The sequence below is a fragment of the Streptomyces sp. NPDC042259 genome, from assembly GCF_055582085.1.
Genome location: NZ_JBVJDW010000021.1, coordinates 1 through 55,380, shown reverse-complemented (window position 1 = coordinate 55,380; position 55,380 = coordinate 1). Strand labels below are relative to the sequence as shown.

55 protein-coding genes and 8 pseudogenes (1 of these 63 only partly in view) are annotated in these 55,380 nt (G+C 68.4%); 33 read left to right on the top strand and 30 right to left on the bottom strand.

Annotation, left to right across the window (positions count from 1 at the left end; translation table 11 throughout):
• Nucleotides 1-704 (top strand): annotated as a pseudogene (locus ACZ6MA_RS33180) (IS5 family transposase); it begins 134 nt to the left of the window's first position.
• Between the two features lie 445 nt (nt 705-1,149).
• Here the strand turns inward: ACZ6MA_RS33180 and ACZ6MA_RS33175 are convergent.
• Nucleotides 1,150-1,449 (bottom strand): annotated as a pseudogene (locus ACZ6MA_RS33175) (DUF6009 family protein); the annotation flags it as partial.
• Nucleotides 1,450-1,524: 75 nt separating this feature from the next.
• Here ACZ6MA_RS33175 and ACZ6MA_RS33170 point away from each other — a divergent pair.
• Nucleotides 1,525-1,935, top strand: a complete 411-nt coding sequence (locus ACZ6MA_RS33170) for a hypothetical protein (protein WP_399935549.1) — start codon at nt 1,525-1,527, stop codon at nt 1,933-1,935.
• Nucleotides 1,935-2,243 carry a transcriptional regulator gene (locus ACZ6MA_RS33165; RefSeq protein ID WP_399935546.1) on the top strand — a complete coding sequence of 103 codons (309 nt, stop codon included), beginning with the start codon at nt 1,935-1,937 and terminating at the stop codon, nt 2,241-2,243. Before ACZ6MA_RS33170 ends, ACZ6MA_RS33165 begins: the two co-directional genes overlap by 1 nt.
• 61 nt (nt 2,244-2,304) lie before the next feature.
• Here ACZ6MA_RS33165 and ACZ6MA_RS33160 read toward each other — a convergent pair whose 3' ends face one another.
• The 3 genes from ACZ6MA_RS33160 to ACZ6MA_RS33150 form a co-directional block, all read right to left on the bottom strand.
• Nucleotides 2,305-2,859 (bottom strand): hypothetical protein, encoded by a 555-nt coding sequence (locus ACZ6MA_RS33160; protein ID WP_399935543.1) that lies wholly within the window; start codon nt 2,857-2,859, stop codon nt 2,305-2,307.
• Nucleotides 2,860-3,229: 370 nt separating this feature from the next.
• Nucleotides 3,230-4,000 carry a transposase family protein gene (locus tag ACZ6MA_RS33155; RefSeq protein ID WP_469438535.1) on the bottom strand — a complete coding sequence of 257 codons (771 nt, stop codon included), beginning with the start codon at nt 3,998-4,000 and terminating at the stop codon, nt 3,230-3,232.
• Between the two features lie 40 nt (nt 4,001-4,040).
• Nucleotides 4,041-6,944, bottom strand: coding sequence for an NACHT domain-containing protein (locus tag ACZ6MA_RS33150; protein WP_469438533.1), 2,904 nt, complete (start codon nt 6,942-6,944; stop codon nt 4,041-4,043).
• 126 nt (nt 6,945-7,070) lie between these two features.
• Between ACZ6MA_RS33150 and ACZ6MA_RS33145 the strand changes: the two genes are divergently transcribed.
• Together ACZ6MA_RS33145 and ACZ6MA_RS33140 are read left to right on the top strand one after the other, a co-directional pair.
• The gene (locus tag ACZ6MA_RS33145) at nt 7,071-7,289 is read left to right on the top strand and encodes a hypothetical protein (protein WP_469438531.1); all 219 of its coding nucleotides are present in this window, start codon (nt 7,071-7,073) and stop codon (nt 7,287-7,289) included.
• A 129-nt stretch (nt 7,290-7,418) separates the two neighbouring features.
• Nucleotides 7,419-7,775, top strand: a pseudogene (locus tag ACZ6MA_RS33140) (transposase); the annotation flags it as partial.
• Here ACZ6MA_RS33140 and ACZ6MA_RS33135 read toward each other — a convergent pair.
• Nucleotides 7,738-7,872, bottom strand: a complete 135-nt coding sequence (locus tag ACZ6MA_RS33135; protein ID WP_399935987.1) for a hypothetical protein — start codon at nt 7,870-7,872, stop codon at nt 7,738-7,740. The pseudogene ACZ6MA_RS33140 and the gene ACZ6MA_RS33135 sit on opposite strands and share 38 nt — an antisense overlap.
• 95 nt (nt 7,873-7,967) lie before the next feature.
• On the opposite strand from ACZ6MA_RS33135, the gene ACZ6MA_RS33130 reads away from it, so the two are divergent.
• Nucleotides 7,968-8,797, top strand: a protein-coding gene (locus ACZ6MA_RS33130; RefSeq protein ID WP_469438570.1) for an IS5 family transposase whose coding sequence is annotated in 2 segments (ribosomal slippage) — nt 7,968-8,289 and nt 8,289-8,797 — 831 coding nt in all. Because the reading frame shifts where the segments join, the coding sequence is not laid out codon by codon here.
• A 14-nt stretch (nt 8,798-8,811) separates the two neighbouring features.
• Here the strand turns inward: ACZ6MA_RS33130 and ACZ6MA_RS33125 are convergent.
• From ACZ6MA_RS33125 to ACZ6MA_RS33115, 3 genes and pseudogenes are all read right to left on the bottom strand, one after another.
• Nucleotides 8,812-9,252 carry a DUF5959 family protein gene (locus tag ACZ6MA_RS33125; protein WP_469438529.1) on the bottom strand — a complete coding sequence of 147 codons (441 nt, stop codon included), beginning with the start codon at nt 9,250-9,252 and terminating at the stop codon, nt 8,812-8,814.
• A 61-nt stretch (nt 9,253-9,313) separates the two neighbouring features.
• Nucleotides 9,314-9,562 (bottom strand): annotated as a pseudogene (locus ACZ6MA_RS33120) (helix-turn-helix domain-containing protein); the annotation flags it as partial.
• Nucleotides 9,563-10,092: 530 nt separating this feature from the next.
• Nucleotides 10,093-10,352, bottom strand: a pseudogene (locus ACZ6MA_RS33115) (transposase); the annotation flags it as partial.
• Between the two features lie 494 nt (nt 10,353-10,846).
• Here ACZ6MA_RS33115 and ACZ6MA_RS33110 point away from each other — a divergent pair.
• The 14 genes from ACZ6MA_RS33110 to ACZ6MA_RS33045 all read left to right on the top strand — a co-directional run bounded on the left by ACZ6MA_RS33110 (nt 10,847) and on the right by ACZ6MA_RS33045 (nt 25,903).
• Complete coding sequence (locus tag ACZ6MA_RS33110; RefSeq protein ID WP_469438528.1) at nt 10,847-11,701, top strand: hypothetical protein; 855 nt, start codon at nt 10,847-10,849, stop codon at nt 11,699-11,701.
• 226 nt (nt 11,702-11,927) lie between these two features.
• Complete coding sequence (locus ACZ6MA_RS33105; RefSeq protein ID WP_469438527.1) at nt 11,928-12,068, top strand: hypothetical protein; 141 nt, start codon at nt 11,928-11,930, stop codon at nt 12,066-12,068.
• A 79-nt stretch (nt 12,069-12,147) separates the two neighbouring features.
• Nucleotides 12,148-12,744 (top strand): GNAT family N-acetyltransferase, encoded by a 597-nt coding sequence (locus tag ACZ6MA_RS33100; RefSeq protein WP_469438568.1) that lies wholly within the window; start codon nt 12,148-12,150, stop codon nt 12,742-12,744.
• Between the two features lie 94 nt (nt 12,745-12,838).
• Entirely contained in the window at nt 12,839-13,840 is a 1,002-nt protein-coding gene (locus ACZ6MA_RS33095; RefSeq protein ID WP_469438525.1) for a SagB/ThcOx family dehydrogenase, read from the top strand.
• An 11-nt stretch (nt 13,841-13,851) separates the two neighbouring features.
• The gene (locus tag ACZ6MA_RS33090; RefSeq protein ID WP_469438523.1) at nt 13,852-14,937 is read left to right on the top strand and encodes a SagB/ThcOx family dehydrogenase; all 1,086 of its coding nucleotides are present in this window, start codon (nt 13,852-13,854) and stop codon (nt 14,935-14,937) included.
• A gap of 11 nt (nt 14,938-14,948) precedes the next feature.
• Complete coding sequence (locus ACZ6MA_RS33085; RefSeq protein WP_469438521.1) at nt 14,949-15,695, top strand: SagB/ThcOx family dehydrogenase; 747 nt, start codon at nt 14,949-14,951, stop codon at nt 15,693-15,695.
• Between the two features lie 389 nt (nt 15,696-16,084).
• On the top strand, nt 16,085-17,125 hold the full coding sequence (locus ACZ6MA_RS33080) for a YcaO-like family protein (RefSeq protein WP_469438566.1): 1,041 nt from the start codon (nt 16,085-16,087) through the stop codon (nt 17,123-17,125).
• A complete protein-coding gene (locus ACZ6MA_RS33075; protein ID WP_469438520.1) occupies nt 17,122-18,159 on the top strand; it encodes a nitroreductase family protein in 1,038 nt (345 codons plus the stop codon). The genes ACZ6MA_RS33080 and ACZ6MA_RS33075 overlap by 4 nt, the downstream gene beginning before the upstream one ends.
• Nucleotides 18,160-19,172: 1,013 nt before the next feature.
• Nucleotides 19,173-19,769, top strand: a complete 597-nt coding sequence (locus ACZ6MA_RS33070; protein ID WP_469438517.1) for a flavoprotein — start codon at nt 19,173-19,175, stop codon at nt 19,767-19,769.
• Between the two features lie 41 nt (nt 19,770-19,810).
• Nucleotides 19,811-20,707: a class I SAM-dependent methyltransferase gene (locus tag ACZ6MA_RS33065; protein WP_469438516.1), complete on the top strand. Its 897-nt coding sequence runs from the start codon at nt 19,811-19,813 to the stop codon at nt 20,705-20,707.
• Between the two features lie 11 nt (nt 20,708-20,718).
• Complete coding sequence (locus tag ACZ6MA_RS33060; RefSeq protein WP_469438514.1) at nt 20,719-21,978, top strand: MFS transporter; 1,260 nt, start codon at nt 20,719-20,721, stop codon at nt 21,976-21,978.
• Between the two features lie 355 nt (nt 21,979-22,333).
• Nucleotides 22,334-23,293, top strand: coding sequence for a radical SAM protein (locus tag ACZ6MA_RS33055; RefSeq protein WP_469438513.1), 960 nt, complete (start codon nt 22,334-22,336; stop codon nt 23,291-23,293).
• A complete protein-coding gene (locus tag ACZ6MA_RS33050) occupies nt 23,293-24,669 on the top strand; it encodes a preATP grasp domain-containing protein (protein WP_469438511.1) in 1,377 nt (458 codons plus the stop codon). Before ACZ6MA_RS33055 ends, ACZ6MA_RS33050 begins: the two co-directional genes overlap by 1 nt.
• Entirely contained in the window at nt 24,656-25,903 is a 1,248-nt protein-coding gene (locus tag ACZ6MA_RS33045) for an MFS transporter (protein WP_469438510.1), read from the top strand. Before ACZ6MA_RS33050 ends, ACZ6MA_RS33045 begins: the two co-directional genes overlap by 14 nt.
• A gap of 127 nt (nt 25,904-26,030) precedes the next feature.
• On the opposite strand, the gene ACZ6MA_RS33040 is transcribed toward ACZ6MA_RS33045, so the two are convergent.
• Entirely contained in the window at nt 26,031-26,498 is a 468-nt protein-coding gene (locus ACZ6MA_RS33040; RefSeq protein ID WP_469438508.1) for a lamin tail domain-containing protein, read from the bottom strand.
• 371 nt (nt 26,499-26,869) lie between these two features.
• Between ACZ6MA_RS33040 and ACZ6MA_RS33035 the strand changes: the two genes are divergently transcribed.
• From ACZ6MA_RS33035 to ACZ6MA_RS33025, 3 genes are all read left to right on the top strand, one after another.
• Nucleotides 26,870-27,364 carry a hypothetical protein gene (locus ACZ6MA_RS33035; protein ID WP_469438506.1) on the top strand — a complete coding sequence of 165 codons (495 nt, stop codon included), beginning with the start codon at nt 26,870-26,872 and terminating at the stop codon, nt 27,362-27,364.
• Nucleotides 27,365-27,935: 571 nt separating this feature from the next.
• Nucleotides 27,936-28,550, top strand: coding sequence for a sigma-70 family RNA polymerase sigma factor (locus ACZ6MA_RS33030; protein ID WP_356459195.1), 615 nt, complete (start codon nt 27,936-27,938; stop codon nt 28,548-28,550).
• Nucleotides 28,547-29,227, top strand: a complete 681-nt coding sequence (locus ACZ6MA_RS33025; protein WP_469438505.1) for a hypothetical protein — start codon at nt 28,547-28,549, stop codon at nt 29,225-29,227. The genes ACZ6MA_RS33030 and ACZ6MA_RS33025 overlap by 4 nt, the downstream gene beginning before the upstream one ends.
• Before the next feature lie 44 nt (nt 29,228-29,271).
• Here the strand turns inward: ACZ6MA_RS33025 and ACZ6MA_RS33020 are convergent.
• A pseudogene (locus ACZ6MA_RS33020) lies at nt 29,272-29,403 on the bottom strand (transposase); the annotation flags it as partial.
• 36 nt (nt 29,404-29,439) lie between these two features.
• Between ACZ6MA_RS33020 and ACZ6MA_RS33015 the strand changes: the two are divergent.
• On the top strand, nt 29,440-30,069 hold the full coding sequence (locus ACZ6MA_RS33015; protein WP_189176668.1) for a class I SAM-dependent methyltransferase: 630 nt from the start codon (nt 29,440-29,442) through the stop codon (nt 30,067-30,069).
• Between the two features lie 95 nt (nt 30,070-30,164).
• On the opposite strand, the gene ACZ6MA_RS33010 is transcribed toward ACZ6MA_RS33015, so the two are convergent.
• From ACZ6MA_RS33010 to ACZ6MA_RS33000, 3 genes are all read right to left on the bottom strand, one after another.
• Nucleotides 30,165-30,353, bottom strand: coding sequence for a hypothetical protein (locus tag ACZ6MA_RS33010; protein WP_469438503.1), 189 nt, complete (start codon nt 30,351-30,353; stop codon nt 30,165-30,167).
• Nucleotides 30,354-30,427: 74 nt separating this feature from the next.
• Nucleotides 30,428-30,556: a hypothetical protein gene (locus ACZ6MA_RS33005; protein WP_469438501.1), complete on the bottom strand. Its 129-nt coding sequence runs from the start codon at nt 30,554-30,556 to the stop codon at nt 30,428-30,430.
• 584 nt (nt 30,557-31,140) lie between these two features.
• Complete coding sequence (locus ACZ6MA_RS33000) at nt 31,141-31,791, bottom strand: HNH endonuclease family protein (protein WP_469438565.1); 651 nt, start codon at nt 31,789-31,791, stop codon at nt 31,141-31,143.
• A 423-nt stretch (nt 31,792-32,214) separates the two neighbouring features.
• On the opposite strand from ACZ6MA_RS33000, the gene ACZ6MA_RS32995 reads away from it, so the two are divergent.
• The 3 genes from ACZ6MA_RS32995 (at nt 32,215) to ACZ6MA_RS32985 (ending at nt 34,971) form a co-directional block, all read left to right on the top strand.
• Complete coding sequence (locus ACZ6MA_RS32995; RefSeq protein ID WP_469438500.1) at nt 32,215-33,126, top strand: NucA/NucB deoxyribonuclease domain-containing protein; 912 nt, start codon at nt 32,215-32,217, stop codon at nt 33,124-33,126.
• Nucleotides 33,127-33,129: 3 nt separating this feature from the next.
• Nucleotides 33,130-33,678: a hypothetical protein gene (locus ACZ6MA_RS32990; protein ID WP_469438498.1), complete on the top strand. Its 549-nt coding sequence runs from the start codon at nt 33,130-33,132 to the stop codon at nt 33,676-33,678.
• A gap of 843 nt (nt 33,679-34,521) precedes the next feature.
• Entirely contained in the window at nt 34,522-34,971 is a 450-nt protein-coding gene (locus ACZ6MA_RS32985; protein WP_469438497.1) for a hypothetical protein, read from the top strand.
• Between the two features lie 26 nt (nt 34,972-34,997).
• Here the strand turns inward: ACZ6MA_RS32985 and ACZ6MA_RS32980 are convergent, their stop codons facing one another.
• Entirely contained in the window at nt 34,998-35,348 is a 351-nt protein-coding gene (locus tag ACZ6MA_RS32980; RefSeq protein ID WP_469438563.1) for a helix-turn-helix domain-containing protein, read from the bottom strand.
• Between ACZ6MA_RS32980 and ACZ6MA_RS32975 the strand changes: the two genes are divergently transcribed.
• Nucleotides 35,238-35,471: a hypothetical protein gene (locus ACZ6MA_RS32975; protein ID WP_469438573.1), complete on the top strand. Its 234-nt coding sequence runs from the start codon at nt 35,238-35,240 to the stop codon at nt 35,469-35,471. The two genes, ACZ6MA_RS32980 and ACZ6MA_RS32975, sit on opposite strands and share 111 nt — an antisense overlap.
• A 225-nt stretch (nt 35,472-35,696) precedes the next feature.
• Here the strand turns inward: ACZ6MA_RS32975 and ACZ6MA_RS32970 are convergent, their stop codons facing one another.
• The 7 genes from ACZ6MA_RS32970 to ACZ6MA_RS32940 all read right to left on the bottom strand — a co-directional run bounded on the left by ACZ6MA_RS32970 (nt 35,697) and on the right by ACZ6MA_RS32940 (nt 41,612).
• Nucleotides 35,697-36,245 carry a DUF4262 domain-containing protein gene (locus ACZ6MA_RS32970; protein WP_469438495.1) on the bottom strand — a complete coding sequence of 183 codons (549 nt, stop codon included), beginning with the start codon at nt 36,243-36,245 and terminating at the stop codon, nt 35,697-35,699.
• A gap of 164 nt (nt 36,246-36,409) precedes the next feature.
• Nucleotides 36,410-36,925, bottom strand: coding sequence for a hypothetical protein (locus ACZ6MA_RS32965; RefSeq protein ID WP_469438493.1), 516 nt, complete (start codon nt 36,923-36,925; stop codon nt 36,410-36,412).
• Nucleotides 36,926-37,865: 940 nt separating this feature from the next.
• Entirely contained in the window at nt 37,866-38,822 is a 957-nt protein-coding gene (locus ACZ6MA_RS32960) for an immunity 49 family protein (protein ID WP_469438492.1), read from the bottom strand.
• A gap of 156 nt (nt 38,823-38,978) precedes the next feature.
• Nucleotides 38,979-39,233, bottom strand: coding sequence for a GNAT family N-acetyltransferase (locus ACZ6MA_RS32955; RefSeq protein ID WP_469438491.1), 255 nt, complete (start codon nt 39,231-39,233; stop codon nt 38,979-38,981).
• 44 nt (nt 39,234-39,277) lie between these two features.
• Nucleotides 39,278-39,412, bottom strand: a complete 135-nt coding sequence (locus tag ACZ6MA_RS32950; protein WP_469438489.1) for a hypothetical protein — start codon at nt 39,410-39,412, stop codon at nt 39,278-39,280.
• 552 nt (nt 39,413-39,964) lie between these two features.
• Complete coding sequence (locus tag ACZ6MA_RS32945) at nt 39,965-40,240, bottom strand: hypothetical protein (RefSeq protein ID WP_469438487.1); 276 nt, start codon at nt 40,238-40,240, stop codon at nt 39,965-39,967.
• Nucleotides 40,241-40,536: 296 nt separating this feature from the next.
• Nucleotides 40,537-41,612, bottom strand: a protein-coding gene (locus tag ACZ6MA_RS32940; protein ID WP_469438485.1) for an IS630 family transposase whose coding sequence is annotated in 2 segments (ribosomal slippage) — nt 40,537-41,166 and nt 41,169-41,612 — 1,074 coding nt in all. Because the reading frame shifts where the segments join, the coding sequence is not laid out codon by codon here.
• A gap of 824 nt (nt 41,613-42,436) precedes the next feature.
• Here ACZ6MA_RS32940 and ACZ6MA_RS32935 point away from each other — a divergent pair.
• Entirely contained in the window at nt 42,437-42,649 is a 213-nt protein-coding gene (locus ACZ6MA_RS32935; protein ID WP_469438483.1) for a hypothetical protein, read from the top strand.
• 1,008 nt (nt 42,650-43,657) lie between these two features.
• On the opposite strand, the gene ACZ6MA_RS32930 is transcribed toward ACZ6MA_RS32935, so the two are convergent.
• On the bottom strand, nt 43,658-43,858 hold the full coding sequence (locus tag ACZ6MA_RS32930; RefSeq protein WP_469438481.1) for a hypothetical protein: 201 nt from the start codon (nt 43,856-43,858) through the stop codon (nt 43,658-43,660).
• Nucleotides 43,859-44,695: 837 nt separating this feature from the next.
• On the opposite strand from ACZ6MA_RS32930, the gene ACZ6MA_RS32925 reads away from it, so the two are divergent.
• Both ACZ6MA_RS32925 and ACZ6MA_RS32920 read left to right on the top strand, forming a co-directional pair.
• A complete protein-coding gene (locus ACZ6MA_RS32925; RefSeq protein ID WP_469438480.1) occupies nt 44,696-44,965 on the top strand; it encodes a hypothetical protein in 270 nt (89 codons plus the stop codon).
• Nucleotides 44,966-45,117: 152 nt separating this feature from the next.
• Nucleotides 45,118-45,237, top strand: a pseudogene (locus ACZ6MA_RS32920) (IS21-like element helper ATPase IstB); the annotation flags it as partial.
• A 62-nt stretch (nt 45,238-45,299) separates the two neighbouring features.
• On the opposite strand, the gene ACZ6MA_RS32915 reads toward ACZ6MA_RS32920, so the two are convergent.
• Entirely contained in the window at nt 45,300-45,731 is a 432-nt protein-coding gene (locus tag ACZ6MA_RS32915; protein WP_469438479.1) for a DUF5958 family protein, read from the bottom strand.
• A gap of 253 nt (nt 45,732-45,984) precedes the next feature.
• Between ACZ6MA_RS32915 and ACZ6MA_RS32910 the strand changes: the two are divergent.
• Nucleotides 45,985-46,340 (top strand): annotated as a pseudogene (locus ACZ6MA_RS32910) (NF041680 family putative transposase); the annotation flags it as partial.
• Between the two features lie 54 nt (nt 46,341-46,394).
• Here the strand turns inward: ACZ6MA_RS32910 and ACZ6MA_RS32905 are convergent.
• On the bottom strand, nt 46,395-47,324 hold the full coding sequence (locus ACZ6MA_RS32905) for an NADP-dependent oxidoreductase (protein ID WP_469438477.1): 930 nt from the start codon (nt 47,322-47,324) through the stop codon (nt 46,395-46,397).
• A gap of 51 nt (nt 47,325-47,375) precedes the next feature.
• Between ACZ6MA_RS32905 and ACZ6MA_RS32900 the strand changes: the two genes are divergently transcribed.
• Entirely contained in the window at nt 47,376-47,996 is a 621-nt protein-coding gene (locus ACZ6MA_RS32900) for a TetR/AcrR family transcriptional regulator (RefSeq protein ID WP_469438475.1), read from the top strand.
• A gap of 262 nt (nt 47,997-48,258) precedes the next feature.
• On the opposite strand, the gene ACZ6MA_RS32895 is transcribed toward ACZ6MA_RS32900, so the two are convergent.
• The 6 genes from ACZ6MA_RS32895 to ACZ6MA_RS32870 form a co-directional block, all read right to left on the bottom strand.
• Nucleotides 48,259-49,227, bottom strand: a complete 969-nt coding sequence (locus ACZ6MA_RS32895; protein ID WP_469438561.1) for a TniB family NTP-binding protein — start codon at nt 49,225-49,227, stop codon at nt 48,259-48,261.
• Nucleotides 49,228-49,295: 68 nt separating this feature from the next.
• Complete coding sequence (locus ACZ6MA_RS32890; RefSeq protein ID WP_469438474.1) at nt 49,296-51,410, bottom strand: Mu transposase C-terminal domain-containing protein; 2,115 nt, start codon at nt 51,408-51,410, stop codon at nt 49,296-49,298.
• Nucleotides 51,407-52,171, bottom strand: a complete 765-nt coding sequence (locus ACZ6MA_RS32885; RefSeq protein WP_469438473.1) for a TnsA-like heteromeric transposase endonuclease subunit — start codon at nt 52,169-52,171, stop codon at nt 51,407-51,409. The genes ACZ6MA_RS32890 and ACZ6MA_RS32885 overlap by 4 nt, the downstream gene beginning before the upstream one ends.
• A 153-nt stretch (nt 52,172-52,324) precedes the next feature.
• The gene (locus ACZ6MA_RS32880) at nt 52,325-53,728 is read right to left on the bottom strand and encodes a DNA-binding protein (RefSeq protein ID WP_469438471.1); all 1,404 of its coding nucleotides are present in this window, start codon (nt 53,726-53,728) and stop codon (nt 52,325-52,327) included.
• A gap of 422 nt (nt 53,729-54,150) precedes the next feature.
• On the bottom strand, nt 54,151-54,957 hold the full coding sequence (locus tag ACZ6MA_RS32875) for an AbiTii domain-containing protein (protein ID WP_469438469.1): 807 nt from the start codon (nt 54,955-54,957) through the stop codon (nt 54,151-54,153).
• Between the two features lie 153 nt (nt 54,958-55,110).
• Nucleotides 55,111-55,380: helicase associated domain-containing protein (locus tag ACZ6MA_RS32870; RefSeq protein ID WP_469438467.1), on the bottom strand; the 270-nt coding region annotated here is incomplete at its 5' end.

Genomic DNA, 55,380 nt, shown 5'->3' with positions numbered 1-55,380 from the left:
ACGACAGATCATGAACGCGATCCTGTACGTGGACCGCACCGGGATCCCCTGGCGCTACCTGCCACACGACTTCGCCCCGTGGGCCACGGTCTACGGCTACTTCGCGAAGTGGCAGCAGGACGGCGTGTTCGAGCAGCTCACCGGGCTGCTGCGGCGCCTGGTCCGCGAGCAGGAGGGGCACCATGGTGAACCCTCGGCCTGTGTGCTCGACTCCCAGACCATCAAGACCTCCGCCAACGTGCAGCTCAAGGACCAGGGCACAGACGCGGGCAAGCGGATCATCGGCCGCAAGCGCCACCTGGGCTGCGACACGCTCGGTTTGCTGCTGGCCGTGATGGTCACCGCCGCCAGCGTCTCCGACACCGCGGCCGGCGTCCACCTGCTGTCCCGCATCGCCGCCGACCACCCGCGCATCCGCAAGGCCTGGGTAGACGCCGGCTACCGCACCACGGCCATCGATCACGGCGCCCGCCTGGGCATCGACGTCCACCCCGTCCAACGCCCTCCCGGCGTCAAGGGCTTCACGATTATTCCGCGCCGGTGGACCATCGAGCGCAGCATCGGCTGGCTCATGCACCACCGCAGTCGCCCGTGACTACGAGACCCACCCGCACCGCTCCGAAGCCATGATTCACCTCGCGATGATCGACCTCATGAGCCGCCGCATCACCAACGAATCCACCCCAAACTGGCGCGACACCTGAGTCAGGAACCAAACACGAATCACAGGACCAAACGCTCAGTTACTTGGCCGCCATAACGGGGAGGTAGCGCAGGTGTCGGTCATACAGGTCCAGCCCGGCCGCCGTGGCCCGCGAATCCGTGCCTGCGGGTTCCAGCAGACCGCAGCAGATCGCTGCCGCTTCGTGCAACGCGGCCCGAAGAGCGACTTGAAGTACCGGTAGCGGTCCGCGCGAGGGTCGTTCGCCTCTTCGATCACCCCTCGGACCAGGGCGAGGACGTGAACAGGTCTCTCCTCGCTGTCCTGGGAAAGCGGCGGCTTGCCGCAACCATGGCGTGGGCCGGGGCTGCGGCGAATGTTGCAGAGACCACTGACAGCGGGTGATCAGAAAATCGCACAGCGAGACTGTTGCATGAAACGGACGTCGCGGTGTCCCGCCTCCCGTCCGCTCCGGCCCGAGCGGGCGGTCACAGCGGAAGCGTTATGCCCAGTTCGCGCATTGCAGTGGAAGGCGGTCCTCCTTCGGGCCGTTCAGTCTTGCTGCCCTTGACCCGCGGGTCCAAGGTGCGGGGATCGACAGCCTCGGCTGGGGCACCGGTGGCGTACAGACCGTCAGGGTCGCTGTCGCGGTCGTGCGGCAGCAACCAGAAGACACGGCGGCGGAAGGTTCCGGACGAGTGGGAGGGTTTGGCGGCGGGGCCGAGGAGCGCGTTGCCGACCATGCGTCCGTCGCGGTGGTAGGCGGGCTTGCCGCGGCGGGTGGGCAAAGTTGCAGGATTGCCAACCGAGTGCCAATATTGCAACCAAGGTTCTGTGCGATGACATTGGAGGGGAACGCCCTGATGGACCGGAAGACCGCCGCCGAGCAACTCGCGGCCGCTGAAGGCGCGCCCGTCCTGGCCAGGTCTGCCTCCGCGGGTGAGCGAGCGGTAGGACTCGTTTCAGTTGCTGCCGTCTTCGCCATCCTGTGGGCGGCCGCCGACCGGCGAGTGCCCCTCGTTGTCGGCGTACCGGCCTGTCTCACCACGCTGGCCATCGTGGCCGGATGGAACTATTTTCATCACGAGCGGCCCATACGCCGACCCCACTCGCGCTTCGAGAGCAGGCTCGGGTTCTCCGCCGGTGTTCTGCTTGGGCTCCCAGCCGGGAATGTCCTTTGGGACACGCCGGAGTCGACCGTGGGCATTGTGGCGCCCGCTGCTGCCCCCGCGCTGGCGCTGCTGGTGTACCTCGCGCTCCGGTGGAGGGCCTGATGGGCGACGGCAGACAGCACCGAGAAGCTCTGACGACATTGATGCACTCACCGGTGCGCCTGGCGGTGCTCGGTACGCTGCGCCGCGTCCACAACGCCTCGTTCGCCGACCTGCGCGAGGCGTTGGACCTGGACTCGCCGGAGCTGTCACGGCAGCTTCGGATACTTGAGGATGCAGGGGTGGTGGAGCTGGCCAAGTTGCGGGATGGGGGGCGTCGTGTGCGCACTCACGTCCGGTTGTCCGATAAGGGCCGGGACCAGTTCGAGGGCTATCTGAAACATCTGCGGTCCGTAGTTGGTGATCAGTAGGCAGGAGAAGGGGCGCGGAAGCCCGTCCGCGCCCCTGCCTACCTAGGAGATATTGCTGTGGTCAGGCCCATGGCGTGGCGCACCAGACGGAGGCGGCGCCTAGTTGGGCAGCCATGCCGGCGATCCCGCCCTTGACGCCCACCTTGATGCCTCGCTTAGCGGCTTCCTTGATGATAAGACGGGCGGCGTCCTGGAAGTGACGCTTTTTCAGCTTGGCCACGATGGCCGAGGTCGCTCCGCCCAGGCCACCGAGACCGACGGCCTTGAGCAGGCACGAGGTGTAGCTGCGGGTGGCGGCCTCCTCGGACTCATGCGCCTTGGCGTCCAGTTCATGGGCGATGGCGTCGGCAAATGCCACGCCGTACTCTGCGCGAGTCTTCTCGTAGTCGAAGTTCCCCTCAGCGTCCTTGATCTTTCCGTCGATGATGGCCTCAAGGTAACGGGCCAGCTCATCGACCTGCTCAGCGGTGGCCTCACCGTCGACAGCGGCGCTCGAATTGTTGTCAGAGTTCCCGATCTCGGCGGCGTGTGCAGTGCCGATACCGGTGATGGCGACAGCTCCAGCCAACATGGCAGAGATTACAGTCATGCGGATACGCGTGGTGCTGCGATTCACGTACAGTCCTTCATGCGTAATGCGCACGAGACGAGGCCCGGTGAGGTTTGGGGGCCGACACAGTGGCTGGCTGCACAGGGCCTTTCCTCGCACATTGAATGGGTCCTCAGAGGGTTTTGCCCCGTCGAGGGAGGTTGCCGGAGACAGTAGCGCCTAATAAATTGAGTCGCAAAAAGAGAAAGGGTTAGCCTTTCATCGGTGCTGGACATTTCCGTAAGTTGCGCTTTTGCGCAAGGGTGCCTCTATCACGCAGGCGTGCCAAAGATGAGGTGGGGCCGCGGTCCATTGGACTCAAGCTGCGACCACTCCTAAAGCGTGTTGCAGAAGGTCGTGTCCGGGCAGGTCAGGGTCCGTTTTGGGGTCGGTCTGGTCATGCGGCGAGGGCGAGGTTGTGCATGTGGGCGACGGCCTGGACCGCGTGGTGGAGACCGGTGCCGCGCTGGCGGCAGTCGCGGAGGATCTTGTAGTGCTTCATCCGGGCGAAGGCGTGCTCGACGCGGGCCCGGACCCGTCGGTGTTCGGCGTTGTCTTCTTCCTCGCCGGGCAGCAGAGCCCGCCCGGGGCGTTTGCGGTGCGGGACGAGGAGTCCGGTGTTGCTGTAGGCACCGTCACCCAGGACGGTCACGCCGTCGCACTGGTCGGCCAGGCCGGAGTCCCGCCACGCTTTCGCATCGGCGGTGTTGCCGGGCACCGGCCGGGCCGCGGCGATGACCAGTTTGGTGTCGGCGTCGATGATGACCTGCACGTTCGCCGAGAACCGGTAGTTGCGTGAGGATGCTCCGACCTTCCGGTCGCGGACCGGGATCAGGGTGCCGTCCACGATCCACAACCGGTCGACCGCGTCGGCGGGGCGTGCGGCCGGCTCGATCGCGAGCAGCGGCCGCAGCCGCTGGACGACCCGGCACACCGTCGCCGGTGAGCAGCCGAACAGCGGGGCGAGCTGCCGCATGGTGAGGTTCGTGCGGTAGTAGACGGCCACCAGCAGCACCCGGTCTGCCAGCGGCAGACACCACGGCCGGCCACCGCCGGGACCGTTTCCGCCGCGTTCCCGCACGACCTTCAGGAGCCGCTCGAACTGCCGCATCCGCAGACCCGTGAACGTCTCCACCCACAACGGCTCAGCCCTCAACGCCCCACACATACAAGGGAAATGCCCGATCCACAGCGTTCTGCAACACGCTTTAGACGGGTGGTCCTGTGGGTGGTGTTCGGGGGCGGGGATGGATGCGGACCGCGCCGGGTGGAAAAGCGTTGAGGCCGATCGCCTGCTGTGTGTTGCTGAGGGTGATGCGTAGTCCTGAGATCTCTTGAAGAAGGGTGAGGTCGGGTACCCAGTTCCGGCAGTTGAGGGAGAGGTGACCGAGGTTGGGGAAGTGGTCAGGGAGCAGGCCCAGGCGCAGGTCGCTGCGTTCTGAAGAGAGTGATAGTCGTTGGAGGCTTGGCATGTGGGGAGCTTTGCCGAGGTCGCATTCGCCGAGGCAGAGGTCGGTCAGGTGGGGCAGGGCTGCGATTTCTTCCCATTCGATTTCATCGAGCAGGTGGTTGACGATGAGCCTGCTTAGGCGGGGGAAGCGGGTGATTCCGGTGATCGACGATGAGATCCAGCCGCCGAAAGCCAGCGATGAGAGGCCCTCGGGTGCCGCTAGGCGGTGCAGGTTTCTCCAGGGCAGAATGGTGTAGAGGGAGAGATGGGTGAGGCCGGGCAAGCCTGCGAGGCTCTCGAAGCAGAAGGACTCGGGTGCGTGCAGCAGTCCTAGACGAGGCAGGGTAAGGCCGGCCAGGTCCTTCAGATGATTGATCCGCGCACACCCAGATAGGGAGAGGCTGTTCAGGACGGGCAGGTCACGGACGAACTGAAGATTCTCTAGTTCCTGGCCTTCGAAGATCTGCAGGAGCCGTGTGTGCTCAGGTGATAGGTGGGATGCGATCTCTTTGGCGGTGAAGTCTCCGCGGAAGGTGATCTGTCGGATGGGGTGGAGAAGCTGCAGTGTGTCGGCCTGCTCCCGGGTGCGCACGGTAAGGCCGGGAGACTGCGAACTCGTACGGCGGGGGAGCAGAATGTCGCGGGCGTACTCCTGCGCATCGAAATTCGCCCATGCCGCGCACAGCTCGTGGTCGGGAGACGAGTTCTGCCTCGCCGGCGGTAGCGTCGAGGCGAACTGCTGGAGCACGGCGTAGGCCTGCTCGCCGCCGATGGTGGCCGCAGTGCGTATGACGGCGCTGCTTTCGTCGCCGTGCAGTCCGTGCGCACTGCGTGGCAGCAGGTCCAGTATCCCGGGTCCCAGCCCGGCGAGCTGATCGGCTTCTTGGGGGGAGCGGGGCGGCAGCAGTGTGCCGGCGCGCTGCTCGACCAGGTTGCGGACGGCCGGGTTGATTTCGGTGGCGTAGTGCAGGCTTGCGGCTGCCAGCAGATGCAGGCGCGGCTGGTGTGTCGCTTCCTGGTCTCCCCGATTGATGAGATCGGTCAGTAGAGCGGCGGCTTCCTGGGGGCGGGCGTGCGCGACGGCCATACGGATGACGTCTTCCCACTGGTCGTCGTGGGCGTGGTTGACCAGGAGGGGGAAGTCGCGGATTTCGGTAGCTGCCTGGGCGCCGAGGTAGTCCTGGAAAGTGCGGTGGACGAAGTCGACAGTATCGGCGGTGGGTTCCCGTAACAGACCGGTGCGGCTGATCAAGTGCTCGAGAACTTGTTCTGCGGTGCCCTGGGCGGCCACGGCCGGCATGGCTGGCAGTGCGTCGGCCAGGAGAGCGAGAGCGGTGGCGCGGTCCATCTCTGTCTGCTGATTGCGGATCAGCCAGTACGCCAGCCGCTGGAGCAGCCGGGTGCTCTCGGCCTCGGTAAACCGGATGCCGTCGGGGAGGCGGATACCGCGCTCGTGGTCACGGCGGACCAGCAGCATCGATAGTGCGGCACGGTAAAGCTCCATCCGGCCACGGGGAAGGTGGCCGCGGCGTTCGCGGTGAAGGGCGCAGATCAGCGCGCACATCAGGGGCGTGGTCGACAGCTGTGACAGGTCGCGCTGCGCCCGCACGGTGGCCTGAAGGGCCGTCTCGAGTTCCCGCAGGTGCTCGTGTTCCGCATCATTGCCGGCGTTCTGGCGGGCCGCGGTGTGCCAGCGGCTGATGAACACCCGGGTGTCAGCTGCGCTCATGGGCCGCACTGCCAGCTCGGTGAACCCCCGATGCGCCAACCAGCCTTCCGGGACGGCCGAGGGTCGGGTCGTGACCACCACATGCAGGCTCTCGTACGCCGCCAAGAGCGCCTCCAGCCATTGCCTGGTCGCCTGCCGATGCTCCTGGGGCACCTCGTCTACTCCGTCGACCAAGAGGAGGGCCCGGTCGGAGAGGACGGCGTCGGCCCAGCCGTCCGGCTGCGTGCTGGCCAGGGGTGAGCCGGTCGCCCCCAGGAGCTCGTGTGGCAGGGGCAGGGGGCCGCGCCTGATCAGTGTCCGCAGGGGGAGGACGAAGGGTGTCCGCCCGTGCCAGCCGGCGAGTTTCTCCGGGAGGGTGTTGGTGGCCGTGGTCACCGCGAGCCACTGCAGCAATGCCGTCTTCCCACTCCCGGCGAGCCCTTTCAGCAGCACGCGGCGTTGTCCGGAAAGGGCCTGCTCCGCGCGCCGTACGACGGCCGAGGAGATCTCGCGTTCACTCGTGACCTGCCAGTCGTCCGAGGCCTGCGCCAGCTCCAGGCTCAGATATGCAGCATCGAGCGGCCAGCATCCGCGGTCGGGCCTGCCCAGGTCGAGCCCCACCACCGTCAGATGCCCGTACTGATCTGCCACGTAGCGCCGATAGCGTTCCTCGAACGGCACCAGCACCTGCGGCCTTGAACGTGGCGCGGCCTGGTCCACGGGAGCAGGGCACGCGTGTTGACGCAGGACTAACAGCGGTTCGGCCGGTGTGCCCAAGGCTTGGGCCAGCGCCACCACGGTTGCTTCCGACGGCACTCGGCTGCCGTTGAGTGCCTGGCTGACAGTGGTCTTGCCCAACGAAGACCGCTGCTGCAGTCCGCCCATGCTCAGCCCTCGCTGGGTTCTGAGCGTGCGTAGCCTCATGGAGAGTTCGGCCAGCGGATCATCGTTCACGCCCTACCTCCGCTCCGGAGCCTGAAGTTGACCGATGTCGTCCATCTTCGTTCGGTCGAGCCCCGACGAACGGGAAAACCCCGAAGCTCGCCCTAATCCGCCATCCGCGAACTTCAGGGGGAACGCATGACCATCTCCATCCATTGCGTGATCGTGCTTCTGGTTCTGGCTATCGACGCGCTCTTCTGCCTCCTGGCGGCTGCTGGAGCCGGTCTGCTGGCCCACCTGGGCGGGGCCTCCCGCACCACCGTCCTGACCCGCGGTGGTGTTGCTTTCGCCGGTAGCGCCACGTTGTCCCTGGCTGTGCTGACATTCCTGGTGGCCACGCTATGCACCCCAGCGTGACTACGGGCGCCGATCGCACCTCGGCGCCGGGTCTCACCGGAGCTGGCCAGCCGACAGAACTTGCGTGCGCCCGAGAGCGACACCCCGCCCCACAGCTCCGCCGCCAGGAGGTGTCCAAGCCGTCAGTTCCTCGACGGCTTCCGCGTCCCACGGCTGGCCGGCGGACACCCGCGGACACGTCCGGACCACCTCTGCGGGGACAAGGCGTACAGCTCCCGCCGGAACCGCCGTTACCTACGACGACGGCAGATCCGGCACACGATCCCCGAGCGCCGGGACCAGCAGGCCCACCGCCGACGCCGTGGCAGTGCGGGCGGCAGACCCACCGGTTTCCAGCAGGACCGGTACGCGCACAGGAACGAAGTCGAGCGCACGGTGAACGCCCTCAAGGGCTTCCGCGCCGCGGCTACACGGTTCGACAAGCGAGCCTATGTCTTCCGGGGGACGGTCACCGTCGCAGCAATCCGGCTATGGCTCCGCTCATGAGTCGCCGGACATGCCGTAACGGGTACGCCGGGTCGGTGGCGTAGATGACGACCTCGGCGCACGGGTCGTCGCGGACCTGCTCCACCAGGGACTCCACCGCCTCCCTGGTCTGGCGCAGCAGCTAAGGCGTGTCTCTTTGATGGGCTGGTCGGTTGATCGGATGTGTCTGTCCGGTTGGTGATTACTGATGCGATGTGGGACCGGATCGAGCCGTTGATGCCGGCCGATCCGGTTCGTGGACGACGGTGGGCCGACCACCGGCGAACCCTTGAGGCCATCGCCTGGAAGTACCGAACCTGCTCTCCCTGGCGGGATCTGCCCGCCGAGCTGGGGTCGTTCCAGACCGCGCACAAACGCCTGATCAGGTGGGCCGTTGACGGCACTTGGGAGCACATCCTCGCGCGCATCCTGGCCGCGGCGGACGCTCAGGACGATGTGGGCTGGACGGTATCGGTGGACTCCACCGTCTGCCGAGCTCACCACCATGCGGCCGGAGCCAGGAAAAGGGGGCACCGGGCCGGTCCGAACCCGATGATCACGCCCTCGGACGCTCCCGCGGCGGCCTAAGCACGAAAGTCCACCTGGCCAGCGACAGCCGGGCGCGACCACTCGCCCTTCACGTCACCGCAGGCCAGGCCGGTGACGCACCAGCCTTCGAGGTCGTCATGGCCAGGATCCGCGTTCCGCGAACCGGTCTCGGGAGGCCACGAACCCGCCCGGAGGTCGTCCTTGCGGATCGCGCATACTCATCCCGCGCGATTCGCGGGTATCTGCGTCGCCGTGGCATCCGGGCTGTCATCCCTCAACCCGCCGACCAGGTGGGCCACCGCTTGCGACGGGGCCGCGCGGGCGGTCGCCCGCCAAGGTTCGACGCTGCGGCATACAAGCAGCGCAACACCGTCGAGCGATGCATCAACCGCCTGAAGCAATGGCGGGGGCTGGCAATGAGAACCGACAAGCTCGCCATCGCCTATGAGGCCGCACTTCATCTTGCCGCCATCCTCATCTGGACCCGGCACTGACCCGGCCCACGAGGTCAGTCGCCCGGACTGAGAAGCCTCTGCACGTCCCGGAGGCGTTGACGTGCCTCAGGGATCCACCCCTCGTCCATATCGAGCGGGACCCTCACTGAGATCCGCGTCTGGGTCTGGTCATGGACTTCCACCACATAGGGATCGTCCGCGATGAAGCGGAGGTAACCGTCGTTGCCTGCGGGGGGCCAGTCGACGGTGAGTACGTCCCCGTCGGCAGTCTGAAGCTCGTCCGCCTCGATGCGGTCCAGGGCTCCGGTCCAGTGATCCAGGTCTTCAAGCGTCACAAGGATCCGAAGCTGAACGTTCACGAAGTCGCTGGTGATGACGATATCGGCAGCGTAGTAGTCCGGGTCCCACGCCGGCACACGATCGGCAAGCCAGACGCTGACGACCTGGGACCCATCGGCCAGGCGAATCAGTTCGAGAGCAGTCGCTTCATCCACTGCCCGAGTGTCCCAGAGCCTGCCATCCACCGATCAGCCGCCTCATTCAAGAGACACTCTCTAGGGCGGACAGGAGGTCGGTGGCCTCGCGTATGTAGCGGTATACCGTCGCGACACCGGTCCCGAAGCCAGCGGCGAGATGGGCGTAAGTGTCACCGCACCGCAGATGAGCCAGGACGAGCAGAGCCTGGCGCCCGGCTGTCAGACGTCGCCATCGAGTGCCGATTCCGCGCCGCCGCGCGGCCAGTTGCCCTGTCAGGTAGCGCAAGGTACGGCTGGACAGGTCGATCGCCGACGGGTACACAAGCACTCGAAGCTCCTGGCAGCACGGTAGATCTTGGTTGTGACACCGTCTACCAGGAGCTTTTTCGTTCAGTAAGCCCATCCAACACGTGGTCAACGTCGCCAACTTGCACAGGGCTCACTGATCCGACCTGCGGCACCGAGACTGAGGAACGGCCAGCAGCAACCTGCATTCCATTTTGTAGCCGCATTGTTGAAGGAGAACCCTATCGCGTTGAAGGTAATTCTGATGCTGCATTGTGAGCTGCCTCACGGTGCCTCCTCTGGGCCCGTGATCAAGTAACTCTTACGGGAATGAAAGCGGCCGCATTCCCGTCAAAGATCACGGCTGTACCACGTCGCGCGGAAAGCACAGGGAGAAGTTACGTGGAGCGTAATACCCTGCGAGTAATTTCGGCCACCGCGATGGCCGCAATCGCCTTTGGTATCGCGGCGCCAGCCGCCTCGACTGTTGAACATCACCGCACCGTAAAGGCTGTCCCGTAAGTGATCTCGAGGCTGCCGTCGGCGAGGACAGCCGGTCTGTGAACTTGCCTGTCATCCGGCAAGGTTGAGGTTGTGCAGGCGGGCGATGCCGAGCATGGCGTGGTGTACTCCGTCGCCTTTGAGGCGGCAGTCGCGGAGGATCTTCCAGGTCTTCATGTGCGCGAAGACGTGCTCAACCCGGCTCGGACCTGCTTGTGGGATCTGTTGTGATCCTCTTTCCAGCCCGGGAGCTCGGTCTGGCCGCGCACGCGACGGTGCGGGATGACCAGTCCAGTCCCTGGGTAGCCGCCGTCGGCGATCGTTAGGGTCTTTTACTCCGGGACTGTGCGAGCATACCGTCGCCGTTCGACTGGCGGACGATTTGATGTTCTGCTTTCAACCCGCGGTTGACTAGCTGGGGCAGAGCCAGCGGCACCCAGCCATCCCATCAGGCAGGTAAGAGCGGCTCTTCGAAGGGTCCGTCCACTGCTCATAGCCATACACCATCTCAAAGACTGGCCCGCATGCTCACTGCGGGCTTCTCCATGACAGAGAGGCAGGCTACGTGGTCACGCCACTCGGTACGCCCCGTCCCGGCGGCTGCATCAAGGCAGACGAAGATTCAGCTGAGCTGAATCGCACCCGCCCGACACCTCGTACGTCCGACAACGTGATGGAGACCGATTGCTTACCGACACTGACGTTGCCCCTGGCCGCTCTGTGCACCGGGGGATCCCCGCGCTTGTCCGGCCGGAACGACGAACATGCCCGCATGCTCAGCGCAGCGCACGACCCACTTCCACCGGTCCTCGTCCACCGAGGCACAATGCAGGTCATCGACGGCGCACACCGCGTACATGCCGCAAAGATCCGTGGTGACACGGAAATTCGTGCCCGCATGTTCGACGGCGACGAGAGGGATGCGTTCGTCCTGGCCGTGCGCGCGAACATCACCCACGGGCTGCCACTGACCCTGGCCGACCGCACTAGCGCTGCCGCCCGCATCGTCGCCTCGCACCCGCACTGGTCCGATAGGGCCATCGCTGCCGAGACGGGGCTGTCCGAGCACACCGTGGCTGCGGTGCGCAAGCGTTCAACTGCGCAACCCTCGCAGTCAAACAAGCAGACCAAGTTCCCCGAGGCGGACCCTTCGCAACCCGAGGCCCGGCTGGGCCGCGACGGCCGGCTGCGGCCAACCGACGGTGCCCGGCGCAGAACGCTGGCTGGCCAGCTGTTCGCGGAACGACCTGACGCGACGCTGCGGGAAGTGGCCAGCCTCGCGGGTATCTCGCCCGCCACCGCACGGGACGTGCGGATACGCATAGGCCGCGGCGAGGACCCGGTCCCGCCACGTCAGCGCCCCGGTTGCCGCGCCAAGGGCCCGGCCCTGTCTCAGCCGACGCCCCCTGCACCGAGTGAGGATGCATCCGATCGGACAGTCAAGTCCGGGAGAATCGTTGAGCAACTGATGAAAGATCCGTCGATTAAGCTCAGCCGGTCGGGCAGATCGCTGCTGTCCTGGCTGGGCGCGCACATGGTCAAGCCGGAGGATTGCGCCGAGTTGGTCGCCCGGGTGCCGCCGCACCGCAGCGGTCAGGTGGCCCAACTGGCGCGTGAGTGCGCCCAGAACTGGCACTGGATTGCCCATCAGCTTGAGAAGTGCGGCGCGACAGTGGAATGACCGTGTGCGCCCGTCCGCGGCGCCTCATACCGGCACGGAAGCTGCCCGCATATCCCATGGGGATGCGGGCTTTTCTGTCGTTCCATCGAAAAGAGCCCACTTGACCGGAATCGAAAGGAGGCGGAAGTGACTGGTGTCGGCCGAAGCTAATAACTACCCCCCTTGTCGTCGGCAAGCTCGCTGCATAATCTGAAGTCGTCCTGATCGAACCGAGAAAGGATTCCTCATGAATTCCCAGTTCGCTGACCCCTCGACGACTCAGATCAACCCGATGCACGAGGAGCGCGCCGACGCCGCGGTCTTCGAGATCGAGATCGAGGAAGTTGAGCTGGTGCCCTCGCTCCTGAAGCAGGGTTGCATCTGCTGAACTGCCCCCGGGTGCCCGACGCGGTTCGCTGCGGCCGGGCACCCGGGCCCAATCCCCGTACGGAGTGGAAGTGCTGCACATGGATTCGCATGACCCGGTTTGCGTAGGCGTCCGACAGGCACGAGAGAGTGATGCTAGTCAGATCGCGGAGGTCCAGGCCAGCGCATGGCGCAACGCCTACGCGAGCATCCTGACGGCCGCGGAACTCGAGGGTCTCGACACGGCCGCGCTCACTGATTTCTGGCGCGCGCAGATTGCAGCGGCAGCCCAGGCGTTCGCCCATGTGCTGGTCCACGACGACGGGGAACGGATCGCGGGATTCTCGGCCTTTGGACCGGCCCGTGACGATGACCTCCGGCAGCGGCCGGACACCGAAGAGCTCTACGCCTTCTACGCCCGGCCGGAATGCTGGGGCCAGGGCGTTGGGCACAGTCTAATGCTCTCCACGCTCTCCGTATGGGCCGGTAAGGGCACGCGGACCGCGTACCTGTGGGTGCTGGAGCGCAACGAACGGGGCCGCACCTTCTACGAGAAGGGTGGCTGGCGGCCGGACGCTACGGCCGCCCCCTCCGGGTCCGATCCCGGTGCGATGGAGATCCGTTACCTCCTGTCCGAGCCGTCGGCGCGCCGCGCGGCCGTGGAGACAGGACTCGACGCCCGGATGAAAGGACGATGACGCTGTGCGCGTCCGCTGTGCGATGGACCTTCAGTTACGGCGCGTGGCCCAACGGTCGTACGTGCACAGCCCGTGCGGGCTGCGCTCGTACAGCGTGCGCCTCCTGCATGACGAGCACCTGCTCACCTTGCTGCTCACTTTACGGGAGTGGGTTCCGCGAGACGATGTGGCCTCGTGGATCACCGAGCGCACCGGGGTGTCCCGGGAGGTCGCCGAGCGAGAGACCGACCGCCTGCTGAACCTCGGCGTGCTCGTCGGAGAAGACACCCCCGGCCAACGGCACCTCTTCGCCGGCCGGGAGCTGTGGCACGCGTACGGCTGGGCCGACGCCTTCGGCTACCAGGCAGCCACCGACGCGATTCCGCGCGTGGATTACAGCGCCCAGGATGGCCAGCGGCACGACGTGGCTCTCATGCGGGACTACACCCGCGAGGAGGAGCCACCACCGCTCCACATGCCTCCGGTAGCCGACCGCGTCATCTCCCTTCCTCCGCCCCGCACGGCCGTGGGCATCCCGATTGCCGACATCCTGGATTCTCCGGGACGACCCACGTTCGGCGCGTCGTCGCCACGCACCGTCCAGGACCTCGTGCAGGTCCTTTGGTTTGGTGCCGGAAAGGTGGGCACGAAGAAGCTTCCGGTCACCGGAGAGCACATCCGCAAGGCGAGTCCGTCGGGCGGCAGCCGGCACCCCACTGAGGCGTACGTCCTGGCCCTTGACATCGAGGGGCTCGACCGGGGGATGTACCACTATTCCGTCAAGGAACATGCCCTCGAATGTGTAGCGGAGGGGATCGACACGGAATGGGTTGAGAAGAAGGTAATAGGCGTTTCCCGTTGGGACATGGCATCCCCGTCGGCCGTGCTGATCCTGACGAGCCGCGCCGAACTCAGCATGTACAGATACCGGGAAAGCCATTCGTACCGCGTTCTTCACTATGATGCCGGACACGTCCTTGAAACGATGGCGATGGTGGCCTCGGGAATGGGCTGGCGAACCTTGCGCGCCTTCTCGATGAACGAGTCGGCAGTGGCACAAGCACTGGGCAATGACCGATTGCTAAACCCCGCCCTGGCCTTCATGGCACTCGCGTAGGAAGGGAACAGATGGAAGTCATGGCGTCATACACCCTCAATGAATTGATGAGGGTTCGGCTTGAGGAACCGCTCGTGTGTGACCTCCTACTGGAGGGCACATCCGTCCGTCTGCCTGATGTGCGGCTCCTTACCTTCCTCGGCCGGCTTACGGAGCCACGGAGCGAGGAAGAGCTAACCGAGTTGTGCGAGGAGGTCGCAGGATGGGAGCGGGAGCGGTGCCGGGCGGTAGTGGCCAAGCTCATCTCGTCCGGAGTGCTGAGGGATGCTTCCTTTGAGCACCCGCTCCTCGAAGAGGCGAAGCGCTGGCAGAAGTACGGGTGGCTCGACGCGCTCATCCTCCACTGCCGCACAGAGGGGCAGCCCTACGGCGATGTGGCGGACGCCGCACGCCCGAACGACCCCGACGCTGTTCTGCGGGAACGCATGGCACAGTACGGTACACCGTCCTTTTGGAAGCATGTCGACACCGACGTGCGCCTTCCGCTGCCCGAGCCGGATCCGTACCCCGAGCGTGATCTCGGTGAGGTCCTGCTGGCGCGCCGTACCCATGTCCCGTGGTCCGAGCGGATCATGACATCCGCCCTGATGAGCCGGGTGCTGCGGGATGCGAACCGCCCGCTCGTGGAACTGCGCAGGCGGGCCGAGCAGGAGTACCTGAGTCGTCCCTCCGTGCTACTGGAGAACACCTATGGGGACATCGAGACTTACATCGCTGCCTTTGACGTCCAAGGCGTCGAGCCCGGTCTCTACCACTACGACCCGGACGGCCACCGACTCTGTCTGGTCCGGCGGGGCCTGCTCAGAGAAGATGTTCGCAGCGCGTTCAGCGGCCAGGAGAGAGCGGGCGGGGGCTCGTTCGCCCTGCTGATGTCCGTGGTGTGGGAGCGTCACATGTTCCGGTACGCGCATGACGCGCGGGCATATCGGACAGTGATGACGATCCTCGGCCAGTTCGCCCAGCGCTACCTAGTGGCCCTGACGGCGCTGGGGTTCACGACGTTCCCCACGCCCGCGCATCTACCGGAATCGGTGGACGGTCTGCTCGGCACACAGCGCTTCGAGGAGTCGGGCGTCTATCTGGTCGCAGCCGGTTAGGAGCGGAGCCGATGAGCGTGGCGGAAGTTGTGGACGAGGATTCGCCCGCAGAGTGGTTCGTCCAGGCGGCGCTGGGTTTCCACCGGACCAGCACCTTCGGAAACTTCCCCGAGCCGAGACCCGCCGGTCTGCTGCCCGGGGCGGGGCCGGAGGCGCCGAACGGCGCGGACGGTCCGGATACCCGTACCTCCGGCCAGGATGGTCTGGAGGAACTGGTACGGGTGACCGCAGGGCGCCGTTCCAGCCGGGAGAGAGCCGGCAGGCTGGAGGGCAGGTTGCTGGAACGGGCGCTCGGGGCGGCTCTCGCGCCGGATCCGGGCTCCGGCCGGTACCCCTACCCCAGTGCCGGGGGCTGCTACGCGGTGTCCCTGGACGTCATCGTGCAGGACGTCGACGGCATGACTCCCGCTGTGTATGCGTGGAGTTCCGGCGGCACCCTCGTGCCCCGGAAGGACGGGGACGGGCCCAGCGCCGATGTGCCCGGGATCCTCAGAACCACGGTCATCCGCCCGGCGGAGGCCCGCGCGCTGCTGATGCTGACCGCCGATATGGAGGTCTACGGAGCCCGGTACGGGGAACGGGGATACCGCTACGCGCTGCTGGAAGCGGGGCACATGGGGCAAAATCTCACCCTCGCCCTGCATCTCCTGGGTGTCGCGAACTGCCCGGTGGGCGGTTTCCTCGACGACCGTGTGTCCCTTCTGCTCCACCCGGACCAGCCGCTCCGGCTGCCCTTGTACGGGGTGGTGCTGCCATGACGGCGACCGGCCGCGCAGCACACCACCGCGGTCCGGCCTCCGGCGCGGAGGCGGTGCCCTGGAGCCTCGCGCTCCCCGTGTCACCGTGCGAGACGTGCCGCTCGTTATGGAAGGCGGAACGGAACGTCTTGAGGAAGGGGCTTCCCGGGGCCGGTCATGGTGAGTCGGCGCAGCCGACAACGAGCCACGGCCGCCCCGCCGTTGGGAGCACGCCCGCGGTCCTGCACCCGTCCTGTCCCCGGCATCCGGGCGATACCTACGACCGGGCCGGCGTTCAGACGGAGACCGCCGAGCCGGACAGCGACACGCTGCCCGATGGGCCGCTACTGGGTCAGCAGGTCGTCCATGACGCGGGAGTTGGGCTGTGGCTGTCGGATGTCGTCCTGACCGTGCCCCGTGGTACTCGCGGTCATCTGGCTGTGGTCGGCGGCGGCGCCGCCAATACGCCCGAGGAGGCCCTGACGGTGGGCTGGGTGGAGGCGCTGGAGCGCCGGTGCACCTTGGGGCGGCCCCGGGAGCGGACCCGTTTCACGGTACGCCCGGCGGGAGCCGGGCATGCCGTGCCAGGGAAGGCCGACGGCACGCCGCGCTGGTGGGTGTCGGCGCACAACATACGTGACGGACAGACCACCTGGCTGCCTCTCGACCGTACGGTGGTCGACTCGCAGCGCCGCCACCCCGGCCCCGGCGTACGGACGGATTCCACTGGGATGGCAGCCCACCCGCTCAGGGAGTCGGCCCTGTTCCGCGGCGCCCGCGAGCAATTGGAACGGACCGCGCTGTACGTGTGGTGGACCGACCGGGGAAGCCGCCGGTGCGCCGGACACAGCGCGCTTGCGCGTGCCTGGTTACGCGGGGGCGGCCAGGCCCTGCCCGCCAGCTCCGTGGAGGTGTGGCACATCCGTCGGAGCGGCTGGTACGTGGCTGGCTGTCTCGTCCTCACACCGGGGCGTGGCCGAAGCGCCATGGCGGCATTTGGAAGCGGCGCAGCGGTCGATGTCGGGACTGCGGTTCGTGATGCCTGCCGGGAGGCGTACCAGATGCACACAACGCCCCCTATCTCGATCACCTCAGCGGGCGGCGCCAGGTTCGGCCCGGCCACTGGGCATACGCCGGTGACCAGCGACTTCGGTGCGCGATTCCGCCGGGCGTTTCCGGTTGACGACTCGTGCGTGCCGGGCGGCGAGCTCGCGGCGGTGGACCCGTCCAGCGGCGGCCGCGGTGGCGACCGGCCGGAGGGCGCATCGCTTCACTCGGTGCTTGACGGTCTCGGGGCCCTCACGGCGTACTGCGACTTTGGTGATCAACTCACCGACGCCCTGGGGCTGCATGTTGTGCGCGTGGTTCAGCCGGGGGCACGGCATTTCTCCCCCGTGTGCCGTTCCGCCGAGGGCGGACTGACGCCCGAGTTCCTGGGGGGCGTGGCATGACCACCACGCGAACAGGGGAGCACCTGCGGGATCTATGGACACTGCCGGGCACCGGTGCGCTCATCCATTGGGACGGTCGCTGGCTCGTCGATGTCGCCGGACGCGGTGGCGCCCGTGGCGTCGTGCTCAGGAACAGCGCGCTTTGGCGACTCATCGGCGCGCTGGCTGGGCGGCCGGTGGCCGACCGTGCCGATGTGGAGCAGCTGGCGCTCGAGGCCGGAGTGCCGGACTCCGCCGTCGCTGGCTGTCTTGCCTCGCTGGAGACCGCCGGACTGCTTGGTCCAGCGGAGCCGACCGGGGCTGGCAGCTACGAATCGCCGGCACTGCGGGACTGGGACCTGGCGAATATGGCGGCGCCGGTCGACTATCGCGATCCTGGCCTCACTGGCGACGACATCGCGCTCATGGGGTCGTACGCCCGTGAGGAGCGGCCCCCGTCGGCACTACCCGACCTTCCGCAGGCCGCGCCCCGGGTGCGGCTGCCCCATCCGCTCATCGACCACGGCGGGCATCCGCTGGAGGCGCTCGGCGGGGTGCTGTATCTCGCTCATGCCGTCGTCGACGATGCCGCGATCGGACCTCTGCCGCGCAGCAGAAGAGTGCCGCCGTCCCACGGCGCGGCACACCCCTTCGACCTCTCCGTCGCCTGCCACTGGGCCGACGGCTTTCTCTCGGTGCACGCGTACGACCCGGATCGTCACGAGCTGGTGGCGCTCACCGACGACGAGCGGCCGGATGTCACCGCTTTGGGGCGTGCCCTGGCGCGGGATTCTCTCCTGGCGCCCGGCGACGCCGTGGTCACAGTGCACCTGGCGGTCCGCCGGGTGCAGTGGCGCTACCGCACCAGTGCCGCGTACCCCACCGTCCTCCTCGATCTGGGCCATCTGCTGGAGGTGATGCGCGCCGCCGCCGAACGGTACGGCGATACGGCGCACGAGGTGGCCACATCCGTGGGAGGGCCCATCAGTTCCTGGCTTCCCGGGACGATCCTCGCGGCGCGCATACTGCGTGCCGCCGTCCGTGGGGGGAGCTGAGTGGTGGGGGCATCGGCAAGGGACAGCGGGGCGGTGGCGGCCCTACGTCGTGCGGAGCTGGCGTTGCGCGAGGGCCGCGACGAGGCTGAGGCGGCGGTGGTAGCACTGGCCGAGGTTGCGGGACCGGTACTGAGCCGCAGCACCCTGGACGCCCTCCGCCAGGGGATCGGCTCCGGCCGGTGGCGCCCGGCGTGGGACGACGGCTTCCGCACTGTCCGGATGGTGTCGCAGCCGTGGATCGTGGCGGTACCAGATCCTGCGGGTACGCCGCTGCCCCGCTTGGTGTGGACCGAGCCATGGCCGGAGGGCGCGCGGGACGTCACGTGGGCGCGTCGGCAGGTGCCGTTGGCGACGGCCCGGCTCTACGGCTACGTGGCTGAGCCGGATCCGGCCGAACTACTGGTGGCGCGGCGGCTGCGGTATCCCAGGCGGTCTGAGCTGCTGCATCCGCTAGGGCGCCTGGCTCTCTCCCCGTGCGGCAGTGCTCATGGCTGCATCTGCTGCCCAGGAACCGAGCTGCTGGTCGCGCATCCGGACGGTGAGGCTAGGCCCGAGTGGGCGCGATGGATCGCCCTGGCGGGTTCGCTCGGCAGGGAGGGGGCCCTGCACAGGGCCCGGCAGACCTCCCGGAGCGGCTCGGCCGCCGACAGGAGTCAGGCTGTAGTGCTGACCGGGCTGACCGCAGCCTGGCTGCACCTGTCGACGGGTGGGTTCCCGGACGCGCCCGCCGCGATCCCGTGCTGTGGAGTTTCGAGCGGCGCGGCTCTGCGGACTGAACTGAGCCGGGCCCACGAGCAGACACTCTCTGCGTGGCGATCGTACGTCGGGGCGGAGCTGTCCCAGGCCCTTCCCCATCAGCTGCGAGACGGAACGCGGTTGCTGCTGAGACATGCCGTCGATGTTCTCAAGGAGCCAGGCGGCACGAGGCGTTTCGGTGACTGGCTCCAACAGGCCGCGCGGCGGGCCCTGTCCGGTGGCCCGCAGGAGACCACGATGAAGGAGGAGAGGTGAGCATGGCGGAACAGCGACCGGAGATCCGTCTCCCACATGGTCGGGTGCTCGTCGTGGTGACAGGGGCCCTTCCGGCGGCCTTCATACCGAGCTGGATTCTCTGTCTGCGCGAGTGGTACCCGTGGGACATACGGGTGTGTGTCACCCATGCCGCGACCCGGCTGGTATCGGCCGATGCTCTGGCCACGACCAGCGGTCATCCGGTACTGGGACCGGACTGGCACCCCGGCATGGGACGGGTCGATCACCGTGAGGCCGCCGAATGGGCCGAAGCCGTCCTGGTCCTGCCCGCGACCGCCAACTGGATAGCGAAGCACGCGCACGGAATCACCGACTCGCTAGCCCTCGCCGTCACGGCGTTCACCGCTGCGCCGGTCGTTGTGGCACCGTCCCTCGGGCCGCTGGAGGACAGGCCCGCCACCCGGCGGAACCTGGTGACACTCCGGCAGGACGGCATCCACCTGGTGCCTACGGGCAGCGGTGTCTCGGCGCACAGCGGGACGCGGGAGAACGGTGCTATGCCCTCAATCAACGCGGTTCTGGGCGTCCTGGCGCGGGTCGCTTCGGCGGGCGGGGGCACGCAGCGGTGCGCGTCGTGAGAAGTGCCAGGGACAGCGGGCGGCCCGGGGCGGAGAGGGCCGTGCCAAGGCTCGGCGCCGTTCAGGAGTCGCTGCTCGTCCCGCTGTACGCACGGGCGCTGGAGACTCGCAGCGGCAGTGGTCTGCTAAACGACCCGTACGCGGTGCATGTGGTGTCCCGGCTCGACTACGACTTCGGCCGGCTGGACGGCATCAGGAATGTCTTCGGCGTGAACCTGCGTACGCTCGTCCTAGACAGCTGGGCCCGGGAGTTCATGGGTCAGTCGCCCGGAGGCACGGTGGTGGAACTCGGAGCCGGACTCACCACGCGTTTCGAGCGGGTGGACGACGGACGGGTGCACTGGCTCGATGTGGACCTCCCCGATGTGATCAGTCTGCGCAGGAGGTTCTTCCCGGACACCGGCCGCCGCCGGGCGCTGGCGCTATCGGTCACCGACCCCTCCTGGCCAGTACGGGTGGCGCGGCTGCCGCCGCCGTATCTGCTGATCGCCGAAGCCGTCCTCGCCTTCCTTCCCGAGGACGGCGTAAGGCGGGTCTTCACGCTGGCGTGCGAAGGGCTCCCGGGCTCGGCTCTCGCGGTGGACACCGTGGGGCGGGAGTTGGCTGCGGAGCAGAACGATCCGGAGGTGCTGGGGCGGCTGTCCGCACAGGTCCACTGGCACACCGATGATCCGCGGTCGCCGGAGCGTTGGAATCGGGGCATACGGCTGGAATGTTCCACGCACTTCGGATGTCTCCCTCCGGCGGTGGCCACGAGGCTTAGCCCGGAGCACCGCTGGGCCGTCGCCGCATACAGCGAGCGGGCGCCGGAGCGGACACAGGCCTATCGGATCAATCGCTACCGGTGCGACGGCCCGCGGGGCCGGCGGACTGCGGCGGACAGTGGGGGCTCTGCCCTGGTGGGGCCGCCGGACGGCGCGGCTCCACTCGCACCGTAAGGAGGGTCGTCGTGTTATCTACCTGGGGCTATCCCCCCATGCGGGGCTACCGGCGGCTGCTGGTCGCGGTGGCGGTCGACACCCTGGGCACCGGGACATGGATGCCTGTGTCCCTGTTCTATTTTCTGAGAAGCACTCCCCTGTCACTCGTGGAAGTGGGGCTCGCTTTGTCGGTCGCCTCACTGCTGGCGCTGCCGCTGACGGCTGTGGCGGGACAGTGCGTCGACCGCTACGGGGCCAAGCGGGTGCTCCAGGCGGGCAACATTCTGCAGATGGTGGGTTTCGCCGCGCATCCCTTCGCCGACTCGTTCGCCGGGGTCACGCTGGTGGCCGGTTTGGCGGCCGTGGGGCGGGCGGCGTTCTGGACCTCCTTCGGCCCGCTCGTGGCGGGCGCGAGCCCACCGGGAGAGCGGGAGCGGTGGTTCGGGTTCCTTGGGGCGGTCCGCAACGCGGGTTTCGCCGTCGGCGCCCTGCTCGGTGGTGCGGCCGTGTCCTTGGACCATGCCGTGGCCTTTCAAGTTGTTGTGATGTTGAACGCCCTCTCCTTCCTGGTGTCCTTCCTCGTCATGGCGGGTGTGCGCAGCACCAGCCAACCGTCGGCAGCCCTTCACGGGGACGGCGGCGGGTGGCGGACGGTGCTGGGTGACCGGGGCTACCGATGGCTGCTCGCGTACGCCTTCTGCTCGGCGCTGGCAAGTATGGCGTTCGCGGTGGCCGTGCCCTTCCATGTGGTGGAGCAAGTGGGCCTCCCCGGCTGGCTCTCGGGAGCGGTTCTTGTCGTCAACACCCTACTGATCAGCCTGGGGCAGGGGCACTTGATCACCGCGATGACCGGTACGGTGCGGTCCCTGCTTCTGGCGGTGGCCGCCTGGCTGGTGGCGGGCTCTTATGCCGTGTTCTGGGCGGTAGGGATGCTGGGGACGACGGCGGGTGTGGTTCTCGTCCTGCTGGCCGCGGTGGTGTTCACCGTCGGAGAGATGACAGTGGATCCGGTACTGGACGCCCTCGCTGCGGAGACCCCGCCGCTTGAGCTGCGAGGCCGGTACCTGGCCGTTTTCCAGTTGACCTCGGCTGTGGCCACGGCTGTCGCTCCCGCGTTGTACGGCTGGCTGCTGGGGGCAGGGGGCGCCGCGCTGTGGGGGACGCTCATCATGGTCGCTTTGGCAGGGGCCGCGTGCTGTGGGCCCTTGCACCGCTCCCTACCTCGTGCGGCGACGCGGATAACCAATGCCGTGGAGCCGGACGAGGCCACGCCAGTGAGGGACACATGAGCGCGGTACCGGGGCAGGAAGAGACGGGTTGTATGGGGCGCGCTGCCGGGCGGTGGCGGTGCCCGTGCGGACGCCGCCGCAGTAAGAAGCCGTCCGTCCGGGCGTATTTCGGAGAAGCGGGATGTCGTACAGCCCGGCCGCCATAGGCCGACGGGGCCGCTGATTCTATCCGAGGCGTTTCGTAGGCCTCGCCGTGTGATCCGACCGGAGGTGCACCACCATGGCAGGAGCCAGGAACGGCGTTTTCGCTGAGAAGATACCCCCCTATCTGCGGCAGAAGGTCTCCGAGGGAAGGAGCAGGGGGGAGGATCTGTCCTTCCTGGATTTACAGTACGTCGTAGACCCTGCGGAAGCAGTGGACCGGTCCCATGAGGTCGCCCGGCACTATCAGTCCGAGGTGCACACGACGTTCGAGGGCGTGGAACTGGCAGGTGTCGAGAAGCTGTACCGCAGGACTCTTCTGGTCGAGCCCACGACGGTGTGCGCCGCGCACTGCCGGTGGTGCATCCGCGGGCAGTACCAGACTCGGACCCTGTCCACCGAGGAACTGGAGCGCATCGCCCGTTACAGCGGTTCCGCGCCCGAGAACGCCGAGGTGCGCGAAGTTCTGGTGACCGGAGGTGATCCGCTGATCCTCGTCGACCGTCTGGACTTCCTCCTCGACGCGATCGAGCGGCACGCGCCCCAAGTCGAGGTCGTACGCATCGGGACCCGGGTGCCTCTCCAAGACCCCCGGCGCGTCGATGCGCGCATGATCCGCGCGCTGCGTCCCCGCACGACGTTCCGGGTCGAGATCGCCACCCATATCAATCACCCGGGGGAGCTGTTCCCGGAGGTGCGGCAGGCATACGCAGACCTTCAGTCGGGCGGTGTCCGGATCTACGACCAGACGGTACTCCTGCGCGGCGTCAACGACGATCTGCCGACGCTGGTGGCCCTCTACGACGAGCTGCGTCATCTCGACATCGAGCCGCACTACCTGTTCCATTGCGCTCCGATCCGGGGCATGGATCACCACCGGACCTCGATCGCGCGAGGCCTGGACCTCTTCCGCAGGCTGGTGGCCTCCGGTTCGACGTCCGGGAGGGCGAAGCCCCAGTACACGCTGATGACCGACGTGGGAAAGATTTCCCTGTACGAGGGCTCGCTCATCGCCCGGGACGGCGACCGGGTCCTGGTCCAGACCGGCTACTCCTTCGAGGACCGCAGGAACTGGGTGCCCGGGTGGTCGCTCCCGGACTCGGCGCGGGTCGATGAGAACGGATTTCTCCAAGTCTGGTACCTGGACAGCGACGGCGGAAGAGAGGAGGTGTGATGCCGCGGCTCTGGCTGGGGAACCTGTACACCGACTCCCTGATCGACCGGGTGGGTCTCCTCCCTGAGGAGGAATGCCGTGGTATCGCCTTCGTTCTGAATCGGCTGGCCTGGATGCTGAAGGACGGTGATGCCATCGTGGTGCCCCGTCCCATTCCCGAGGATTTCCTCACCTACGTAGCGCGCCACACGGGCCTGAATTTATCGAGCATCCACGTCGTGAGCCCGGGTAGTGGCCTTCTCACGCAGGACCAGCTCCACAGCGAGCAGATACTGGGCCCCCTGCGGAGTCTGGTCGGCCCGGGGTGGGAGTTCCGGCCCTTCGTCCACGACCGTGGGGCAGAGGCCTTCGCCCGAGCGGTCGGTCTGAGCGACGGCGGCGCGCCCTCGTTCCTGTCGGAGGGCGGTGCTGAACTCTTCAACAGCAAAGTCGCCTTCCGGGCGCTCGCGGCCGGGGCGGGCTTCGCGATCCCCGCGGGCATGCCGTGCCGCACCGTGGCCGACCTCACGCACATGGTGAACCGGCTGTTGGAAAGCACCACCGCAGTGATCATCAAGCAGGACCGCGCGGTCGCCGGCCATGGGAACCTCGTCGTGACCACCGACCCCAGTCTCCAGGCCACCGGAGCCGTGTCGAAGGCCGTCCTCACCCATCCGGGAGACCTGCCAAACGTGCTAGCCGCCGCCGGCCCCGCCTTCGCCGGCGCTTTCCACGGCGACCTGGTCGTTGAGGAGTTCATTCCCTCGTGCCGATCGATCTATGTCGAGGTCAACTGCCCCGGGGGCAGCATCGCGCCGTCCATCGTGAACTCCGGTGAACTACGCATGGGTGAAGATCCCCCGACCCTCATCGGTCTCACGCTGCCCCAGCGGTCAGTTCCCGAGAGCCTGTGGAAGGAATTCTCGACGGAGGCACTGCGGCTGGCGCTCCTGATGCAGCAGTGCGGATACGTGGGCCTGGCCAGCATCGACGCGGTGGTGTCACCGACGGGGGAGGTGTGGTTCAACGAGGTCAACGCCCGGCTCGGGGGAAGCACTCATCTGCAGAGCATCGCCGAGACCCTGGTCGGGCTGGACTGGGCCGACAGTCATGTCTTGCTAAGCCGCAGCGGCGTCCACGCCCTACCGTTCCGCTCCCTCGTCCCGCTTCTTGAGACGAACGGGCTCGCTTGGGATGCCGTGACCCGTCGGGGCATCGCCATCTGCTCGGACGACACCGGGGACAACGGCACCGTCGAGTACGTCGTCCTGGCGCCTACCTGGGAGGAAGGGCTCTCCCTAGAGAGCGGGCTGGGACGGGCCCTGGCCTCCGCGTGGGGCAGCCCCGCCATGCCTGACAATTCGCTTTTCCGGGAGAGACCCAATGTCATACCGTGACCTGGTCAGCTGGCACATGGCTGTCTGGTCGTTCACCGTCGCCGCAAGCCGACTGCCGGTGGCGATGGCACCGCTGGCGTTCATGTTCCTGGCGCGGGAGACGTCCGGCGGGTACGCGTCCGGAGCGGTCATGGCTGCCGCGTACACGGCGGCGGAGGCAGTCGCAGCGCCGCTGCTAGGGCTCCGCTTACGGACCCGCCCATTCCGGAGAGAGATCGCCGCAGGGATCGTCGTCAGTGCGGTGGGCTTCGCCGTGCTCGCCCTGGTGCCCGGCGCTCCGTTCGCCTTGGCCGCCTCGCTGGCGGCGGTGGCCGGAGCGGCGAGTGCCGCAGTGCCGGGGGCACTGCGCACTATGGTGGTGGACTTGGTCCCCAGCAGGGCTCTGAACTCCGCGCTCAGCTGGGAGTCGTCGCTGAACATGGCGGTGTGGGCGGTCTCACCGGCGCTGGTGGCGGCGACCACGGTGCACTGGTCGGCGACCGTGCCGTTCGCCGTCGCCGCCGCGGCGACAGCGGCGGGCGCGGTCTGCGTATTCCTAATCCCGGAGAAGACCGGGCGGGTGGACCCCGACAGCGTGCCGCGGGACACCGCCGCACAACTGGGCTCCGTATGGCGAATCTACCTCACCAGTGCCGCCGCTATGTATCTGCTGGCGACGGTCGAACTCGCCCTGCCCGCGCTGCTCGAACAGCGAAACATGCCCGTCTCGTACAGCGGGCCGCTCCTCACGGGGTTCGCTCTGGCCAGCATCCTCGGTGGGCTTGTCTACGGGGTGCGGACCTGGCCGGGAGGGCCCGAGCGACACAGCACCCTGCTATTGGGCGCGACGATCGCGGCGGCGGCAGTGTTCGCCGTGGTCCCGGCGCTCGGTGCCATGGCCGCCCTGCTACTGACGGCGGGCGTCTGCCAGGCCATGGTGCTGATTGCCCGAAACATGTCCCTACAGCGGGCCTTGCCTGTCGATCTGCACCCCGTCGGCTACTCCCTCCAGTACGCCGGCAGCGGCATCGGCTACGGGATCAGCGCGGCCGTCACCGGTGTCCTCCTCTCCCATGTCCGGCCCTCCACCACTGTGCTAGTCACCGCTGCGGTGGCGCTCGCGCTTACCGCTGTCACATTCGCGCGCCGTTCACGGTACAAGCCGGCGGACGGGGCTGGCGTGCCGACCGGCCGCCGACCGGTCGAAGCCCGGCTCCCTGGGAGCCAGAGTGGGCCGCGTCAGCCGAGTCCGTGAATGGTCTGCGGGCGTCCGTGACTGGAGCCGCAGACCATGCACACAACAGTGCGCCACCGGCTGGGCTGCCGGTGGTGCACCGTTGATGACGGCTACCCGCACTGCGCGGCGGGCAGTCGCCTATTGATCAGTGTGCGCGGTGGCCCCAGGACTCGGTGTCGATGACGCGGCCGTGGTCGTTGCGGAGGGTCGCGGTGTCGCGGTAGTTGTCCCAGACGTAGGCGCGGCGGTTCTGGTAGACGTCGCGGACGGTGTCGCGGCCGATGCCGGTGTGGACGCGGACCTTCTGGTGGCCGGCCAGGCGCAGGTGACCGAATCGATAGCTGTGCCGGTCGGCGTCCTTCAGGGTCCAGCCCTTCAGGTTCACCGCGTGGCGGCTCGTGTTGACGACCTCGACCCACTCGGCGTTGAGGCTCCAGTTGCTGCGGTCGTCCTTGCCGGGGCTGTCGTACTGGACCTTCCCGATCACGACCGGCGAGGTCGCACGGAATGGGTCGGCATGGGCGGCGGCGGTCGCGGGGAGGACGGTGGTGGCGAGGGCCGCGCCGCACGCGACGGCGGTAGCAGCGATACGGGCGATAACAGCTGAAGACATAACAAACCCTTGCTTCCAGGGCGCAGCCCAGTAGGGCGCGCCCGTTGATGAGGACCCCGGCGAAGCGCCGAGAACCCTCACTGTGCGCCACCTGGCCCCCCAAAGTTGAAAGTCTCACCACCTGTTACATGAGGTGGACATTCACACCACCTGACGGCGCCCCGCGCACACGCCCCAGCGCACACCACCCGCCCCGCGCTACACCTCGCGACTCCAGCACGCCGCAGGGCACATGTTCCTCGCCAGGCGCCTGAAGGGGCGGATTGTGGCCGGACTCGGCAACCGTCTCCGGCCGGCCGGGGGCTGTTCCCGTGTCGCGCGCGCGGAGGGGAAGCGGGCAGCACGGCGGGGTGCCGGGGGAATATGACGGGGTGCCTGAGCTGCTGTGGGATGACGTGAAGTGCTTCTTCGACCCCGACCTGATGGGGTCGCTGCCGGAGGTGCGTGTCCCCGACGCCTCGGTGGAGGACTGGCAGGCGGTCCTCGACCTCGTCACCGCGAGGGGCTGGAAGTGTCGGTACTCCGAGGGCGGTGCCGTGATGCCGGTACCCGCAGCAGAGGCGGTGCTGTCCCGCCCGGCTGGGGCCGAGTGCGCGGAGTTGCGGGTCTGGCCGGCGGCCGGGGTGCTGGCGATCTTCCGCTTCTACGCGCCGGAGGAGGTCAGCTTCGATGCCGACCTGCGGGAGCTGCAAGGGCAGGAGCGGCTCGAAGTCTTCTGCGGCTTTCTGCGGGCGATCGGGCGGCGGCTGGGCAAGCCGGTGCGGATGGATCCGGAAGGCGACTACGGGTATCCGGTGCTCGGATTCGACGTGACGACCGGCCAGGTCGGGCTGCTGGCCGAGCCGTGGCGACCTGCCTGCCGCTGACCGCGGTCCGTCGAGGCGGCCGTCGCCCGGCGTTAGCGAAGAGGAGCCGGCCCGGTGGGGCCAGGAGGGTGCTGTGCCCGCCGGTGAGGCCCTCTTGCAGGACGCCCACCTTGGCTCCGGCCTCGCCGACGCGGCGTTCTGGCCCTCCGGGACGGTCGTCCTGACGAATCGTTACACCACCGACCCACCCGAATGTGATGTGCGTCACTCAAGTGTTCGGGGCCGGGGTGGCCTTAGGCGAGCGGGTGCATATATATGCAGGTGGGGCATGTGGTGTAGACCTGTCAGGTCTGTGCCGATTCAACGATCACTCGCGAACCCGCGGGCCGCCGGAATTTCTCCCGGGGGCGGTTGAGCGACAGGCGGCAGAAATCACTTAAGTGGGATCCGGGGGACCAACCCGCTTCCCGTGCAGGCCACTTGAGCTGGCCGCGCCTTGAGTGAACGGATGACGAGAACGGATGAGCACCACGTTCGACACGGACCGCCTCACGCGGCCCGGGCACACGGCGGCGCCGCCGCCGGCAGTCCCCAGCGACACACCGGCCGGGCTGTGCGGCGGAGCACCCGTATGACGGGTGACGACGACTTCTACGACGCCCTGTCCGACGCGTTCGCCGGCCCCAGCCGACCGGTGGACGCCCTGGCGCAGCTCCCGCTGGACTTCCAGGCCTTCTACATCGGGCACATCAAGCTCTACCTCGATTACGCAGAAGCCCAGCTCGGCGACGCCCGCAGTGCCATAGAGCTGGTGCACCAAGTGTTCTCCGAGATCCAGGACGCCTGGCAGGCGCTGCTGGGAGAGGGGAATTTCGAGAAGGCCGCCTGGGCGATCCTGCGGCAGGCGATCGGGCTGCAGCTCAAGGCCGAGGACCGCCGCCCGTCCTTCATCGCGGACGGGGCCGTCGCCCGGGCCCTGCGGGCCAGCCAGGACCAGTTCAAGATCATGGAAAGCAGCCGCGGCCTGTTCACCGCGATAGCGGACCTGCCCCCCAAACAGTTCGACGTCATCGTCCTGCGCCACGTCCTGGGCTACCCCACCAGCAGAATCGCCTGGTTCATGGGCCTGAGCGAAAGCGTCGTGGACTACCACGGCCGCAACGCCAAAGAACGCCTGCGCGTCCAGCTCGGCATCCCCGGCACACCCCCACGCTCGCCCTCTGGCAAGGAGAGGAACAAGAAGTGACCCCCGCCAGCATCGACGACCTCATGACCGACGTCGCCGTGCCGACGACCGCAGCCCACGCCTTCGACCCAGCCGCCGGACTGCGCCGCCTGGCAGCCGAAGCCGCCCGCCCCCGCCGCGCCCCCGAACTCGCCCAGGCCCGCCTCTCCCGCCAGCGCCTCGGCGTGGTCTGCCGCTGGGTCCTCCACGAGCCCAACGCCGCCGCCCACGTCGACCGGCTGGCACGCGGCCAGTCATCCCCCAGCCCCCAGCGCGCCGAGGACTTCCTCGACATCGAGGGCGCCCTGGTCTTCGCCTGCCTGCTGCACCTGACCGGCCACTGCGACAGCGCCCAGTTCTGGTGGCAGCTCGCCGCCGGCGCGGGCCTGCGCGCCGCGGACTACTGCCTGCACCTGCACCACGCCGGCCGCGGTGAGCTCCGCGAGGCCCAGCACTGGTTCAACCAGGCCAACCGTGAGCCGACGGAGGCCGGGGCACCGCCCGTCGACGGCCTGTTCAACCTGCTGTCGGTCTTCACCCAGTACGTCCGCCGGCACGGCAGCAACGCCAGCGGCGTCCCCACCAAATCCCTGGAGGCCGAGGTCGACCGCCTCGCCTCCAGCGGCGGCTGCGGCATCGTCAGCCGGCCCGACCGCCGCCTGGCGGCCGAGCTGTACGAGTTCACTGGCCGCCGCTGACCAAACCACCGGCTGACGAGCACCACCGCCCTGCCAGCCACACGAGCCCCGGTTCGCAGCCGCCACAGAACCACCTGCCGATGATCACGCCATGGACGGCCACGCCCGTCCGCCTGCGGCAACAGGGGCTCAATCCGCTCCCACACCACGTCCGCCACCTCACCTCGACCTGTCACAAGATCAATTATCAGACCGGCTATAGAGTCCTCCCTGTGGCGAATCATCAGGACGAGACCAGGGCGGCCTACGACGGAGTCGTCGAGCTGTACGCATCGCTGTTCGCAGACCGGCTGGAGACACAACCGTTTGCCCGGGCCATGATCGGCACCTTCGCCGAACTGGTGCGCGCGACGGGCAACCTGCGGGCAGCTGACGTCGGGTGCGGGCCCGGACATCTGACGGCCATGCTGCACGAACTAGGCCTGGACGCCTTCGGACTCGATCTCTCCCCCGGCATGGTCGACCACGCCCAGCGGGCCCATCCGGCGCTGCGCTTCCAGGAGGCGCGGATGGAGTCCCTGCCGATCGAGGACGGTGTGCTCGGCGGCGTACTGGCCCACTACTCGATGATCCACACCCCTCCGGGGGAACTGCCGGAGCTGCTCGCCGAGCAGGTACGCGTCCTGGCGCCGGGTGGCCTGCTCCTGGTGTCCTTCTTCGGGACCGACGGACCGGAGCCGGTCCGGTTCGACCACAAGGTGGCGCCTGCCTACAGCTGGCCGGCGGACCGCCTCGCCGAACTGCTGGCCGATGCCGGGCTCGTTCCCTTCGCCCGGCTGCTCCACGATCCGGCCTCCGAACGGGGCTTCCTCGACGCCCACCTGCTGGCCCGCCGTTCGTAGGTCCTGCCCGGCAATACCCGCCGGACGGTCGGAGCGCCTCCGGACTGCCGGCTCGGCGGACGCTCGCTGATCCGACGGGAATTGTCAGACAGGCCCTAGTCCTCGCCGACCTGCACCAAGTGGAAGTTGTCCGCGCTGGTATTGCCCGACGAGAGAACAGACACCGGAACGCGCTTGACGTTGACCAGGTTGAGAATGTCGACGGCGTGTGCCGGCGCGGTGACCGCCAGCAGGGCGCCGCACGCGGCAGCCACAGTGAGAATGCACGAGCTCATCTTCAGCATGTCCTACGTAACGACTGGATGATTCGTTGGTTACCTACGGCGCTTGCCCGCCTTGCAGGTATGCCCACGCAGTTTCAGTAGTAGGGCAGGACGTTGGAGATGGGCTCGCGGTAGTGGCCGTAGTGCGGCCCGCCACCGACGTTGAGGTCCAGGCCGAAGTCAAGGAGACCGAGGACGTTGGCGTTGACATCGGCGTCAATCAAACCGCCGAGGTACCCGGGGTACCACGGGTACCCAGTGCCGGCACGGCTGCCAAGATCGTCGGCGAATCCCCCGGAGCCTGCGGCAAGAACGACGCCCGCAGCGGCCACCAGCACAGCAACCCTCTTCGCGATCGACACTCCGCGCTCCCTCCTGAAACAGCCACCCCGTCAACTACCGAGCATGACCCAGCGCAAGGGCGTGCGACGAGGGCGCACAGCCACACTTGGCATGCCCGGCTCAGAAACAGGCAAGAGGCGTGGCGCACCCCGCGCCGCCTCCGGCACGCTCCCCGGACATGCTCCCCGCGCCCTGTCGCAGCGCCGGCCGACGACGGTACGTCAGGCCTCGTCGGCAGGCTCGGCAGGCGTCGCGGTCAGGTGACGGCCAGCCGATGAGCTCGGGGTCGGCCCGGACGACGGCGTTGGGGCGCCACTCGCGGCATCGGGGTGACGGTGAGCATTCGCCGGTGGCCCCGGGTTTCCCGCGGCCCTGGGATCCGTCGGCCCTCGACTCCGGCGAAAGTGCACTCGCTGGTCCCTGACCGTCTGCGCCCCGAGCATCACCCGCGCGCTTCCTCGGGGATTCAGGGGGCGGGGGTGTAGGTGAGGGGGGTGTCGGGACAGGATGCGACGAGCTCTTGCAGGGTGGTGTGCTCGTTCTCGTCGACGGTCAGGTGCCAGCGGAGTTTGGTGGCGGTCCAGTCCTCGAGGTAGCGGCAGTGGGAGGGCTGGTGCGGGGGCATCCAGGTCGCCGGGTCCTGGTCGGCCTTGGAGCGGTTGGAGCGGGCGGTGACCGCGGCCAGGGACCGGTCGGCGTCGAGGTCGTTGGCGTAGGCCTGGCGGCGCTCGGCGCTCCAGGCGGACGCGCCGGAGTCCCAGGCTTCGGCGAGGGGGACCATGTGGTCGATGTCGACGTTGCCCGCCCCGAGCACCTCGGTGTCGTCATACCAGGAGTACCAGCGCCCGCCCGTGATCTTGCACCCCGGCCCCACCTCGGGGGCTTCCACGGCTTCGGCGATGAGGACCTCGGCACGGGTGTGGCACCCGTCCCGGTCGGCGTCCACCCAGTGCCGGAAGGCAGTGCGCTGATAGCCCTCACGGGCTTCGGCGGCGACCGGCAGTGAGGCGACCGCCTCGTGCAGCCCGACGGTCTCCGCCTGCGCCGGGGTGGCGGCGGTCAGCGGCAGCACGGCGACAGCACAGGCGGCCAGTACGTGCAGGGCCTTGATCAGCATGCGGCGATTCCCCATCCCTCGATCCACGAATGTGCCTCCGGGATAGGGCCACCTGCCGGGCCAGCGCGCGCTTCTTGGGACGGTGTCATCCCTTCGGGCATCGGAAACCACCTGTGCGAGCGGCGGCACCGGTCGGCCAGTCCGCACTCCCGCTGCGCACGGGGCCGTCGTGGGGGTGCTGGGTGCGTGGGCGGAATCGGCCACGCCTGGAGAGGGAATCGGCCACTCCTCCCGTGTGGCTGGGCCACGTGAGGCCCGTGGTGCCAGCTTCGTCGTCATCACCGCCCGGGCAACGGGCATACGGGGAAAGGGATTTGGCGCGTGAAGATCAGAAACGCGGCGGCTGCCGCTACAGGATTCGCTTTACTGGGTACCGCGCTGGCCGGGACCGCGCAGGCCACACCGACGGCAGAGGATCTGACGTTGAGCGTCAGCCAGAGCCCGGCCCTGAGCACCGCGGACGCGGCGGCCGCCGCGTGCCGGCCCGGGCTCAGCCGGACACACTCGTGCCAGGTGGTCAACGCCAGCGTCACGGTACGGCGGAACGGGACCCCGGTCGGTGAGGCGAGGTTCACGATCTCGCACCAGATGGCCCTGCAGGTCAAGTCCCACAAGTGGGAAGAGACCATCAGCGTCAGCAAGGCCCAGATCATCAGCAACGCCACCGGGATCCACATGGGCCTGAACGTCTCCTGCGGCAACCCCTGCTCGACCAGCAACAAGTTCCCCCAGGGCCGCACCCTGGGCGCGCCGGTGTCCGGGAAGATCGGTTACACCGACAGCATCAAGGCGTTCAAGAGCCACGGCACCGCCTCCCGCTACGTGTACACCTTCACCAAGGCCGGCTACACCCCGGGCGGGTTCGCGTACTCCTCGGCGAGCTACCGGTGTGATGACACCTACGCCAAGAAGCCGGGCCAGCAGCGGGCCCGCCAGCGCCCGGGCTGTGTGTTCCCGCAGGTCGCCCCGACGCTGACCGACATGGCCGGCCTGCCGAACATCGGCCCCGGCATCAAGAAGATCCAGGCGCGCGGCGGCCACTACGGGCGGCCCGGCTCCGGGCACCCGCTGCACCACCTGACGGACAAGGCCAAGTCGAATGCGAACCGCAGGGCCGTGTGCGCGGGCAAGACCGCGCCTCCCGGGTCGGCCGGCCCCAGCTGCGACGAGTACCCCTTCGCCTCCACCCGCGAAGGCGGCACCGCGCTGCCCGCGGCCAGCCGGGGCATCACCTGGGTACCGGTCAGGGAGAACAACCGCCAGGGCGGAATGATCAACAAGTTCGAGCTGGGCAACCGGCTTCTTAACGGCGACGCGTTCTGGGTAAAGGTCTGACCCATGACCACCACACTCCGCGCCTACGCCTCCTACCACCAGGTCAACTTCTTCGAGACCGACGCCGAGGACGACCTCGAAGAGGACGGTCCCTCCGGCGGGAACGGGCTGGTGCGGGTCAACGCCGCCGGGGACTACGTCACGCTCCACACCGGCGTCCAGAACGGCTACATCCGCCTGGACTACGACGTCCTCGACGGCGAACCGCCGCTGGCAGACCAGGAGTGGGATGAGGTCGTCGACATCAGCGCCACCTTCTCGGCCCCCGGGGCGGGCATCACCTCCCCGGAGGACGACGGGGAGATCGCCGGCCTGCAAAGCGAAGGCGTGGAGTACGGCATCAGTCTTCCCGGTCCGCAGGACGAGCCGCGGTGGTGGCGGATGCGGTTCCACGCCCGGGGCCGGGACGACAGCCTCGACAATCCCATAGCCGGGGAAACCGTGGAGAGCACCGAGCAGTACCTGATCCTCGTGTGGCCCGCCGCGAAGGCCCCGGAGACCTGCCACAAAGTCACCGACCGGGCGGGGGAACTCTTCCGCACCGGCAACTGACCAAGCAGAGGACAGCGCCTCCTGCACCCCCTCAGCCCCTCCAGAGCAAAGGAGGAGCGAGACGGGTGCAGGAGGCGTCTTGCTGCGGGGTGAAGGCCCCTGCCAGCTCGAGGTCCGGCCAGGGCGCGGCACCGGCACCCGCGTGCTGCCCGGCCGAGGTGTCAGCTATGGGTCGTGGGCTCGGCCTTGCTCTGGTATTTGAGCCTGTCGAGGTGGACTGCCTCGGTCACGGCGACGCCCCACTCTGATCCGCTACCGCTACCGCGGCAGCAACATCCCGACCCCGTGGACACCACGACCGGCAGTCGCCAGCACCGGCAGCTGACCACGGCCAAGGCACGTGGAGCGCCCGTTGCGTGGAGACACGCACGGCGGGTGGGTCGGGGGTAACGGGCTGGTCGCATGGCCAGTACTGCGCCCCGGTCCGGCCCAGCCCAGTGTCGGGCGCAGAGTAGATGTCAGTGTGGCGCAGGGTTCTGTCAGCACCGAGAGGGCAGACCGGCCGACACCGTGATGCCGGGCGATTGCTGTGAGGGACTCCCGTGTGCTGCGGGGGACAGTAGTCTCAGTGTCCGGGGGCAACACATGTCGTCGGTTCTCGCGAACATCCTGATCGGACTGATCACTAGTCTCATTAGCGGCACGTCTGTGTGGTTGTGGCAGCGCGCTAAGTCAGCGCGTGTATGGCGCCGTCAGGCGGCATTCTTCGGTATCAGTCCAGGTCAGCCTGGCCTGATTATCTTGACTCACCATCACTCTTCACCATGGGTCACGTCCCACGATGATGTGTACGCGTTGCTTGAGGCAGCAGCCCTCGTAGAACAGGTGCGGGGGGAGGTCGCTGTGGAGGCGGCGAACGAGTTTCGAGGCAGCAACGGAAATCGCACCGAGTTCTGCATCGGTGGTCCCGATGCGAATGAGCGTTCTGCTGGTCATCTCGCCTATCACCTCCCTGGCGTCAGGTTTCTCCCGTTCAGCTCCCGCCCCGACGCCCTTGGGCTTGTGGTTGGGGACCGCGAGTTCTTGTGGGTACGCGGCGAGCGGGAGTACGCAGTCGTTGCTAAGTTCACTCTCCCCGGATCTCGCAGTCCGGTGTTTCTCATCTCTGGTCAGACGGGGAACACGAATCACGCGGCGGTGCACTTTCTCAGGCACCACTATCAGGAGCTGATGAAGACCCTGCCGTCCATCGATCGGTTCTGCCTGATCGTCCGGGTGTCGGTGCCGAACGTCTATGGACATGAGCTGGTCGAGCTTGAGCGCGATGTCACTGCCGAAGCGTTCGCTCCGTGAGCCAAGAGACGCCATGTGTAGATGCTTCACCTGCTTGACGGCCTCCCCGCATCCAAGCCAATCGCTTCGTCGTATGCGGCAAGTGTCCGGTAGAGGGTGGAGCGGCCGCCGCCGAGGTGCTCGGCGATTGCGGTGACGGGTTCGTTCGCGTCGCGGCGGTGCAGGGCGACGGCGAGCATGTCGGCGTCGACGGCCGGGGGCCGACCGCCGTGGTTGCCCGGTGGGTCTCGTCCGACAGGATGGTCGGGTTCAGGGGGTGAGGGGGTGTGGGGAAGGGGGTGCAGGAGCGCGGCCGCGCCGTCGCGCAGGAGCTGCTCGCCGGCGCGGCGACCGACCTCCTCGGGTTGTTGGAGCGGTCCGGTGGTGCTGGTCCGCACGAAGGTGTGGCCGTCCGGGGCGAACACGGCGGCGCCATGGTGACGGTGGTGTGGACGGAGGCTGCGGTCATGCAGTTGAACGAAGCCACAAAAGGGGTGGCCCGGACGCCGGCGGCGGCGTAGCCCCGGGCGTGGGCGGCCCTGTCAGCACTCAAAGGGGGCGTCGCACAGTACTCGGCGTCGAACGGGCCACCCTGGCAACGCTGCACGGCACGCTGGGCTGGAGCTCGGGCAGCATCGAGGGCGCTGTGAACCGCATCAAGGAGATCAAGAGACAACTCTACGGCCGAGCCGGATTCGAACTACTCCGCAAAATGATCCTGCTCCAGTAGCTCCGGCCTTTCGAGGTCAGAGTTCGGTCGTCCAGATCCCGACAGGGTGCTCACTCGGTGGCAGCCACAGCTGAGGCTGTGACTCTCGATGCCTCTCCTCAGCCTGTTCTTCCCAATGAAAGCGGTCATCCTGGTCGGGCCACGCAACTTGCAGCACGGGGAAAGGCGGCCGCCGGTAGAAGCTGATGGCCCGTCCGAAGAAGGTCCGGTACCAGCGGAGATCCACCTGCCTGAGCACGACGTGGCGGCCGTCGGCAACGCCAGAATGCCTCTGGCCGTCAGCCAGCACAGCGCCCGTGGCGGGCTTCTCTCCGAGCTTGTTGAGCAGGCGGTGCATGGCGTGGACATCGAGCCCGAACATGGCGAGTTCCGGCGCGCCGTGAGTGTGGGCGAGGCCGATCGTATAGGCGAATCCAGGACCGATCTCGTCCTCGGGAACCATCGCGATGTGCCATCCGTGCTGCTGCACATGCTCGATGATCGTCAGATCAGCGCGGTCCGCTTCGTCCCGGTCACCGTAGTCATGACAGAGGACGCAGCGGCACTGGAACGGATCATCAGTCATTCGCGGAGGCTACGCGGTGAGCGTTCGATTCAGGCAACCGGGGCTCGTGGCCACCCTCTTGATCGAACGACATCGTCACCTTCCGCGACCGCTCGTTGGGGCTGACCTCAGGATGCGCCGTGCGCTGACAAACGGCCGCGGAACGCTCCGCCGGCGACGTTGGGCTACGCGTGACGAAGGGTATGGAACTCGCAGAGGTCAGGATCGGTAGTGAATCGGTAGATGCGGGGCTTCTCCCGGCTACCGGTGACACCGAAGGAGAACCCGCCGTCGGTGTGCTGGAAGGTGCTGTTCCATACCTGCTTGCCGTCCGTGAAATCCAGCTCGAGGTCGTCGTCCATGCCGACGACCTCGTCCTTGGGCGTCAGCATCCAGGTGCCCGCGCCGCCGCCGGTGTGCTTCGGCTTCTTCGGGTAGTCGAACTCCGGCCAGTCGCTCGCGTGGAACGTCCCGTCGGCGCGGAGCGTGATGGTCCCGAACGGGTCGGCCTTGTAGCTGCCGACCATATCCTCGCTGGTGAGCCCGGCCGGCCGGTCCCCCTCATCACCGCATGCGAACACCCGGGCGCACCCGGTGCTCGTGACCGACACGGTGACTACCAGCGCGCATATCGTGCCCACTGCATACCAACGCATCCCAGCCACCTCAAAGCGCTTGAAAAAGCCCTGCAGGCCAAGCATCCCAGGGCCTCGCCTTCACAGGTCACCGGGGGTGCCCACCAGCGGTCGTCGTACCGCGCCAGGCCCGGGACATAGTCGCGGGGCGGGTCTGGCCGTCAGAGTCAGAGAGCGCAGTTCCTTGTCGCCGTGCCCGCGAGAGCAGGCCGCGGTCGACACCGACAGGACCACTGAGAGCAGCACCCCGCATGCTCGACCACCGCGCCACTGCCCCCTGCCTGTCCCGCACCCCCCCCCGCGTCGTGGGCCGTCGTTGCCTGCGCCGGCCGCGGTGAACACGGCTCGGCGTCGAGCCGACATCTGGCCGGGTGTCATCGGCAGGGCGCGCAGTGCTGTATGGCTCTGCCCACTTCGCAGAGCAGCGTTTCGACAGCAGTTCGGGAGGCAGGGGCCGTGCTGGATGTTCACGAGAATGGAGCGGCTCGATGAGCGGACGTCCGCCCGGGGAGGGCGGTGCGGCGGGGTGACGGGGACGTGTCGCAGAGGCGCGCACCCGGAGGCTGGGACGGTGACGATGACCTGCGGGCAGTGCGCCAGCCTGAGCTGCCGCCAGTGCTTCCCAACCCCGCCCCCACGAGACTCCCTGTGTACCGCGTGCGACCGCATGAGTACGCCGACTGCGGAGTGTGCGGCTGCGCCTCGGCGTGCGTCAGCTGCGGCGGGCCCCTGAGCACGACGCACTACGTGCACGCGGGCGGGGCCTGCTGGTGCTCGTGCGTGTGCTCGGCTCTGGTGATGGAGCGGGAGGCTGTTGACGTCGATGCCTGACGGCGCCGGACGCGGCGGTGCCCCGGAGGTCGTGCCCCCCCGGGGCACCGCGGCCGCCTTTCCGATGCCGGGGACACAGGCGCTGGCTCCGGGAGTAGGTGGCGCCCACCATCGCGCCGCCGCCGAGTGCCTCCCATCACGCGGCATTGCACCCGCAGTCCCGGGAACGCCCCTGTCACTCCTTGGCGACCCAGCCCCCGAGGTTGTTCACGTTGGTGGCCGCCGCGTGCCGCATCGCCTCCGGGGAGCCCAACATGCTGGGCGGCAGGTACCCGGACCGGACGCCGAGCTCCCATCCGTGGACCTGGACGGCAAGGGCAGCCAAGGCAAGGGGGCCCAGCGGCAGAAGGGTCCGGGGGGCGGGGGCAGGTCCCGCGCTGTTCCGGTGCTCGGTGAGCCGGGCCACGAGGGCCTGCTCGAAGGCGTGCTGGTCGTCGTCAAGAAGTACGCGAAGAAGACGCTGGTCCGGGGCAAGCGGGCCGGCCATGTCCAGCTGGCGGGCGGCCTTGGCGCGCTCCTCAGGGCTGGGCTTGCGCAGGGGCACGGTGGGCCAGTCGCGGGGCAGGTGCCCGTCCGCCTCGGTCAGGTACCGGCACAGTGCGTCCATCGCCGCGAGGTCCGCCGGGTCGGACGTCGAGGTCAGCTTCGAGTACGGCACCCCGTCACGGATCGCGGGCGCGCAGCCATCTCTCAGCACCAGACCGGTCGCTCGCTGCCAGTCCCACACCAGGCCGCTGACCAGGCATGCCTCGAACGTGTCGAGCCACGTCCTGGCGGTGGGGGCCTGCGTGACGACGCCCCCCAAAGCAATGTCCTCGCTGCTGAGGCCCTCGCCGATGAGCGAAAAGTTGATCTCATGGTCGCCATTGGGCCAACAGCCGACATCCAGCACGCCCATGGAGCACTCCGCCGCGGTCCGCAGCACGGTGCGCGCCGCCTCGTCGAGCGCGAGGTCTTCCACCGTGCGGGCGGCGACGTGGTCGAGGAGCTCGTCACGCATCTCCTGCAGCTTCTCCGGGGACGGATCGTCGTAATACATCCCGTGCCACCGCCGCCGGATGCGTCCGCTGATGTCGTCGAGCGCCAGGGCTATGTGCCCGTCACTGATCTTATGGCGTGTCACTTCCTGCACGGCTACCGTCCCCTCGTGATCTTCACAGCCGGAGCCGGCACGCTACCAACGGGCTCTGACACTGCTCATCCAGACGCTGGGGGCGATGGCGAAAGTCAGGTTGTCCCGCAGCCAGGAGAAGGCCGCTCCCCGCGGCGGCGGGCCGCGAGGACAGCGTCAGGTGACGCGACGTAGATGTTGCGGAGGGTGCCCGGCCAGGCCTCGGTGAACCCGCGGTTCGAGAAGAATGCCGTGCGGCCCGTGGGCATCGGCGTATTCGGCCAGCAGCCCGATCCCGGTGGCCCCGTTCTCCTGGGCCTGGCGCGCGAACTCGGACATCAGCGCGCGGCCGGCCCCTGCTCGACGGTGCCTCTCAGCCACGGAGAAGAAGCCGACCCACGCGTGCGGGCGGGGAAGACCCAGCTCGTCCAACGGATGTCCGGGGTCGTGCAGGTGGCCCTCCAGCTGGCCGACGATTAGCCGTCCCGGGCCACGGCCACCAGCGTGGTGAACACCTGCCCGTTGCGGAAGTCGGTCCTCGGAGCCGTCCGAAAGCCACTCGCGGCGAGCACATCAGCATCGGCCAAGGCCAGGTCCACGGCAGTGATCACATGATCAGAATAGAGACCGTCCGAACCGCGTTCTTCAGGTCGTACCGCTCGTTGAGCAAGACGTGACGACACTGCCTATGCTCGCCGCCACGTTGCTCCTTGAGGAGTTCATGGCCCATGCCTGGGTGCCGACAGCTGGCGAACGCAATTCCCTGAAGAATCAGCGTGTTCAAGCGTCGTGGGAGGTGCGAGAGCAAGTTGGGCCCGTGGCATGTGGAGTGGGCGCCGGATCCTGAGCGGTGGGGAGGGCTTGCCAGCGGATGGTGTCCTCGGTACGCAGGGATTTACCGAAGGCGCGTGGCGCGGATTGGTCTGAGACCGGGTGGTCTGGTGTTCGTTGGGTCAGACCGCCACCGGCAAATCCCTGCGCACCTGCGGCCAGGGTCCTTGCTGCGGCAGGCCCGCCGACGGCGGAAGGGGTCGTACGGAATCGGTCGTCGCTTCACCGCTTGGGGGCGAGGGCGGCGGCTGAGCGGATAGTGGGCCGCCAGGCCGGGAAGGTCGTGCGGCTCGCGGCCCACCGCTCCGGGTGGGACTTGCGGTGCTACCCGCCTACATGAGGTTGGCTAGGCCGAAGAGATGGGTGACGGAGGGGTGGCCGGCTTGGTCTTTGGCGTAGCACACGGTGCTGGAGCGGCCGGTGCTGTTGTAGTAGATGGTCGGCGAGAACAGGGCGATCGCCCCGTAGGAGTTCTTGCGGCAGTCGATGCTGGGCTTGAACTCGTGGTGGTTATCGACGCCAGCCGCCTGTGCGGCAGCCGTGGTGGCTGTGAGCAGGCCGATGCTCAGCAAGGCCGTTGTCGCAGTACGTCGGATGGTGGGGCGCATGGTGGGGGATCCGTCCTGGGTGTGTGCCGGGGGGCGTTGCGGAGCGTGCGGTGTCGGGTAGCCCTGGTTCACGAGGCTGGCTCGGGCACCCGCGTGAGGCGTTGCACGCAAGCTCTGCTATGTGACTGGCCGGGCGGTCACAGCTCCGCAGTGTCGCCGACACTCTTGACCGTCTTGTTCACGTATTGGTCGAGGGATTCCTCCCCGAGGGCGTCCTCCTCGAAGACGTTCATGTTGAGGGACTCCAATTCGGCTTGGGCGCCGCCAAAGACGCCTGCCGTCTCGTTACTGACCTTTCAGCGGTGTTGTCGTCGGGTCGGGAGGGGGGTTGCTGTCATGCAGCCGTCGATGAGGTGGCTGCGGTATTGGATCTGGCGGAGGCCGTGACGCAGTACTCGGACGAGGTGGTCGGGGTCGGTGAAGGCGGTGTTGGCCTGGCTGCTGCGTCGCAGCAATGACCAGATGCCCTCGACGGGGTTGAGTTCCGGCGCGTAGGGCGGCAGGTGGAAGGCCGTGACCCAGTCGTGAGCGGCGACGAAGTCCCGCAACCCGGCCGTACGATGAGTGTTGAGGTTGTCCCAGACGAGCACGATCGGGGCCTCGAGCTGTTGACGGGCCGCCACGAGCAGGTCCCGGAAATCGGTCCAGGCAAAGCTGCGGCGCTCTTTCGTCCTGTGGTCCTTGTGGAACATGGGCCGGTAGATCAGGCGGGAGCGTTCGCCGGGCTTGTAGCAGCACATCGCGGCCAGGGAGACCCGGCGCTGAGACCGCCCCCGGACCCGGATCACCGGAGTGTGCCCCCGCCGGGCCCAGGTGCGGCTGGTCGGCGGCGTCATCGAGAAGCCGGCCTCGTCCTCGAAGACGATCCAGGCCCCGAGCGCCGCCGCGGTGCTTCCACCTGCGGCCACGTCTCCTTCACCCACCCGCTGACGGCGTCCTCGTCGCGCTCGAGTGCCCGTCGTGCGGGGACCTGGTGGCTCCATCCGTGACGCCGGAGCATCTGGGCGATGCCGGAGAGCGTGAAGCTCTTGTGGAACCGGCGGCCGATCAAGGTTTTGATCCTCGCCAGGGTCCACCTCTGGTCCGGCCAGCCGTGCGCGACAGGGCCCTTGTCCAGCTCTGCCTCCAGAGCCGCGAACAGCTCGTCGCTCAGCTTCGGCCGGCCGGCAGAACCTGTCGACCGCAGTGCGGCCTCCCCGCCGGCTTCGTAGTCACGCCGCCACCGCTGGACCGACCGGACACTCACCCGTAACTGCTTCGCGACCAGCCCGTTCGGCTGCCCGTCGGCGAACATTTGGGCCGCTTCCAGGCGGACCCGCTCACGGAGCTGCCGCCGTTCATCAGTCAGCCCACCACCCTGCGGATACCTCACCTCCCTGGCATACCGCGACGACCACCGCCCGTCAGCCCCTACGACAACACCGCTGAAAGGTCAGTAACGGTCCAGCGGCTTGCTGGTGACGAACCGGAAGGGTCAACCTGCTGGGGAAAGCGTTGACTGGCAATGACACCGGCCGGTCGGGCGCTCGACCGGTGATGCCGCTATGCCCACCACGTCTCGGAATCAGCTCGTCCTACCATCTCCGTCCCGGTTTGCGGTCACGCGCTTGTCCAGGCCCGTAATGGCCTCCTTCCGGCCGCCCCATAAGAAGGTCATGTTGCAGCTTCTGAACTGATGAACTTGCCAGGCAAAGGGCGCTCGCGGAGGATCTCGCCCGCGCCGGACTATCGGCTTCCACGCTGCGGGCCGGGCTGCGCGAGGCCCCGCCCGGCCGCCTCGCCGCCGCCCTGGAACCGGTGACTGTCGCAATGGAGAGCACAGCGCCGATCCTGGAGGTGGAGGAGTTGCGGGTACTGAGCCAGCTCCTGGACAGGATTGCGGCTCCTCCACTGTGACCCCATGTCCTGGCTGGACGCGAGGTCGGGGGTCAGCGGGGCGCAGGCTCTGCTCGTTCGTCGGCGGGAAGGGAACTGCCCGACAACCGCCCCGGGACTTCTGCTGCCACGGCGGCCCCGACGGGCGGCCCGGAAACGGGCTCGCCGGACGCGGCCGGTGACGGCGTGAACGTCGCCCCCCCGGCCTTGTGTCGTGACTCCCGCGCACAGCACGGTCCAGAGCAAGGCGTAGACGCTCTCGGACCACTGGCTGCGGCGTCGAGCCGGTCAGCAACGTCTGGATCAACGGCGTGCTCTTGCATGTCCGCCCGCCGGCTCCACGAGGACCGCCTTCTCCACGAGGCCGAGGCCACCGGCGGCGACCGCCGCCGCATCTGCGGCCTGTTCGGTCTGTCCGTCGGCGCGGCCCTGCGCTACACCGGCACCGTCGACCAGCCCGGCCTCATCGAGTACAGCCTCCGCAACGCGGGACCAGCACCGCATCCCGGCAAGAATGATCTTGCTGGGCCTTAAGGCTGACCGCGGGCCGGACCAGGCTGCTGGACCTGCTGGAGGCACCACCGGTGCCGGAATTGAGTATGGCGGCCACGATGTCGCCGTGGTCGGCGCTGTCCTGGCGTCGGACTGTGACGACGTCCCCGTCGGAGGGAGGTCGGCCCCCTCGCCTCAGCGTGCGATGCCGGGCCCGTCTCGGCCAGGCAGTGTCTCTTCGCGGTGGCTGCCGTTGGACAGCAGGAAAAGTGATGATGACATCTTCGCGGAGGGGTGCCTTGTGCGCATGCGAATCTTCACTGTCCTGAGCGCCGTTGTACCGGTGCTTGTTCTCGTCGGCGCCTCTGACGCCGGAGCCACCAGCGTCATCGGCTTCGGCAATAGCGCTATCGACAATCACTGCACCAACCGCTCCCCGCGGGCCCACGCAACCACCGCGTCGCCCGGAGCCGGCACGAGCCAGAGCGTAAGCGTCCTGCTCGGCAGCCCCGCCAACCAATGCGGCAACCTGGGTCTCCCCTTGGCCGATGACCGAATCGCTTCTGCCGCGTCGTCCTCCAGCAGGGGCGGGTACGGCGGGTACGGCGGGGCCGCGCAAGGCGGGTACCGGCACGGCTCGTGCTGCGCCCGCTGCGGGCAGTGCGACGGCGGCGCATACGAACCTCGAGATGTATCCCAATCGGGCTCTTCTCAGAGCTTGAGCCAGTCCTCCTCGTCAAGCTACCCGTAATCCGGGGGGCTATGGTCGCTCCTAGGGTGTGTCCGTCCGGGCCCGAGTGGTTGAGTCGGCCTGGAGCACGGTGCGGTAGTTGCCTGCCGTCCGTTTCTCCAGGCCGCTCGCCGAACCCGGCGGTTCGGCGGGCCGAGACGAACCCGAGCCCGCTCTAGGGCGTGCCTGATGAGTTGGTGACCGCCGCCTGGGACGTGGGTCGTTCTCGGCCGAGTGGGGCGCGGCGCTCGCTGCGATCCGGTTCTGGGTACGTCAGTGCCCTGCTCGGCGTCCTGCCCGTTCAGGTCACCACGGTCGGATCAGAGGATGCCGCCGAGGAGGCCGCCGCCTCCCTTGCCGCCCCCGCCGCCGAGGATGCCGTCCTCGCCGCAGAGGCGGACGCCGCCGAGGAGGCCGCCCGGGCCGCCGATGGGGAGGCCGGGGGCGGCGGCCTCGGCGGGAGCGGCCAGCGCAATGCTGGCCAGCGCAAGAAGGACACTGGCCGCAGTTGCGGCGACCACCCGGACGACGACCCGGTGTGGCAGGGTCCGATCGTGCGGCCGGGTGCCGCGGGAATGCGCCGCCGCCGTCAGGCGCGGGCGCCCAGGTCGTGCCTGATGAGGGATGCCTTGACCGCTCGGGCGGGAGGATGAGCCCCAGGCCTGGGCCGTCCTGCAGGCCCCAGGTACCAGTCGGCCTCGGTCAGACGACGGCATCGGGTCGTTCGACGGAGTAAGGATCCGCGCGTGGCGGCCGGGGTGGGGAGGCGGCGGACTGATCATGGTCCATTCGGCCGCGCGAACCTCGACCTGCTCCGCAAGCGGGTCCTCCTCGCGGCGCGAGGCCGTTTGCGGATGTGGAGACCCTCCGGGCTCTGGCACGGAATGTGATCCAGAGCCAGGATTCGCGCGTCGCCGACCGTGGGGACACCACAGCGGCTTGCGGCTTTCCCAGTGCGGCGGGAGGGCTGTTGTGCGCTGCTGATTCTGGGCGGGCCTCGGCCTGACTTCCCGAACACCATCTCGCCTACTTCCCGGCGGGGTAGCTGGCTGGTCTCCGTAGAAGGGAAGGGCCGTCACCCTCGAATGGCGGCCCTTCGTCGTGCCGTGGCTCGCATTCGGCGGACGCGGAGGGGTGGAGTCGGCTGGACTGGAACCTCCGTGGGTGTGGGCGGTGTCACGGTCGTGGGTTTGCGGGGCTAAGGGGCTGGTGGTGTAGCGCGTGCGCGAGTTTCATCTATGCATGCTCTGACCTGCTGTTATGTGTGACTTGCGGGGCTAACCCCTTGCTGCTCGAAAGTGCGGGCGCACCTCCGACCGGAGGCGTGATCCGCATTTTCACACAAGGAGAGACCTGGCATGAGCACGTCAGAGAGGGACGGCGAGTCGATGGGCGAGGAGGCCGGGCCGGAGGCGGCCGGACTCGCTGGGGAGCCGGCCCAGCGCCGTCGGCGGCCCGGCGCGCGCCGTCTGGCAGGCCGGGTGGTCGCGGGGGGCCGCTGTTGTGGCGGCGCGGGCTGCGGTATCCGTGTGGGCGCCGGAGTGGTTGCAGGAGGCGAGATCATGACCGAGGTCGTACGGAACGCCGTGCGGCTCCACTGGGGGCGCGGCGGGCGGCCCCGCAGTTAACAGTGCCTGCGGGATCCCGGGCCGTCTGTGCGGCCCGGGAACCGGGGTTGCCGTTGGCGGCACCCCCGGCCGGACGAGAGCTGGGGAGTTTCCGTCGAGGAACTCAGCGTGGACGCGGGCCCAGCTCGCGGAGTGGTGCGTGGTGTGGCTCCCGGCTCTGCGCGGCCATCGTCGACCGGCTCACCTTCAACGGCGCCATCATCCAGACCGGTACCGAGTCCTACTGCCTCGCTCACACCAAGGCCCAAGCTGAACGAGCCCAGGTCAGCTGACCGGGCGCCAGGCGGGAGGGGCCGCCCGATAGCCAGCCCAGTCAGAGCCGGAATGGCCGATGCTATGGCTGCTCGGTTCCCGCTGGCAGGTTGTGCCATGCATGTCCGCAGGTGCCTTTGCAGTACGTCTCGCGGCGGCGAGTGTCAGCAACGGCGAAGACGGAAACGAGGACGCGGAATGCCTTGACGTGTTCGGCGGAGGGGAGGCCCGCGAACCCGTAGCGGGGCGGGTCCATGCAGATCATCACCGAGGGGTTGGCCGTGGGCTTCACACCGGACCGCGCCACCCCCGCACGGCCGTCCGCAGCCGTAATGTGCGCCTGCATCGCATAGCCGGTGATTTCCTGCAGAACCTCCTGCCGGCGTGCTGGGGCGAGGTCGGAGAACCAGTCCACGCCATCGTCCAACGTGCGGAGCCCCTGGGCGATCTCGTTGACGACCCGCTCGGTCTCGCGCCGGAAGGTGCGGCCGTCGTCGCTGCTTGGTTCGGTCATCGCTTGATGATTTCACGATGCGGGTTCCGGGCGAAGGCCGGTATCCGCACCCGGGACAGCGCAGACGGGAACCGGGGAGAATCCGCTCCGCTCCCGAGATCCGGCAGCCCCGCAGGACTCCCACACCGCGGCTCGCAAGACGCCCCAGAGCGCTTGAGCGACATCAAAAGTCGCTGACATCGATCACGCGGCGGGCCGCCAATCGACTCCCGAAGTCACGCCGGAACGACTCCCGAAGAAGCCGACACAGCCACCCCGGTTCCGCAGCTCGGAAGCGGGGTGGCCGGTGGACCTGGCTGGTGATCGCCGCCTACGCCCTGCTCCGGCTCGCCCGCCCCCTGGCCACCGGCCTTTGCAGGGCCCTGAGAGAAGCCCACCGAGCCGAACAAACTGACACCCGCCCGCGTCCGCAGAGGGTTCAGGAACCGGTGCACGAGGGCCGGCTCACCGGTCGGTGCACCGAAACCATCCCGTCCCGGCCCTGGCCGGCCACCGGGTCCGAAAAACCGCCGCCCCGCCACCCGCCACGACGTGGGCAGATTCCTCGCCACCGGCGAGGCGTTCAGCCGACCCACCCACCACAAGGTGGGCACCAAACCACGCCGAACTGGTTCAACGACAAGTTCAGCGAACCGACCGATGCGATGTGATAGCCACGGGCCCTTAGAGAGTGAGTACGATCTTCCCCCGGGCGTGGCCGGTTTCGCTCAACTGGTGTGCCTCGGGCGCGTTCTCGAGGGGGAAAGCGGCCGCGACCGGCACGGTAAAGCGGCCCTGACCGGCGAGAGCGGCGGCCACGGCAAGCCCTTCGACTGCCTGCGGGTCCGCTCCCGGGCCCGCCGAGCGTGTTTGGTGGACCCCGTACGCAGCGGCGTTCATGTCGGCGATGGTCACCACCCGGTCCGGGCTTCCGGTGAGGTCCACCAGATCGGGCAGCGAGCCGGACCCTGCGCAGTCCAGGACGGCGTCGACCCCGTCCGGTGCCAGGGCGGTGACCCGCTCGCCCAGCCCGGGGCCGTAGGTGATCGGCGTCGCTCCCAGCCCGGCGACGAACTCGTGGTTGTGCGCGCTCGCCGTACCGATGACGGTCGCGCCGCGGGCCGACGCGAGTTGCACGGCGACCGTGCCGACCCCGCCGGCCGAGCCCTCGATCAGCAAGGTCGTGCCAGTGTCGACCTTCAGCCGGTCGAGGGCCCGCGTGGCGGTCTCGACGTTCCCGGCGGCGCCGCCGGCCTGCTCCCAGCTCAGCGCGTCCGGCTTCAGCGCCCAGGCCGCCAGGACGGCGTACTCAGCATTCGCACCGCCGAGTTCCGCGACGTCGACGATGCCGAAGACCTCGTCGCCCGGCCGGATACCGGTCACCCCTGAACCGACCTCGTCGACCACACCCGCGGCGTCCATACCGAGCACGTGGGGCAGACGCAGCGGCACCATGTCCCGGAACCGGCCTGAACGGAGGCGGCAGTCGGCGGGAGTGAGGCCGGAAGCCCGCACGCGCACCCGGATGTGGCCTGGTCCCGCGTGTGGTTGTGGTACATCGGCGATTTCCAGGACGCTCGCAGGGCCGTACTCGGAGAATGTCAGTGCTCTCATGGCGCCGGACGCTATCCGGAACACCCTGTCCGTTTGGCTAAAGTGAGAGCGGTGACGAACCCTTTGTCCCGCTCCCTGCGCTCCGATGCCCGGGACAACCGAGAGCGCATCCTCGCCGTGGCCCGCACGACCTTCGCCGAGCAGGGGCTGGACGTGGCGATGCGCGAGATCGCGCGGCGTGCCGAGGTCGGACCCGCGACCGTCTACCGGCACTTTCCGACCAAGGAGGCGCTGGTCACCGAAGCCTTCCGCGAGCAGATGACGGCCTGCACAGCCGTCGTCGACGAGGGACTGGCCGACCCTGACCCATGGCGCGGCCTCTGCCTGGTGATCGAGACGGTGTGTGAAATGCAGGCCCGGGACCGGGGGTTCACCACGGCCTTCAGCTCGGCCTTCCCCCGCGCGATCGACTTCGCCACCGACCGGAAGCAGGCACTGGGCAAAGCCGCCGAACTCGCCCGCAGGGCCAAGGCGGATGGCAAGCTGCGCCCGGACTTCGTCCTGGACGACCTGATCATGGTGCTCATGGCCAACAGCGGCATCCGGACCGCCTCGCCGGCCGCCGCGGTGACCGCCTCACGGCGCTTCGCCACGCTGCTGATCCAGGGCCTGCGGGCCGGGCCGGCCATCCCGCCGTTGCCCCCGCCGCCCGGCTGCCGTCGGCTGTTGTGACGTAGACCGTTTCCTTCGGGCCATCTGACCACTAACGCTCGGAGGGGGGTTTGTTGGTGTGTCGGGTCGTTGGTGGCCGGGGGTGTTGTGGGTTTGTTGAGAGGCGAGGTTAGCGGTTCGGCGGGGGTGGCTGGGGTGTGTGGGCTGGGGTTATGTGTTCTGTGCTGAATGGGGCGGGGTGTGTTGTAGGTAGTTTTAGCGTGTAAAGGCCCGGTTGGTGTTTGTGCTGGTCAGGGCTGTTCTGTCTGCCTGGCAGGTGGGCTTATCGGCCTCGGCGGGGGCGGTGGTGGGTTTCGGCGAGGTGGTCGAGGCGGATGGCTTCGAGTGATCGTTTGGTGATGCGTTCGGTGCCGTCGTGGATGGCGGTGATGGCTGCTTGGCGGATGAGACGGGTGAGGGATCCGATGCGGCCGGCGGTGCGCTGGTGGAGGTATTGGGCGTGCCGGGGGAGGGCGCCGGGTGTGTGGTGGGTGAGATCGAGGGCGTTTTCGATGTCGGTGATGACGTCGCGGAATGGGTGGTGGGTGCCGTGGCGGGCGGGGAGGGGACCGCAGGTGATGAGTGTGGCGCGTCCGGCGAGTTGGGCGCCTCGCACGCCGGTGAACAGGGGTGTGTCGGTGACGTTGATTCCGGCGTAGACGAACGTGGCGGGCAGGCGTTCGCTGAGGTCTTTGATCAGGTCTGCGGTTTGGGCGCCGGTGGTGGTTCGGGGGTTGAGGCGGTGGATCTCGTCGATGAGAACGAGCTGGACCCCGGCTTGGGTGTAGGTGTGGCAGACGGCGTCGGTGATCTGGGTCTGGGTCATGCGGGCGGTTATGGGGATGCCGAGGTAGCGGGCGAATTCGGTGACAAGGGTTTTCGCGGTCGCGCCGGGCGGGACCAGGACATACGCGACGGGTGCTACTGCGTGGGCTGATCCGGGTGGTGCGGGGTTCTTGCGGATGTGGGCGAGGTGGCAGGTGCGGCCGACGTTGAGGAGCGCGGTCGTTTTCCCTGCTGCAGCGGGTCCGGTGACGAGCAGTGAGGGCCGGGCGGTGGTCTGCTGGTGGCGGCCGAGGATCATCAGGGTGCGGACCTGGGTGGCGAGGGTGCTGATGGCGGGGGTGCGGATGGTGACGAACGCGGAGTGGTAGGCCAGGCGTTCCTCTGTGCTGCGGGGCGGGCCGCTTGGCAGGGGAGGGGCGGGCGGGTCGGTGGTGGCGAAGCGGTGCCAGCCTCGCCAGGTGGTCAGGGGCCAGGACAGCTCGGCCTCACCGCTGTCGCCGGCGGGTGTGCTGCTCGCGCTTGGCTGGCTCGGGTTCACCATGTGGCGGCTTCCTCGTGTGCGTTGTAGAGCCCGAATCCGGCGGCCGGGGCGGGGCTGACGTCGTCGTCGGGCAGGTCGTCGAGGTCGTCGATGCTGTCGTCGTTGCCTTCGGCGTCTTGCTGCGCTGGGCTGTCGGCGAGTGCTTCGGTGCCGTGGTTTCCCTCGCGGGCTGGGGGGAGCGGGATGTGAGCGGTGCGGGCCAGGAGGGCCTGCTCCGTTTTGGTGGCGTGGCCGCTGTGGACGCGGCGCATGAGCTGGTCGAGTGCGTCGGCGAGGCCGGCTTCGTACTGCTCGGCGTCACCGTGGTTGCCGTCAACGGCCTGGGTGCGGATGTGCTGCCAGGTGCGTTCGTCGAAGGGCCGGTGGACGTGGTCGCGGTGGATCCACGGGATTTCGGTGAGTTCACCGTCGGGAAGCCGGACCCAGATCTGGCGCACGTCGTGGGGGTTGTAGTGGATCTCCCATTTCCCGCCTCGTCCGGCGATGGGGGAGGGCTGGCCGCGGTGCGGGGCGAGGAGATCCGCGTCGTAGGTGCGATGGTGGATGGTGATGCCGGCGGGGGTGATGGCCTGCCAGCGCACGGGCAGCAGTTCGAGGTAGTCGCGCCCGGTCAGCGGGACGGGGACGTATCCGGCGACGGCGACGAGCGCGGCCCATATCTCATTCGGGGTGAGCGCCTTCCTGGGCATCATCGGGTGGCGCAGCCCTTCGTGGGGCCGGTGGTGGTAGTGCACCAGCCACTCATCGAGGAGGTCCTGGAGCTGGGCGACGCTGTAGCAGGCGTCTTTCTCGGTGTCGGGGCCGCGGCGGGTGACGTCGGATCCGGTGTAGCCGGGCAGGTGCTGGCAGAACAGGGCGTTGATGGAGCCGAAAGTCCGCTCGACGATGCCCTTCGCGGTGGGGGCGCGGGGCGGGGCGGGCTGGACGCTGATGCCGAGGGTCTCGCAGGCGGCGGTGAACGCGGCGGAGACGAAGACCTTGCCCCGGTCGACGACGATCGTCTCGGGCAGGACGACCGGCCGGGCCGCCGCCCCGGTCAGGCGCTCGTCCAGCGTGACCAGCCGCTGATGGGGGAGCGCGCGGGCGTGGTCCATGCGCAGGATGTCCGGCCAGGTCGGCCTGGCGGGGTGCGGGACGGCCATCTCCGCCAGCAGCAGGGCCGCATCCACGGCCTTGGTCGCGCTCGGGCACAGCACAGCGGCCAGGATGGAGCGGCTGGCGACGTCGACGGCGATGGTCAGCTCGGGCCGTGCGAGGCGCCCGTCGTCGAAGAGGGCCAGGACATCCAGACGGGTGGTGTCGATCTGGACCTGCTCGCCCGGCCGCAGCGCCGTAGCGGGGGTGAAAGCCCGCCCCTCGACGCTCGCGGGCACCTGCCGCACCGGACCACTGGGCAGTTCACCAGGGCGGGCGAGAGAGGTGACGAGACGGTACAGCGTGGCCTGGGACGGCACCGGCACCGCACCGGGACCGTGCCGCTCCTTGAGAATCTGGTTGATCAGCGGGAACAGACCGTTGACGGTGCCCCTGGAACGCCCGCGCCGGCGGCGCAGCGCCTCACGGACGGCGGCGACGACCCGATCGTCGGAACGCCCGGTAGGGCTGGAGACGCGGGTGGTGCGGTGGTCCAGAAGCCCCCACAGGCCCTGTTTGCGGTAGGCCAGGCGCATGCGCTGCACCGTCGTACGCGACACCCGCCCGAATCCCAGGGCGGTCAGTTCCTCAGCCTTGGCCTGCTCCCGCTCGGCCAGCGTGTGCCGTGCGGGGTCGTACTGCTCCCGCACCACTCCACCGCTGCCAGGCCCGTCGGCAAGGCCGCATTCGACTTCCCTCACGTACCGCTGCCAGGCCAGGGCCTTCTCCCGCGCCGCGGCGGGCGCGGTCTCGAACAACCCCCACTGCGGGGCCGCCTGCGGCACGTCGGCCCCGATGACGCTGAAGCCGGGATCGGCGAACAGATACCCGGCGAGCACCGCCTCGCCACCTCCGTCCGGGCCGACGAGGTGAACGGTCTGCCCGGACAGGGCGACCACCTGCCACTTCACGCCGCGGAAACGGACATGAGCCCCGACCTTCACCGCCGGCCGCGCATTGCGCCGTGCGCTCACTTGACACCTCCCGTCTCGCCCAGACCGTTCCAGTCCCTGGGGCCGACAAGGACGCACTCGTGCAGCGGCGCCTCCAGGTCCGTCGTGAGCTGTCCGTGCCACAGGGCGTGGAAGACGACAGGAAGCACCTCGATCGGGTCACCGACAGCTTCGGCTCCCGCGAGCAGCGGCCGCGGCCGCGCGAACGCCTCCACAACAGCGGGCATCAGGCCCAGGCGGCCGGCGTTGCGGGGATGGCGGTAGCCGGCCAGCCACTTCAGATTGGCGGCCGGCACATCGCCGAGCGGCGCAAGGCGCCGGTAGACCCAGCCGATCTCCTCACACGCCTCGCCCATCGCTTCGGCAGCCCTCACAGCACGGTCGCCGCCGGCTTCCGGGTGGCTGGGGCAGTCGGCCAGCAGACCCGTGCCATCGCGGTACCGGGCGAACAGCTGCGGCACCCAGGAACGCACCCGTCCCCGTCCATCGCGCCACAGCAGCCGCACCGGCCGCCCGGCCAGTCCCGTCACCCGCGGATCGCGGTCCAGGACCATCAGCTGGGTACGCATTGCGTTCGACCCCGCGGCCACGTGCCGCCCGGTGGTCGCCGACCACCACAGGCCCGGCCCCCAGCGCCGTCCCGGGATCACCGGGAACGCCGACACCGGCGGCAACTCCTCGAACGCCACGGCCATGGCGGCATCTGCCCACCGCTGCTGGACCGACTGTCCCACCGGGTCGAGGAAGACCGCCTCGAACCCGCTCCCTCGATCCACGGCCACTCGCCCTGCCCGGCCCCCGGGCCGGGTCGCCCCTGTGCTGATCACCTGCGTCAGCCAAGCCGCTCCCGCGGGTACTCGCCGCTGTTTTCAGGATTCCTGCCACAAACGAGTGCCCTATCAGCTAACAGGCAACGCGCCCCCGCCGGGTCGTTCTCAGGCGCCGTCTTCCCGCTTGCCCGCCGTCAGCATGCTCCTGAGTACCTCGGCGGGCATGTCCGCCCACCGGGCCACCTCCTCCAGCGGCACCCCGCCGTTCACCGCCGCCACCGCGGTCCGCTTCCAGGCAGCCTCGATCAGACCGGCACTGTGACCCAGACCGCGCAGCAGCTGCCGGGCGACCTCGGCGGTCGGCCCGCTCTGCACGCCGCGCAGCTGAAGCAACTGTTCCTCGGCACTGTCGATGAGGCTGCCGATCCGCGCCCGCTGCTCGGCGGGTACCACCGCCCGCCACATCGTCCCCGAGCCCGGCGCCTTCTTCTCTTTGCCCAGCACCCGCAACTGCCCAGCCATGGTCGCGGGCTGGTGCTCCTGGCGCACCCACCAGGGGTCGTTGCCGTATCCGAAAGCCCCGCTCGCCGCGGCACCGCGGCGGATGCGGATGACGCTGCCCATCCAGGCGATGAGCGGGCCACCGTGGTCCGTCGCGGCCAGCGGCCCCAGCCACGTGCGCCCGACCCGCTCGCCAAGCCGGCGGCAGAACGCCCCGTCGGCGGGCAGCAGCCGCGGCCGCCCGCCACCGCTGTCCACCCACGCCAACTGGGCCATGGCCGGGTCCAGCAACGCATCGGCGACGGCCACCACCTCCGGGAAGACCACTACGTCCCGCCCCACAATCCTCCACCGCTCCAGATCGCCTCCGGCGTCACCACCCGCGACCTGGTGCAGGCGCCGCGGCCAGACCGTCTCCCGCTCCCATTGCAGGGCCTGCTCCCACCAGCGGGCCACCACCGCATGCGCCAGAGCGAACACCCGCTCCGGCTCGGCCCCGGCCCGTACCGCCCGCCGCGTCACACCCGCCCACCGCCGCTGCGCCGTGACCACTTCCGGCAGATGCCGCACGTCCAGATGCTCCAGAGCCTGGTCGGCGTCCGCGTCCAGCAGCCACCGCCCATGCCGCACGCACACCCGATCCCACCGCGGCGCGTACCGCACCGCCCGCACCGCTGTCCCGGTACGCCGGGCGGTACACAGGCGGCAGCCGAATGCCACCGGCCCCGCGACCACGCCACCGATCCGCCACACCGCCGCCGGCACCCCGTCCCCCTCGGCCGGTAGCTTGGCGTCCTGCCGCGCCCAGGACGGCAACGCCCGCGCCAGCACGCCTTCCTCGATGCCGCACAGGCCCGCCAGGAGCTGCCGTCCGGCTGCGTTCAGCAGCACTTCGGCGTCAGCCCGGCAGGCGCCGCCTTCGTGCTTAGGCTGGTGGTTTCGCCAGTGCCAGCACGACCGCAACGCCGCAGCTTCCATTCCGTAGCGGCTCGCGATGCGGCAGATCAGTGACGAGGCCGTTTCTCTCTGCAGGGGAGCGGTGCGTAATAGGCCGGGATGTTGGATCACTCCACCACAGTGCCGTGTTCGCCGCCCCGCACGGGCACTTTCGCAACGGATGCCCAGCGGATCAATCACACCGGGCCGAGGAGGGCTGACCGACGTCGTAAGGGAGATCCCCGCCACCGCACTCGGCACGGACCCCATGCAATGCTCCTGGCCCTACAGCGCCTCGGGCCCGGCCGGTTCAACAATCTGCCGGCCGCGTTGTCACACCATTCGACGCCGAGCTTCCGCAGCGCTTCCAACCGTTCTGCGGAAGCGCCAGCAGCCCGTTTCGGCAGGGCAGCCAGCCCGGCGACGAAGGTCACGGGCCCGTCGAAGGCCAGCAGGCATTCCAACGAGGACTTGCGGCCCTCACCCAGCGGGTCGAGCCGGAAACGTCGTCCAGCGACGGCGTCACGCCCACACGGGCAGCCTCGCCAGGGCAGCTACTTTCCCAGCAACGGCCAAAGGGCCGCTCCGGTGCCTACCAGCGTGGCGAGTCCCACGACGGCTGCGCCGATGCGCCTGCCTTGAGTCCAAAACGGGCCCTCGTCCGCAGGCTGCTGGCCGACACTGCTACTGCCGCTGCCCGATGTCTGCGCAGCTGTGACGTTCACACGGGCCCGGTCTCCGTGTACCACGACGTGGAGGGCGTGCTCCATTTGATCGGGCGTGGGTATCTGCTGGTCGTCGGGCATGGCTGCGCGTAGTTCCGCAACCAGTTCGACCACTGTCGTGCGCACTTGGTCCGCCAGGCCTCGCAAGGATGCGGGAGACACGGACCAGTAGATGTCCGTGATGCGCTGGAACGAGTTCCCGGACGCCGCGTCCATGAGCCGGGTCAGGTCCAGGACGCCGGGGATGCTCAGATGGGCGTGCTCCCCACTGACCTCGCATCTTTGCGCCAAGGCCTCCACCTCACTGATGCCATTGCGCAGGGCAACTTCCTCCTTCACCTCGTCCCGGGCGAATTCGGGCAACTCCGAGGGGCTGATCCGTTGGCCGCGCACCGAGTTGGGGCCAAGCAGCGCATTCACCTGGATCGGTGCTGGGATCCTCCTGTACCCAGGCAGAGCGTCGGTGGGAATGCCGTCGTAGCCACGCAGTTCACGTGTCGCCCACTCCCGCAGCTCTGCGGAGCTGCTGTGACCGCCGAGGACCACGCATTTGCGCAGGACTGAGGAGAGCGGCTTCGACTCGTCGAGAGCCTCCTGCTCAATCTCGGCCAAAAGTCCGCGCTGTCGTCTGTTCATGACCTTATTGTCCCGTCGCCACTGACAACGGCCCGCACAAGCAAGTGTCAGCAGCCGGGCACGCTGAGGCGGACAGACCAGCGGCCGACCCTGTGAGCCCAGATTCCTTCAGGCAAGGAATTCCGAAGGCATGTGGTCTAGAAACCGGTGGTGTCACGCCCACTCCACGCCCAGCTCGGCGAGGGCGTCGCGCTGGTCCTGGGTGAGTTTGTCTCGCCTCGATTTGGTGTTCGATACCCACACGCCTAGCTTGATGATCACCGGTTCCGTCTCGCCGTCGACCGCGATTTCCTCGCTGTGACCGCGCGGCACCGCCCGGCCCGCCCCTTCCCGTTCCACCCACTGAGCGAGGGCGGCGAGGCCGCGCTGGAACGCCTGCTGCGCCTTGTTCGGCCCCTTTGCCGTACTCGTGGTCGCCGGGGC

What these genes read in the sequence shown, in the direction of transcription:
- ACZ6MA_RS33045 (WP_469438510.1), top strand. Translation starts at nt 24,656, where the DNA reads ATGTCATACCGTGACCTGGTCAGCTGGCACATGGCTGTCTGGTCGTTC.
- ACZ6MA_RS32990 (WP_469438498.1), top strand. Translation starts at nt 33,130, where the DNA reads ATGACCACCACACTCCGCGCCTACGCCTCCTACCACCAGGTCAACTTC.
- ACZ6MA_RS33100 (WP_469438568.1), top strand. Translation starts at nt 12,148, where the DNA reads ATGGATTCGCATGACCCGGTTTGCGTAGGCGTCCGACAGGCACGAGAG.
- ACZ6MA_RS32905 (WP_469438477.1), bottom strand. Translation starts at nt 47,324, where the DNA reads ATGAGAGCACTGACATTCTCCGAGTACGGCCCTGCGAGCGTCCTGGAA.
- ACZ6MA_RS33070 (WP_469438517.1), top strand. Translation starts at nt 19,173, where the DNA reads ATGGCGGAACAGCGACCGGAGATCCGTCTCCCACATGGTCGGGTGCTC.
- ACZ6MA_RS33075 (WP_469438520.1), top strand. Translation starts at nt 17,122, where the DNA reads ATGACCACCACGCGAACAGGGGAGCACCTGCGGGATCTATGGACACTG.
- ACZ6MA_RS33040 (WP_469438508.1), bottom strand. Translation starts at nt 26,498, where the DNA reads ATGTCTTCAGCTGTTATCGCCCGTATCGCTGCTACCGCCGTCGCGTGC.
- ACZ6MA_RS32970 (WP_469438495.1), bottom strand. Translation starts at nt 36,245, where the DNA reads ATGACTGATGATCCGTTCCAGTGCCGCTGCGTCCTCTGTCATGACTAC.
- ACZ6MA_RS33145 (WP_469438531.1), top strand. Translation starts at nt 7,071, where the DNA reads ATGACCATCTCCATCCATTGCGTGATCGTGCTTCTGGTTCTGGCTATC.
- ACZ6MA_RS33105 (WP_469438527.1), top strand. Translation starts at nt 11,928, where the DNA reads ATGAATTCCCAGTTCGCTGACCCCTCGACGACTCAGATCAACCCGATG.
- ACZ6MA_RS32925 (WP_469438480.1), top strand. Translation starts at nt 44,696, where the DNA reads ATGAGCACGTCAGAGAGGGACGGCGAGTCGATGGGCGAGGAGGCCGGG.
- ACZ6MA_RS32965 (WP_469438493.1), bottom strand. Translation starts at nt 36,925, where the DNA reads ATGCTTGGCCTGCAGGGCTTTTTCAAGCGCTTTGAGGTGGCTGGGATG.
- ACZ6MA_RS33090 (WP_469438523.1), top strand. Translation starts at nt 13,852, where the DNA reads ATGGAAGTCATGGCGTCATACACCCTCAATGAATTGATGAGGGTTCGG.
- ACZ6MA_RS33165 (WP_399935546.1), top strand. Translation starts at nt 1,935, where the DNA reads ATGGGCGACGGCAGACAGCACCGAGAAGCTCTGACGACATTGATGCAC.
- ACZ6MA_RS32915 (WP_469438479.1), bottom strand. Translation starts at nt 45,731, where the DNA reads ATGACCGAACCAAGCAGCGACGACGGCCGCACCTTCCGGCGCGAGACC.
- ACZ6MA_RS33050 (WP_469438511.1), top strand. Translation starts at nt 23,293, where the DNA reads ATGCCGCGGCTCTGGCTGGGGAACCTGTACACCGACTCCCTGATCGAC.
- ACZ6MA_RS32875 (WP_469438469.1), bottom strand. Translation starts at nt 54,957, where the DNA reads ATGAACAGACGACAGCGCGGACTTTTGGCCGAGATTGAGCAGGAGGCT.
- ACZ6MA_RS33000 (WP_469438565.1), bottom strand. Translation starts at nt 31,791, where the DNA reads ATGCTGATCAAGGCCCTGCACGTACTGGCCGCCTGTGCTGTCGCCGTG.
- ACZ6MA_RS33110 (WP_469438528.1), top strand. Translation starts at nt 10,847, where the DNA reads ATGCAGGTCATCGACGGCGCACACCGCGTACATGCCGCAAAGATCCGT.
- ACZ6MA_RS33030 (WP_356459195.1), top strand. Translation starts at nt 27,936, where the DNA reads ATGACGGGTGACGACGACTTCTACGACGCCCTGTCCGACGCGTTCGCC.
- ACZ6MA_RS33155 (WP_469438535.1), bottom strand. Translation starts at nt 4,000, where the DNA reads ATGTGTGGGGCGTTGAGGGCTGAGCCGTTGTGGGTGGAGACGTTCACG.
- ACZ6MA_RS33010 (WP_469438503.1), bottom strand. Translation starts at nt 30,353, where the DNA reads ATGCTGAAGATGAGCTCGTGCATTCTCACTGTGGCTGCCGCGTGCGGC.
- ACZ6MA_RS33170 (WP_399935549.1), top strand. Translation starts at nt 1,525, where the DNA reads ATGGACCGGAAGACCGCCGCCGAGCAACTCGCGGCCGCTGAAGGCGCG.
- ACZ6MA_RS33085 (WP_469438521.1), top strand. Translation starts at nt 14,949, where the DNA reads ATGAGCGTGGCGGAAGTTGTGGACGAGGATTCGCCCGCAGAGTGGTTC.
- ACZ6MA_RS32935 (WP_469438483.1), top strand. Translation starts at nt 42,437, where the DNA reads ATGTCCGCCCGCCGGCTCCACGAGGACCGCCTTCTCCACGAGGCCGAG.
- ACZ6MA_RS32945 (WP_469438487.1), bottom strand. Translation starts at nt 40,240, where the DNA reads ATGCGCCCCACCATCCGACGTACTGCGACAACGGCCTTGCTGAGCATC.